Source organism: Micromonospora sp. NPDC005087 (genome assembly GCF_042872965.1).
Lineage (GTDB): Bacteria > Actinomycetota > Actinomycetes > Mycobacteriales > Micromonosporaceae > Micromonospora.
In genome coordinates this window covers 115,343-169,221 of the sequence record NZ_JBIALB010000015.1, presented here as the reverse complement: position 1 = coordinate 169,221, position 53,879 = coordinate 115,343, and the positions used below count along the sequence as shown (strand labels likewise).

General features: G+C 66.2%; 30 protein-coding genes and 1 pseudogene (1 of these 31 cut by a window edge). 16 read left to right on the top strand and 15 right to left on the bottom strand.

Annotated features, from left to right (window positions below; translation table 11 throughout):
* From ACFYPS_RS28510 to ACFYPS_RS28490, 5 genes are all read left to right on the top strand, one after another.
* The coding region (locus ACFYPS_RS28510) for an NACHT domain-containing protein (protein ID WP_387328392.1) at window positions 1-2,086 on the top strand (2,086 nt) is incomplete at its 5' end.
* On the top strand, window positions 2,016-2,996 hold the full coding sequence (locus tag ACFYPS_RS28505; RefSeq protein WP_387328389.1) for a hypothetical protein: 981 nt from the start codon (window positions 2,016-2,018) through the stop codon (window positions 2,994-2,996). The genes ACFYPS_RS28510 and ACFYPS_RS28505, both read left to right, overlap by 71 nt.
* A gap of 275 nt (window positions 2,997-3,271) precedes the next feature.
* Window positions 3,272-8,986 (top strand): hypothetical protein, encoded by a 5,715-nt coding sequence (locus ACFYPS_RS28500; RefSeq protein WP_387328386.1) that lies wholly within the window; start codon window positions 3,272-3,274, stop codon window positions 8,984-8,986.
* A gap of 29 nt (window positions 8,987-9,015) precedes the next feature.
* Window positions 9,016-9,618, top strand: a complete 603-nt coding sequence (locus ACFYPS_RS28495) for a hypothetical protein (RefSeq protein ID WP_387328383.1) — start codon at window positions 9,016-9,018, stop codon at window positions 9,616-9,618.
* On the top strand, window positions 9,587-10,387 hold the full coding sequence (locus ACFYPS_RS28490; RefSeq protein ID WP_387328380.1) for a hypothetical protein: 801 nt from the start codon (window positions 9,587-9,589) through the stop codon (window positions 10,385-10,387). Before ACFYPS_RS28495 ends, ACFYPS_RS28490 begins: the two co-directional genes overlap by 32 nt.
* Window positions 10,388-10,774: 387 nt before the next feature.
* Here the strand turns inward: ACFYPS_RS28490 and ACFYPS_RS28485 are convergent, their stop codons facing one another.
* Complete coding sequence (locus ACFYPS_RS28485) at window positions 10,775-10,921, bottom strand: hypothetical protein (RefSeq protein ID WP_387328377.1); 147 nt, start codon at window positions 10,919-10,921, stop codon at window positions 10,775-10,777.
* Window positions 10,922-11,058: 137 nt separating this feature from the next.
* Window positions 11,059-11,277 (bottom strand): hypothetical protein, encoded by a 219-nt coding sequence (locus ACFYPS_RS28480; RefSeq protein ID WP_371409370.1) that lies wholly within the window; start codon window positions 11,275-11,277, stop codon window positions 11,059-11,061.
* A gap of 120 nt (window positions 11,278-11,397) precedes the next feature.
* Between ACFYPS_RS28480 and ACFYPS_RS28475 the strand changes: the two genes are divergently transcribed.
* Window positions 11,398-12,753 carry a tyrosine-type recombinase/integrase gene (locus ACFYPS_RS28475; RefSeq protein WP_387328374.1) on the top strand — a complete coding sequence of 452 codons (1,356 nt, stop codon included), beginning with the start codon at window positions 11,398-11,400 and terminating at the stop codon, window positions 12,751-12,753.
* A gap of 626 nt (window positions 12,754-13,379) precedes the next feature.
* On the opposite strand, the gene ACFYPS_RS28470 is transcribed toward ACFYPS_RS28475, so the two are convergent.
* The 5 genes from ACFYPS_RS28470 to ACFYPS_RS28450 form a co-directional block, all read right to left on the bottom strand.
* The gene (locus ACFYPS_RS28470) at window positions 13,380-13,751 is read right to left on the bottom strand and encodes a hypothetical protein (RefSeq protein WP_387328371.1); all 372 of its coding nucleotides are present in this window, start codon (window positions 13,749-13,751) and stop codon (window positions 13,380-13,382) included.
* 165 nt (window positions 13,752-13,916) lie between these two features.
* Window positions 13,917-15,659, bottom strand: a complete 1,743-nt coding sequence (locus ACFYPS_RS28465; protein ID WP_387328368.1) for an ABC-three component system protein — start codon at window positions 15,657-15,659, stop codon at window positions 13,917-13,919.
* A complete protein-coding gene (locus ACFYPS_RS28460; protein WP_112583820.1) occupies window positions 15,634-15,903 on the bottom strand; it encodes an ABC-three component system middle component 6 in 270 nt (89 codons plus the stop codon). The genes ACFYPS_RS28465 and ACFYPS_RS28460 overlap by 26 nt, the downstream gene beginning before the upstream one ends.
* Window positions 15,900-16,862: an ABC-three component system protein gene (locus ACFYPS_RS28455; protein WP_387328365.1), complete on the bottom strand. Its 963-nt coding sequence runs from the start codon at window positions 16,860-16,862 to the stop codon at window positions 15,900-15,902. The genes ACFYPS_RS28460 and ACFYPS_RS28455 overlap by 4 nt, the downstream gene beginning before the upstream one ends.
* 607 nt (window positions 16,863-17,469) lie before the next feature.
* On the bottom strand, window positions 17,470-20,970 hold the full coding sequence (locus tag ACFYPS_RS28450) for an SIR2 family protein (RefSeq protein ID WP_387328415.1): 3,501 nt from the start codon (window positions 20,968-20,970) through the stop codon (window positions 17,470-17,472).
* Window positions 20,971-21,125: 155 nt separating this feature from the next.
* On the opposite strand from ACFYPS_RS28450, the gene ACFYPS_RS28445 reads away from it, so the two are divergent.
* A complete protein-coding gene (locus tag ACFYPS_RS28445) occupies window positions 21,126-22,898 on the top strand; it encodes a hypothetical protein (RefSeq protein ID WP_387328362.1) in 1,773 nt (590 codons plus the stop codon).
* A 1,003-nt stretch (window positions 22,899-23,901) separates the two neighbouring features.
* Here the strand turns inward: ACFYPS_RS28445 and ACFYPS_RS28440 are convergent.
* Together ACFYPS_RS28440 and ACFYPS_RS28435 are read right to left on the bottom strand one after the other, a co-directional pair.
* Entirely contained in the window at window positions 23,902-24,462 is a 561-nt protein-coding gene (locus ACFYPS_RS28440; RefSeq protein ID WP_387328360.1) for an S-4TM family putative pore-forming effector, read from the bottom strand.
* Window positions 24,392-24,706: pseudogene (locus ACFYPS_RS28435) on the bottom strand (IS1380 family transposase); the annotation flags it as partial. The gene ACFYPS_RS28440 and the pseudogene ACFYPS_RS28435, both read right to left, overlap by 71 nt.
* A gap of 61 nt (window positions 24,707-24,767) precedes the next feature.
* Between ACFYPS_RS28435 and ACFYPS_RS28430 the strand changes: the two are divergent.
* Entirely contained in the window at window positions 24,768-25,547 is a 780-nt protein-coding gene (locus ACFYPS_RS28430) for a transposase family protein (protein ID WP_387328413.1), read from the top strand.
* A 170-nt stretch (window positions 25,548-25,717) separates the two neighbouring features.
* On the opposite strand, the gene ACFYPS_RS28425 is transcribed toward ACFYPS_RS28430, so the two are convergent.
* From ACFYPS_RS28425 to ACFYPS_RS28415, 3 genes are read right to left on the bottom strand one after another with little or no spacing between them, the layout of a single operon-like run.
* Window positions 25,718-26,788 carry a hypothetical protein gene (locus ACFYPS_RS28425; RefSeq protein ID WP_387328357.1) on the bottom strand — a complete coding sequence of 357 codons (1,071 nt, stop codon included), beginning with the start codon at window positions 26,786-26,788 and terminating at the stop codon, window positions 25,718-25,720.
* The gene (locus ACFYPS_RS28420; protein WP_387328354.1) at window positions 26,785-28,536 is read right to left on the bottom strand and encodes a hypothetical protein; all 1,752 of its coding nucleotides are present in this window, start codon (window positions 28,534-28,536) and stop codon (window positions 26,785-26,787) included. Before ACFYPS_RS28420 ends, ACFYPS_RS28425 begins: the two co-directional genes overlap by 4 nt.
* Window positions 28,537-28,570: 34 nt before the next feature.
* Complete coding sequence (locus tag ACFYPS_RS28415; protein WP_387328352.1) at window positions 28,571-29,491, bottom strand: hypothetical protein; 921 nt, start codon at window positions 29,489-29,491, stop codon at window positions 28,571-28,573.
* A 484-nt stretch (window positions 29,492-29,975) separates the two neighbouring features.
* Between ACFYPS_RS28415 and ACFYPS_RS28410 the strand changes: the two genes are divergently transcribed.
* A complete protein-coding gene (locus ACFYPS_RS28410; protein ID WP_387328349.1) occupies window positions 29,976-30,599 on the top strand; it encodes a hypothetical protein in 624 nt (207 codons plus the stop codon).
* A 496-nt stretch (window positions 30,600-31,095) separates the two neighbouring features.
* On the opposite strand, the gene ACFYPS_RS28405 is transcribed toward ACFYPS_RS28410, so the two are convergent.
* The 3 genes from ACFYPS_RS28405 to pglX (ACFYPS_RS28395) all read right to left on the bottom strand — a co-directional run bounded on the left by ACFYPS_RS28405 (window position 31,096) and on the right by pglX (ACFYPS_RS28395) (window position 36,700).
* Complete coding sequence (locus tag ACFYPS_RS28405) at window positions 31,096-31,830, bottom strand: hypothetical protein (protein ID WP_387328346.1); 735 nt, start codon at window positions 31,828-31,830, stop codon at window positions 31,096-31,098.
* A gap of 310 nt (window positions 31,831-32,140) precedes the next feature.
* Window positions 32,141-32,935: a hypothetical protein gene (locus tag ACFYPS_RS28400; RefSeq protein WP_387328343.1), complete on the bottom strand. Its 795-nt coding sequence runs from the start codon at window positions 32,933-32,935 to the stop codon at window positions 32,141-32,143.
* Window positions 32,936-33,535: 600 nt separating this feature from the next.
* Window positions 33,536-36,700 carry a BREX-2 system adenine-specific DNA-methyltransferase PglX gene (pglX, locus tag ACFYPS_RS28395; RefSeq protein ID WP_387328340.1) on the bottom strand — a complete coding sequence of 1,055 codons (3,165 nt, stop codon included), beginning with the start codon at window positions 36,698-36,700 and terminating at the stop codon, window positions 33,536-33,538.
* 244 nt (window positions 36,701-36,944) lie between these two features.
* On the opposite strand from pglX (ACFYPS_RS28395), the gene ACFYPS_RS28390 reads away from it, so the two are divergent.
* From ACFYPS_RS28390 to ACFYPS_RS28360, 7 genes are all read left to right on the top strand, one after another.
* Window positions 36,945-37,436, top strand: a complete 492-nt coding sequence (locus ACFYPS_RS28390; protein WP_387328337.1) for a hypothetical protein — start codon at window positions 36,945-36,947, stop codon at window positions 37,434-37,436.
* A gap of 469 nt (window positions 37,437-37,905) precedes the next feature.
* Complete coding sequence (gene pglW, locus ACFYPS_RS28385) at window positions 37,906-42,123, top strand: BREX system serine/threonine kinase PglW (RefSeq protein ID WP_387328335.1); 4,218 nt, start codon at window positions 37,906-37,908, stop codon at window positions 42,121-42,123.
* A 2-nt stretch (window positions 42,124-42,125) separates the two neighbouring features.
* Entirely contained in the window at window positions 42,126-45,689 is a 3,564-nt protein-coding gene (pglX, locus tag ACFYPS_RS28380) for a BREX-2 system adenine-specific DNA-methyltransferase PglX (protein ID WP_387328332.1), read from the top strand.
* A 31-nt stretch (window positions 45,690-45,720) separates the two neighbouring features.
* Window positions 45,721-49,467 carry a hypothetical protein gene (locus tag ACFYPS_RS28375; RefSeq protein ID WP_387328329.1) on the top strand — a complete coding sequence of 1,249 codons (3,747 nt, stop codon included), beginning with the start codon at window positions 45,721-45,723 and terminating at the stop codon, window positions 49,465-49,467.
* Window positions 49,464-52,229 (top strand): BREX-2 system phosphatase PglZ, encoded by a 2,766-nt coding sequence (gene pglZ, locus ACFYPS_RS28370; RefSeq protein WP_387328327.1) that lies wholly within the window; start codon window positions 49,464-49,466, stop codon window positions 52,227-52,229. The genes ACFYPS_RS28375 and pglZ overlap by 4 nt, the downstream gene beginning before the upstream one ends.
* Window positions 52,226-53,533, top strand: coding sequence for a BREX system ATP-binding protein BrxD (brxD, locus tag ACFYPS_RS28365; RefSeq protein ID WP_387328324.1), 1,308 nt, complete (start codon window positions 52,226-52,228; stop codon window positions 53,531-53,533). The genes pglZ and brxD overlap by 4 nt, the downstream gene beginning before the upstream one ends.
* Window positions 53,530-53,879, top strand: the 5' end (the start) of a protein-coding gene (locus ACFYPS_RS28360; RefSeq protein ID WP_387328321.1) for a DEAD/DEAH box helicase. Its footprint extends 1,771 nt past the window's final position; 350 of the gene's 2,121 nt are visible here — the first part of the coding sequence; its start codon is at window positions 53,530-53,532; the stop codon falls past the right edge of the window. The genes brxD and ACFYPS_RS28360 overlap by 4 nt, the downstream gene beginning before the upstream one ends.

The following is a 53,879-nucleotide window of genomic DNA, read 5'->3' as shown; positions in this document are numbered from 1 at the left end:
CCACTCCGGGCTAACTGCCGTGATCACCTGCACCCCCGGCATCCTGCCCGATCGTCCTCAACAGACAGACGCCAGGGTTACGAGACATCCCTTAGACCGGCACCTGCGCCGCTGCGATGAAGAACGAGTCGTGCGCTCGGGTCTATCCGCGGCCGGTACGGCGCTGTACGACTTGCTGCTGCGGGAGTGCAGCGCCTACATCATCGAGATGATTCACGCGCTGCCCATGGGGGCGGGCTCCGTGGCGTTCGCGGAGCTGCTTCGCCGTGAACGGCAGGTCCTCGAGGACGTCCGCGCGGTACTGGAGCGGCTGCCGGCTCGTCGCGGTGTCTCCGACTTCGAACGGGACTACCGGCAACTAGTGGCTAACCGCATGGACACCATCGAGTTCTATGGTGCCACCGTCAGCGAATCCAGCCGTCACTATCCCCTCTCTGTTGCCTACCTCAATCTGAGCGTGAGCGGCGAGTTGCGGCTACAGAGGACCACTGCGCAACGGGTCGTCACGCACGACGGGCAGCCGTCGGCCGGTCCGGCCACGGCTCGCGTCGACGACGTGCTAGCGGCCAGCCGACGTCTGTTCGTCCGCGGACAAGCAGGACTTGGCAAGACGACGTTGCTGCAATGGATTGCCGTAAACAGTGCCCGGAGGACCTTCGGAGAGCAGCTACGCGACTGGAACGAGTGCGTTCCATTCTTCGTGCCGCTGCGCCGGCATGCCAGCGTCGATCTGCCCGCGCCCGAGGACTTCCTCTCCGAGGTGGGCCGGCATATCTCCGCAGAGAAACCGCCCGGCTGGGTACATGAACAGCTGCGGTCCGGGCGTGCCGTCGTGCTCATCGATGGCGTTGACGAGTTGGCCGAGAGCCGCCGCCTGGAGGCCCGTCGCTGGCTACGAGACCTCGTCGCGGCATTCCCGCTTGCCCAGTTCGTCGTCACTTCACGACCGGCCGCCGCCCCAGCCGAATGGCTCGGACGGGAGGCCTTCGACGTCGCCGAGCTTGAGCCGATGAGCCGTACCGACATAGCGGTCTTCATCGCACGCTGGCATGAAGCAATGCGGCACCAGACCACCCGTCGAGATGACCACGCCGAGCTGACCTACTACGAGGGGCGTCTTGCCGGTTCCCTGACCGAGCAACGTCACCTTCGGCAGATGGCGTCTTACCCGCTGCTCTGCGCCCTACTGTGCGCCCTACATCGAGATCGCCGCGGGGACCTGCCCCGCAGCCGCATGGAGATCTACGAAGTAGCCCTGCACATGCTGCTCGAGCGGCGCGACAGCGAACGTCGCGTTGGCACGCCGGGCCTCAGCCGGACAGACAAGACACTTCTGTTGCGCGACATCGCGTACTGGCTGATCCGCAACGAACGCTCCTCGGCACCGGCCGAGCGGATCCGTTCGCGCATCGCTACGAAGCTCAAATCGATGACGCAAATAGGCTCATCAGCGGACGAGGTATATAGGCTCCTGCTCGAGCGCAGCGGACTGCTACGTGAAGCCGTCGAAGGCGAGATGGACTTCGTGCACCGCTCGTTCCAGGAGTACCTCGCCGCTGCCGAAGCCGTCGCCACCGACGACATCGGGGCCCTCGTTTCCCACGCCTACACCGACTTCTGGAGCGAGGTCGTTGTCATGGCGGCAGGTCACGCGTCCGTCACCCAACGCAGCGAACTGCTCCAAGGGCTCCTGGATCCGCAGCGACAACGAACAGTCCTCCGTGACCAGCCATGCGCTGCGGCTCGTCGCCGTGGCTTGTCTGGAAACCTCGCCCGAGCTTCCACCGCATCTTCGGCAGAGCCTGAAGAAGGTCACTGCCGACCTACTACCGCCCAAGACTATGGCCGCAGCCCGACTCCTGTCCCGTACCGGTACGTTCACCCTCGACCTACTGGCACGGTCCCAACCCAAGAGCGCAGACGAGGCTGCCGCCACCATTCGCGCCGCCGCCGAGATCGCCGACCCCGCAGGACTTGCTCTGCTGGCCCGTTTCGGCCACGACACCCGCAAGGTGGTGCGTCGCGAACTCTTGCGTGCGTGGCACCGCTTCGATGCCGACGAATACGCACAGAAGGTCTTGGCTGACCTACCGTTGAAGGACGGCTACCTGGAGATTGACGACCCCAATCAAGCTCCAACACTGCGCCGCTTGTCTAACCTGACGTCACTCTACTGCTCGTATCGTCAGAGTCCCTCAGGCCTTAGCTTCATGTCAGGGCTCCCCCGACTGACCACCCTGAGCACCCAAGACGGCTCCATCGCCGATCTCAGTCCGCTCGCCGGTACAGGCCTCGTCGAACTCGATATCTTCGGGTGGCGTAGCCCCGAGGAGTCACCGCGGGACCTGTCCCCGCTGCCGGCGGCAACGTCGCTCGAAGTACTGCGCCTGTGGAGTGGCCGGGTCAGTAACACAGCGGCGCTCGCTCGGTGCCAACGACTCCGCAAGCTCCGACTCGACTACCTCGACACAGTCGACGCCTTGTCAGATCTCTCTCCGCTTACCGACCTGGACCTATTGGGCATCGGGCACATCGAAGACCTCTCAAATCTCAGCCCGCTCTACTTCCTTAGCTCACCGAAACATATCGGCATCACTGGGTGCCGCGTCGCCGATCATCTCCATCACCTCACGCGCTGGGCAGACCATCTAAGTGAGCTGAGTCTGCGCGAGTTCGAGAGCATTGATCTTGCCCAGCTTGCGGGCCTGGAGCGACTGAAGTTCCTCGACCTGCAGACCTCGCGTGCCGATAACCTCGGGGCTCTCGCCCACCTGCCACACCTGGAATCCATCTGGTGCACCGCCGAGATGACCACCTTTGCGGAGCTGCGCAAGCTCCTGTCGCTGCGCTACGTCGTCGTGTCCGGTAAGTTCGCCGAGGGCGTCGACCTGTCGGCGTTGGCCGACAGAACGGACCTGACGATCCGCGTTCCGCGCACAGCCGTTATCCACGCCCCGAAATCCGGCGGGCCTCGGATACTCAAGACCGGCTTCTGACTGCGTCCTTCGCCCCAAGCCGATGGAGGTCGAGAATCTCTAGCCGAGCCTCCACGCGACGAGCTCACCTGATCTTCGAGAGGTCGACTATCCGGTGAGGGTCTGTCCCAAAAGCGCGCCGCATCCCAGCGGCGGGCCTCCCCTCGAGCTTGAGTCCATAAGGGTCACTATGGTGTCCACGCCTGTAGGCGCCGTAAATCCGGCCGAGTGCCGCGACGGTCCTGCCAGCGACGACCGAGGTGAGGGGCTGGTCGTCAGTACCATCTCGCCAGCAGGTGAACTACCGTGGGCGTGCGGCGCCATCCGGGGCGCCGCGGGCCTCGGGAGGTAGACGAAGGGTGGGCGCGCCGGAGTCCAACGCCGGGGACGACTTCCACTTCTGGTGGGCCGCGAGCCGAGCGCTCGCGCTCATCGAGCCCGGGACGGAGAGCCGGCTCCTCGTGGTCGAGGGACTCGCTCAGATCGACGACCCTGACGACGAGTACGAGATCGTCGACGTCGCCGAGTACATCGGAGGTGCGGACTTCAGCAGCGCCACGACGCTCCTGATCTCGCAGCTGAAGTACAGCACTCGACACCCCAACCGGGCCTGGACCGCAGCGCAGATCTGCCGGAAGCGGAGCCGTCGCCGCAAGGATGAGTCCGCAGAGAAGACGAGGTCGGTGATCGCGGACCTGGCGGACACGTACAAGCAGCTGGTGGCCGACGGCGGCCGAGACTTGGTGCTCCAAAAGGTGCAGATCCGTCTCGTCAGCAACCAGCCGGCGGACCCCTTGCTGGAGGGCAGCATCGCCGCCGCTGCCGCGTGGGCCCGCGGGAAGGGAGCGGCTGCGCGGCGCGCCGCCATGCTCAGCGCGCTCCCTGGCCACGAGTCGAAGGTTATTCAAGACCTCGCCGACGCCGTCGGCCAGCGGCTGACCAGCGCCGCCTTCTGCGACTTCCTCACAGTGCTCGATCTCTCGCAGGCCGGCGCCCTCGATCGGGCAGCCCTGGCCCGCAGCGTCCGAGCCGGTGCCGCCGAACTCTCCCCGGGGCGCGGCCCAGACTCCGCTCGGCGCCTGTTCGAACTCGTACGGCAGCAGGCACTCCCTGAGTCGCGCCGAAAAGGGATCACCGCAGCCGACGTACTTGCCGTGCTGGACGTAGCTGACCGACTCGACCTCTACCCCGCGCCAGCTCGGTTTGCGGACCTGCCAGACCCGCTGCCCGCGCCCGGCGCCCCCGCGATTGCGGAAGCCGCTTTTGCGCACCTCGGGGGGATCGTCGTCGCGCACGGCCCCGCCGGCGCCGGGAAGACGACGGCGCTGCGGCAGGTGGCCGATCACCTGCCCGCCGGGTCGACGGTGCTGCTGTACGACTGCTACGGCGGCGGCGAGTACCTCGGTTCCGGGGAGGAAAGACACACCCCGCAACGCTTCGTGATGCAGGTGGTTAACGAGCTGGCGCAGCGGTGCGGGACGCCGCTGCTCTTGCACCCGCCTGTGCTGGACGCCGACCTGTGGCGGCATGCGTCCCGGACGCTGACCCGGGCGGTCGACACGCTCGACCCTGGCGCGATCCTCGTCCTGGCAGTGGACGCGGCGGACAACGCGGCCGTGGCCGCGACCGAGCGGGGCGACGCGAGCTTCCTGCCGGGCCTCGTCGGGCTGCCGCTGCCCCCACGGGTCGCCGTCATACTCACGGTCCGTAGCCACCGCGTCGACATCACCGGGGCGGCGGGTGCCCCCAGGGTGCAGGTGGTCCCGTTCGACGTCGCGACCTCGGTCGCACACCTGCGCCGGCATCGGCCTCAGGCGTCGGAGACGGACGCCGCCGCGTTCCATGAACGCACCGGGGGGAACCCCCGGGTGCAGTTCTACGTGCTGGAGCAGGCGGCCTCGAACGACTGGGACATACCGGCGTTGCTCGGGGCGTGTCGTCGGACACCGGAGCCGCTGTTCGGTGACCTCGTGGGTTCGGCGCTGAAGGGCAGCGGCACCGACGCCGACGGGCAGCGGTGGCTGGCGCTGATGCTGGCCCTGGCCCGCCCGGTGAGCACGGGAACCCTCGCCGAGGCCCTCGGTGTCGACGCGACGGCCGTGTCCGCTTTCGCCGATGGCTTGACCCCTGGTGTGGAGGTGGTCGAGGGCGCGATCCAGTTCCGCGACGAGGACTTCGAGACGTACGTGCGCGACCAGGTCGATCCGGGCAGCATCGTCGCGGCGCACGGTCGGCTCGCCGACCTGTTCCTCGCCACGCGCACGGCGGACGCGGACGCGGCCGCACACGTGGCCGACCATCTGTTCGCCGCAGGCCGCCACGACGAGCTGCTGCGGCTGGTCCTTGATGAGGACTCCCCCCGAGGGATCGCGGACGGATTTCGGCGAGAGCAGGTGCAGGGCCGCCGACTGGACCTCGGCGTGCGGGCGGCCGCGGCAACAGATGACGCTGCGGCCGCGGTCAGGATCGCGGTCAGGGCCTGCGCCACCGCTTCCCGGCTGGACACCCTCTCCCGGCTGGTCGACTCCCGGCTCGACCTGGTGGCGCGGTACGCGGACGTCGACCTGCTGCGGGCTTACGCACTTAAGCAGAGCCGCGACGCGTGGCTCGGGCCCATCCACATGCGGCTCGCAGCGGCGCTGGCGAGGGACCCCGAGCGGCGCGCCGCCGCTCGCGAGGCGCTGGAGAGCGCCGACGCGTGGCTGCGCCGGTGGATGGCCGGCCGCGAGGATGAGACCCGCCACTGGGATGTCGAGGCGGACGACGTGGCCTGCGCGGCCGAGGCTTACTACCGACTCGATGGGGTCGACGCGGCGATTGCGTGGTTGCGCCGGTGGCGGCCGGCGAAGCTCGCGCTGAATGCTGCGGCCGCGCTCGCCGCCCGCATCGCCGGCGAGGTCAGCCCCGAAGCGGTGCGGGAGGCGCTTCGCGCACCCGGTATTCCCGCAGTCGCGCAGGCGCCGTTCCTGGCCTACGCGGCGTCCCCGACCGTCCGCCCGGCCCCGGACTGGATCGAGACCGTCGTCGCGGCGCTGCTGACCTCGGATCCTGGGGAGGCTCAGCCATGGCAGGTCTGCCTGCTCGAGGTGGTCGTCCGCCACGGCCGCCGAGAGTCAGCGGCGGCCCTCGCGCGGCACTGGGCCCGTGACCTGCCCTCCCACTCCTGGGCGTTCGGCAACCGGAACTCGGATGGGGCCGCGGCCCTGCGCTGCCACGCTGTTGCGGCGGCCCTCACTGGAGTCGACCTCGACGTCGATGCGCTGGTCCCGGCCTCACTGCAGCCCCGCGAGGCGAGGGACGGACACTCCGACGATCCGCAGGGGCGCGAGCGGGGCGAATGGATCCGGACGGTCCGCTCCCTGAGTGCAGTCGCCGTCCTAGCGGCGCAGGCCGCCGCGGGCGACGATGTCCGCGACTCCGTGGTCGCTGAGATCGACGGCGTACTCGCCGTGCGGCTCGACGCGGCCGGACACCGGTGGTTCAAGTACGACCTGTCGTTCCGCGCCTGGGCGCCGCTCGCCGCGGAAGCCGCCGCGGACGCCGGTGCGCCGGCCGACGTACTGGACCGGCTCGCGGACGCCCCCCCGAAGCTGCTCCGCGACGGCGCGCCGGAGCTGTGGCTGGACCTCGCCGAGGTGCTCGCCGCACGGGCTACCCATATGGATCGAGCCGCCGAGCTGTGCATGCGGGCGGCCACGGCGGCCCGAACCGGCGCTTATCCGGCACCCGACCGGCTGGACCTACTGGCCCGCGCTGCCGACATCGCCGGAAGGATCGCGCCGGCGCTCGGCCGGCAGCTCTTCGTCCACGCCGTCGACGCCGCTACGGGCATCAATGACGACGCCGCGCGGCTGCTCTCCGTATACGCGGACCTCGCGCACCGGGCCACGCTCGCGCCGGACGACCGGGCGCAGATCGCCGCACGGCTCGTGCGCGCGGCCGAGGACCTGGCCCCGCACGTCACCGATCCCGAGGTCGTGCCATACAGGGAGGTCGCCGGCGCCGCCGCTCGCCTCGACGCGGCGGTCGGGCTCGCCGCGGTGAGCCGCTGGGACGACGAAGCCCGAGTGCGCGTGGCGTCGACGCTGCCCACGGCACTGTTCGGAGCGGTCGACGGCGGCGGCGTCACGGCCGATGAGGCCCTCGCGCTCGACCACCTCGTCGACGAAGATGGGGCACGGCTGAACTTGCAGCTGGCCCTCATCGAGCGGATACAGCCTGGCGCCGCCAGCACGGCTGCGGCGCGGCTCGCGCTGGTACGAGCTGCGCGGTGGATACGCCACCACGTCCCGGCACGCTTCCAGCCTCCGCTCGCCCGCCGGCTGCTCGACGCGGCGACGGACCGTGGCCTCGACGCCACGGTGCGGGCCGAGCTGAACTCGGTCCACGCGCTCGCGCTCCCGAACGACCAGATGCCCCAACATGCCGGGAGCCGTCAGTGGTTCGGCGGTGACCCCTCGCCTGCGGCGCAGGCGCTACTGGATGCCCCGGAGACGCGGAGCTGGACGACACTCCTCGAGGACGTGACAGTCCTCGAGGACGCCCACGTCTACGGCGAGCTGCTGCGGTCCTTCGTGTCCGCGGTTCTGCAGTCCACTCCAACCGCGCAGCGGCCGGACGCGCTCGCCGCCCTCGCCGCCCTTTCGGGCCGCCAGGCGGCCGACACGGTGCTGCCATTGCTCGCCGACTTCGTCGGACGTTGGCGCGAGTGGCCCGGCGTCAGCGAGTGGGCGAGGGCGGAGCTGCCCGGCCTGCTCGCCCGACACCTCACCGACCTGGCGTGGCGGGACGACCCAGCGACACTGGTCGAGCAGCTTCGGGCGCTCGCCAACGACGATGCGATCCGCCGCGCTGTCCTCGGGGCGCTGCCGGAGTCACGGCCGCGGCTGACCGCCCACGGCTGGCAGAACATCGCCGCGCTCCTCGGCCGGTTGTGCCGTCCGGACGACGCCGCGGAGGCCCTCGTCGGGCTACTCGCCGATCGCACCTCGGGGGCTGCGGCGAAACCCGCCAGCGCCGTCGTGGGTGGCCCGGAGCCGGGACTGCTTCCCATGCTGCTGTGGAGCGCCTTCGGGCATCCCCGCCGCGAGATCCGCTGGCGTGCAGCACACTCCGTCCGCGACCTGCTGACACGTGCCGACCCGGTTCGGGCTGCCAGCCTCGCCGCCGGGTTGGTCCGCTGCCTGGATCTCGCCGATGCCGGCCCCTATCGGGACCGGGGATTGCACTTCTACCGGCTGTCCGCCGTCGCCGCGCTGCTCGCTGCGCTGGCGCGCGTCGCCTCCGACAGGCCGGACCTCCTCGCGCCTCATGCCGAGACGATGATCCGGCTCGCGACTAGCCGCGAGCTGCCGCATGCCCAGATCCGTGAGCTCGCCCGCGCGGCCGCCCTAGCCGTCACCACCCGTCTCGCTGCGGTGCCGGAGGAACTCCTCGGCGCGAACCAGCCGGTGGTACGCGCGTCGGACCAGCAGCACTCCTACCGAGGAGACGACGGCCGCGTCTCCGACGACCGGCGCTACCGCTTTGACCAGATGGACACGATCCCGTACTGGTATGCACCGCTCGCCAGGTTGTTCGGCGTACCGGTCGACGCGGTTGCCGAGCGCGCCGAGCGGTGGATCCTCGACAGGTGGGGACTCGGCGAGGACGACTGGATTACCGACGCCCGCGAACTGCGAGACGAGCGGTCCTGGCGACGGGTGCACAACGACCACGGGTCCATCCCCCGGAGGAGAACCTCCGCCTGTATCTCGAGTACCACGCGATGCTGGCCGCGGCGGGCGAACTCGTCGATGCAGGGCAGGCCATCCTGGTCAGCTCGGAGTGGGAGGACCGGCCGGATCCGTGGCGGGACTGGCTGCAGGAGGCCCTTCCTGCTTCCACCTCCACGTGGCTCGCCGACCTCCGCAGCGCCGTCCCGGTCGAAGCGGAGTTGTTCGGTCACCTCCCTCCCCTCGACGAGTGGGACGATCCAGACCCCGACGACTACGACCGTGCCCTCGGGCTAGTCGACGGCCGCCTTGCCGAGTCGGTGATCGTGGCCGCGAGCACCAACATCTCTCGGTCCGGCGCGTATGGGGACACCTACATCTCGTCTGCCCTGGTCGCCACGGACCACGCCGCCGATCTACAGCGGGCGCTGGCCGCTGCTTCGCACCCAAGAGACTTCAAACTGCCGGACGAGGGCGAGGATGAGTTCGAGGTCAACCACGGCCAGTTCGTCCTGCGCGGGTGGCTCAGCCGCTCCAATCACACGCCCGATTCCCTTGACGAGCACGACCCCTATGCACACGGACTGCGCGCGATCCGTCCGCTGCCCGGGCGCCGGTTCCGCGAGGCCGCCGGGGTCACTCCCGACCCGACCGGCCTCGTCCTGCTAGCCCCAGACGGAACCGTCGTCGCTGGCGCCGAGCAGTGGGCCGATCCCCGGACGGACGACCAGGAAGTCGTCACCTCGTCTGGATACCGCGTCCGGGTCGATCGCGCCGCGCTCCTGCGCTACCTGACGGACACCGACACCAACCTGATCGCGGAGGTCCAGATTGGACGACACCGGCGCAAAGTCGACACCGACGAGTACCGGCCAGCCCGAAGCCGCATCTACCTCGTTGACGCCGCCGGAGGGGTCACCGTCCGCTGACCCGGTCACCGCACTCGGCGAGCGCATCCTCGCCGAACTCGGCGACGCCCGAACCAACGACACCCTCACCCGCTGGCTGGCCCACCACACTGCCGGGCTCCTCGACGCAGCCGACCGTGCCCGCGCCGCCGGCGATCCCGACGCCAACGTCCGCGCCGCCGAGGCCCGCGCCGCGATCCTCGACCTGTGGGAGCACCGGTCGGCGTGGCCGGGCGGATGGCCGCCGTCTCGCGCCGCCGCGATTGTCCACCTCCTCGAGGACCTACCCGATCTCGAGGACCCCGGCTGGTTCCGCGCTAGTGCCCTGAGCCGGTTGCAGGACCTCCATCACCACGTTCTCGCCGTACTCGCCGACCTCGTCGCCGGCGACGGCGACGGTGTCGAGGAGGGCTGGCTTCTAACCTATGGCGATCGCCTGACGCCCGACGAGGCGACACTGCTGACCCGCGCCGCCAGCGCGCCACGACGCCTCGACCGCCTTCTCCATCGAAGGGAGCCGGAAATTTCGCGGCTGAGGCGTCGCCTTACGCAAGGCGAGCCCGGCCCGGCCGCCGGGAAGGATGACAGCGCACAGCCTGACGACAGTGGGAGCACTATCCCAGTTGAGGAGGACGCCTCCCCGACGCCTCACCCCCTCGTCCAGCTCGCGGATGCCTACCGCGACAGCATCCTCGACCTGGTGCGCCACGCGGCCACGGGAACTGGGGGCGTCGAGGGTGTTAGCCAGCACAGCAGAGGGTCATGGCGTCGACGGGTTCCACGGAGATAGGACGGTCTGAGCAGACCGTCGCGAACCCTCCTCCACAGCCATACATCCTGACGTCATAGCGGAAACCGCACCTGCGGGCCTGTCGAATGAACGTGTTACAGACCGCCGAAGATCTTGGCCAGACCTACGCTGTCATGCCGAAGCGTTCCCGCCGGAATTCTGCCGTGACGTGGTCCCGGTCGCCCGTTCGTCGAAGTGATCGGCGGATAGCAGGTCGTCGGCGGACATCGCCTGCACGTCCATCTATGGTGGCCCCGGTGTGTCTTCGGCACCGGACAGGGGCAGGGCATCCACCCCGCCATCACCTTTCCCGGGCCGAGGGAGTGCTGGTCAGGTTCGGAGCAGTGGGCGGGCGCTGGCGCAACGAACTGACGCGTGCCGGACCTGTCAACTCGCACCAGGTGGGCCGGCGCGTTGCAGCGTGGACAGGCGGGGAAAGACGCCGCCGGCGGCCGGACGGGTGCGCCCGTGCGTGAGGCAGGTCCACTCCCCTGCCCGCAGCGTCGGCGTCAGCCGCCCCCACTCCACGGTCACCTTCAGATGGTACGGCACCTCAGCGCATCACTCCCTCAGAGCAGGGGTGGAGGAAGACCGAAAGGGGGTTTGGCGCTAACGCCAGCGTCGTCCTCGGCACGAAACGACACCAGCGAACCCGGGTGAGCAGCAGCCCTCTACCCCCGGTCACTGGTGAGGAAGTGGGCGACGGCGAGTAGCAGAGCTACGGTGCCGCCGAAGGCACCGCCGCCGGCGATGATGGCCAGGGGAACGGGGACGCCGCCGGCGACCGACAGCAGTCCGGCCGCCGTGGCGACGAGCGCGGCGGTCAGCACGATCAGGGCGGTCCACAGCGGGCGCGTGTTGCCCGTGGGGGTGGTGGCGGGCGAGGTCATCGGCGGCTCCTTCTCATCTCGTTGCACGCCCGAACGGACGTCGCGGTTGAGAGTCGCCGCGCCCTACGACAGCACGTGATAATCACCCTTATCACGTGCTGTCGGCCTACTATGCTCAACGTGAGCAGGCCCACCGCCAACTCCTCTCGCGTCCGCCCGCGCTCGGCAGGGCTCGGCCCCGGCGCCGGTGCCCTGATCCCGGCCGCGTCGCCACCGTCCGACCCGCCCTTCCGGGTGCCCCCGGCGGATGCGTGGACCGAACCCGAGATCATCGACCTCTGCGTTGAGGACCTGCCGCTCCCTCCCGCCCGGACCAGCGAGCGGCGGAACTTCGTCACGGTGACGGTGGCGTGGCTGCGCTCGCGCCGCTCGCCGCACACCCGCCGCGCGTACTACGCCGACCTAGCGCACTTCCTGTTCTGGCTCGACGACCTCGCCCGGGACCCTCTGCGGGCGAGCCGGCCGGACCTGGACGGCTACCTCACCGCGCTGCGCGCCGGCAGCCCGCCGCCCAGCCCGGCCACCATCAACCGGCGCCTGGCCACCCTGTCCTCCTGGTACGGCTACCTCGTTGACGCCGAAATGGTCACCCGTAACCCGGTCACCGCGATCGACCGGGAGCCGCTCGATCGGGACTTCTCCCCCACTGTCGGTCTCACCGTGGTCGAGGTGCGGGCCCTGCTGCGCGCCGCCGACGACGTGGTGGACATTCGGACCCGCCGCAAGACGGCTGTAACCGCCTGGCTGGTCGACGTCGCCGAACGGGACCGGCTGCTGCTCGGGCTGCTCGTCCACCTCGGCCTGCGTGTCGGAGAAGCGCTCGCGCTGCGGTGCGAGGACCTGCGCCACGACGCTGGGCACCGCAGCGTCGTCATCCATGGCAAGGGCGGCCGGCGCCGCCAGCTGCCGCTGCCACCCGCTCTGCTGCGCCTGCTCGACCCGATGCTTACCGAGCGCCGACGCGCCGCTGACCGAGCCGCCGCCGAGCAGGGCTACATCGACATGCAGCCCGAGATCGTCGCAAAGCTCCAACGGCACGGTCACACCGCGGCGGAAGCTCGATATCGGGCCGAGCGGATGATCGCAGCCGCCCGGGGCAAGGAGTTCGACAAGATCGCCGGCAAGACGGCGGCCGACCTCGCCAGAGTCCCGGTATCCGGGCTGCTGTTGCGCACCATCCGGACTACCGGCCCGGTCACCGATCACGACCGTGAGAAGCCACTGACGCAGGCGGCGGTGTTCGCCACCGTCCGCCGCCTCGCCCGCGCCGCCGACCTGCCCGCCGCCGAGCAAATCAGTCCACACAGCCTGCGGCACTCCGCCGCCACCGCCGCGCTCGATGACGGGGCGCCGCTGCGCGAAGTGCAGGACTTTCTCGGCCACGCCGACCCGCGCACCACCCGCCGCTACGACCGCAACCGTGGCTCGCTGGACCGCTCCCCCGTCCACCGCCTGGGCGTCCTGTACTGCGAGTGACCAGCGCTAGCGTTATTTCCGGGCCGGAAACTACGGACGGCCCCAGAGGGCTGCGATGACCCGCACCGGCGCAGCTGCGGGTCACGCTCCTGGATGCCGTGATTAGCGCCCGCGTCCAGTCAGCGTGACGTCCCGGCGTGCGCCTGGTGCGGTCAGCGGTAGAGACGAACGGGTGCACAGATTCTTCATGATCATCCGCTGACGCCCGCCGGATAGGTCGCACCACCAGCGGGGGGTGACGGGCATCGGCGGCACGCCCATCTGTGATGACCGCGGTGCGTAGCCGGCGGCGGGCAGGGACAGGGTGTCCATCCCACCATCACCGCACCCGGGCCCGCCGTTTGACGTCCTGGCCGATCAGCCGCCGGCGATGACGTGCTCACACACACCCGGCGGGGCCGGTAGCCGCCCGGGACGTCGGCGCCGATGGTGTCCCAGAACGCCGGCGAGCCGTCCATGTGCCCGCCAAGCGTGTGCCACAGGTAGCCGGGGTTTTCCCTGCGCAGGGCCGCGAGGCCGGCGGCGGCTAGGCCGCGGCGGCGGTAGGCCGACAGGGTGTGCGGCTGCTCGACCCAGCCGATCCGGCACCGGTGACACAGCTGGTAGTCGACTCCCCTACCCCTGCGTCAGGGTGAGGTTACCCAGACCTGGCTGGCACCGATCGGGTCGATTGCGCGCAGGTTCACCGGCACGTCGAGCACGACCAGGTGCGCCCGCTCGTTCTCGCCTCCGCAGGGCGAGATCAGGCCGCGCACCGCGTGCTCAACCTGGTCGTCGCCGACGCCGGGCTCCGGCGCCCCCAGCAACCGCGCGGCGACCTCGGCCGGGGAGGGGCCGCCCTGCCACTCGATCTCCCAGGTTCGGCCGCCGTTGCCGGGCCACCAGTCGAGATGGGTGGCGCCGTTGAGCGCGCTGGTTTCGCGCAGGGCCGACATGACCCGTCCCAGCACCCCGTGGTACTGCTCTGGGTTGTCCGGCAGGTGGTGCACATCCGTCATGGCCTGCTCAACGAAGCGGGCCGGGGTCAGGCCCGCCCTGCCCCTGGTTGATTCTGCCGATAACCGTCGGGGGCACGGCGAGGTGCCGTCGCCTCAGTGGTGGAGGGTGGGTCAGTCGACGCCCGAAGAGACTCGAACCCCTAACCTTCATCCTTAGATTTTGTTTCAGAATCGGAAGCCGAAAAGTCCACCTTCATCAAAGCTGTCGGTGAGCCTTTGTTCGAGGACATGGCCGGCCGGGTCGAAGCCGCGGCGAACGGCTTTGTCAAGTTCGTCGGAGTTCAGCGTGACGATGTACTGGAGCCCCTCCTGACGACTCACCTCGGCTGCGAGGGTGAGGGCGCGGGCGAGCTGGCGTTCGTCGACGCCGTCATAGAGGTGGCTGTCGTGGACGAAGAAGTCCGGTGCTCGCCCGTTTCTGTGCGCTAGGACGGCGACGGTCAGGTCGAAGCAGAAGATGACCATGTTGCCGATGCCGCCGCTGTTGTCGCTCGCGATATGCGTCTCGATCTTCAGGCTGGTTTCGCCTGGACCGATACGGAGGTACGCCTCGCGGTTGGCGCCATAGAGGGCTTGGGCGTACTGGGCGAACAGGACGACCGCATCGTTGACGATGGGCCGCCGCTCTTCGATGTCGGTCTCCATCTCCTGTTGGAGACCGACGCGCTGTTGCTTGATCTCACGACGGTTTGATTCGAGCGCCTGTGCGGCGTCGAAGCGGTGCCGGAGAGCTCCGAGATGTGCCTGCTCCTGGGCCAGGATCTGTTGAAGGGTGGTCAGCGCGTCGAGTGCGCCACCTTCGTTGAGAGTGCGCAAGGTTGCAGCGAGTCGGTGACCGAGTTGTTCTCGCTCGGCCTCGCGTTGCTGGAGACGTGATCTGATCGCCAAGGCCTCTTCGTCCAGGTACTGGCGCCGGTTGCGGACAACGGATCCGTGGAACGCCCGTACGTCGTCGAAACTTCGACGGACCTGGTCGCCGAGCACCACGCCGAGTTCTGCGTAGGCCGTTTCGAGGTAGGCGAGGTCGGGATCTACGGTTTCGTCGACGGCCCGTTCGAGGTCGGCGAGGTTGCGCCGGTCGATGACGTCGTCGTTGCGGAGCTGGCGGATTCGCTGGTCGGTCTGGTCGGCTTGGGCGCGGAGGTTGTCGTACTCCGGGACCACCCGGAAGTTCTCAATCCGTCGTTGGATCTCCACGACACGGTGTTCCGCAATGGCGATCTGGCCTCGGAGCTCCGCGGTCTGACCGATGATTCGTCCAAGAACCGGATCGGAGGCGGCTTTACGGAGCTGCTTGCTGACGGCTTCGCGGGCTTGTAGCTCGCGGTAGCGATCGGCAAGCCGCCAGTCCAGTCCGAGTAGGTATGCCAGCGACGTGGCCGCTTCAGCGTTCGCCTGGCGGGCGAAGCTGCGGGTGGCCTCGTTGAAGGCGTGCGATCCGACTCTTCGCATGAGGAAGCTAAAGAGGCTACGGCCGGTGATGCCCGGGTGTTCGACCGGAAGGTTGAAAAGATCCCGTTCGATCAGTGTCTGCCACTCGGGCAGCGTGACCTGGCCGTCGCCGAGGTCAAGTTGGTCTGAGCCAACTCCTGCAGGCAGAGGCCGTAGGCGGATGGTGCCAGCGCTTGCTCCCGTGCGCTCGACGGTGAGCCCTTCGGGCAGGCCGGGCCAGTCCAGGTTCAAGGCGAACGTTGTCTGCCGAAGCTTCGGGTGAGCCGGCAATGAGTTCTTGTCCGCGCTGCCGCCCAGCAGGAAGTGCAGAAGTTCGATCATGCTGGACTTGCCGGCGCTGTTCCGGCTGTCGGTCTCGGCCGAAGCGCCGGTGGTATCCGCGACCAGGATGTTGAGGCCAGGATGGAATGTCAGGGCCTTGAAGCGTGGATCATCGGCGCTCAAGTGCCGCAGCATCTGCCCTCCTCCTGACCAGGAGTTCGTTGTCCAGCTCGACAACTCCGAGGGCATACAATAGGTCAAGAGCTAGCACAAACCACCAGAAAGGTACCGGGGCGTGGTGATCATGGTTGCGACGCCATTGCCGCAGTCTCGCCCATGCCTGGCTCACCGTGAGCGGCCCGTCCATGATCTCTAGGATCTGGGCACCCACGGCGATGAGCGAACGCTGTGGCGTGATGCCCTTGGTCGGGATGATCATGTTAGCGCAGGTTCCCGGGCTGGCGGAGTCCAACCGGTTGGCGGCTCCGCGAGGATGTCGCAGGTCTCGAAGAAGTAGGCCAAGATAACGGAGAGGGCTCTCGCACTCGCGCGGTCGAGGTGGCGGTTGCCCGCTACGTACTTTTCGAGCTCGTAGATGACGTCGGCGGCTGTCGAGTAGACCGTCGCGATTTCACGGTAGTAGGCGTTGAAGTCGGCTGCCACCTCGTCTCGCTCGGTGACGTCCGTGAGCCCCTGGTAATACTCCTCGACGAGGTGGGTGTGGAGCATCCCGCGACGGAGCATCTCTCGATCATCCTCGTCGAGCTGGTTGTAGTCCATCTTCAGCGCAGATACTTCCCGCGGCGACTGCTGTCCGTTGGCTTGTCGCCGGCGTTCGACGAGATGGTCCAGGAGGGGCTTGAGGTCCTCTAAGCCCACGCCGTAGACGACGTCCTCCACCGGGATGGGGGCGCCGAAGACCTCTTCGATCTGATACTTCACCAGCCGAAATAGCTCGCCAAGCAGCTGACGTGGCCCTAGGGTTTCGAACGCCAACGGGGCGTGACCGCGCCGCGCTTGCGCCAGCAGTTGGGTGATCTCGGGGTGCAGTCCGCGCCGCGGGTCGTTGTAGACAAAAACGAACGTCTGGAACTCGCCCGCTCGTTTGGCCAGCGCGCCGGTCAGGTCACCGGTGAACTTCTTCTTCACGTCGCGGGCGCTGTCCGCGTCGAAGGTCTCTGGCGCGTAGCAGGCGTACAACTTACCGTCGTGAAGGCGCAGGCCGTCCGACGAGAGATCGCCGATGTTCCCGTGGGTCCGAACCTCGACGAAGTCGGCGTAGCGGGCGGTCATGATGCGGATGAAGAAGTCCTCGAACGCTGATCCGTTCAGGTCCGCCATCCGATCGCGGAACATGGTCTTTACGAACATGCGTTCCGTGAAGCTGAGGACCTCCACGAACACCTCCAAACAGACTGCGAGCACCGAACGTATCCGGTCAGTGCGGATGGGTAAATGACCAGAACGACCGATGGCTTCGAAGCGGTCTGTTGCGTTGGGCGAAAGCATGATCGGCTTCAGCGGGCACGATGTGGTCTGCTTGGCCGGTGACGTCGTCGTCTCGTGTCCGGATCCCCGCCGGCCGCCGCGCCATCGCACTCGACAAGCGCAGCATGGAGGTGCTGCTGTTCGGCCTGGTGCCCATCTGAGTCAGCGTTCCGCACGCACCCGGGCATCGGACGGCAGACAGCAACGCTTCGACCCGTTTTGGTTGGGGCCGGGCCGACGCCGCGAGCGGCGTACATGCTGGCGAGGAGCTGGGAGGGCGCCGTTGGGGCCTATTGCGCTTTGACCCTGTCTCACATTCGACGCGACGCCACTCTCACCGGAGTCGAGCTAGTTGTTCTCGCCGGGCCACGTCCATCGATCCGGCCTTCGATGTCGGTCGCCGGCGTCGCCACCGCCGCCGCGTCAACCACTCAGCGGTTGCGGCTGCTGGTTAACCGGGCAGGGCTCACGCCGATCCGGTCGCACGACTTGCAGCACGCTCCGTGACCCCTGCCGTTCACCAGTCGGCGGCGCTGGAGAAGCCGAGGCGTAATGCCTGGTCGCGGATGACGCCGAAGGTTGCTGGTTCCGCCTCGTCCTTGACCGCCAGCGCCACTCGGGGGACATCGTCCCAGATCGGCGGCGTCGTGCCGGTCAGCAGGTGGGCGAGGAGCCGGGCGAACAGGGCCGGCGCCTGCGTGAGGCGTTCGTCGGTCCAATCGTCGAGGGTGTGGTGTTCGGTGAGGCCGGCCCGGTGTCTCGTTGCCAGATCGACGCCGACCGCCAGTGAGTCCGTCAGCCACGGGATCCAGGTCGCGAGCGCCGAGGCCTCCCCGAACGTCAGCGCCGTGGGCACGCTGTTGAGGCGACGCTGCCAGTAGCGCTGCATCCACCGCTGCCACTGCTGCTCGACGACGTCCGGCGCTAGGTTGCCGAGCGTGTCCGCCACCTCGCTCATCCATAGGATCCGCTGTCCTTCTTCGGCCCGGGCGGTGAACTCCTCCACCCACGTGAGCGGATCGGTCGAGCCGTATACGGCGATCGCGGCGAGGTGTGCCGGCAGGGCGCGGCGTAGGTCGTCCGGCAGCCGAGCGGCCTGGTTGACAGCGTCGAGGTAGGCGTTGCGAAGTCCTGCCTCGAACAGGTCGTCGGTGATGCGACCGGTTGCGAGGTAACCGGTCCAGGTGCGCACCGGACGGTCCTTATCCCCGTCTGCGGCCCAGGCCATCAGCGGAAGCAGGAACTGCGTGCACCAGGGGCGGTCGGCACCAAAGAGGAACGCCAGTTGGCCGGTCAGAACGGGCTGAGCCAGCCAGGTGGGCCCTTCCGGTCCGCTCAGCATGGCTTCGAGCGGGCGCCGGAGTTCTGGCGGCAGACCGTCCCAGGCGTCACCGGCGGCGGCCCAGTCGGCCGAGACCGCCCGGCCCCAGAACTGCGCGAGCTGCCCGGCTGGCCGGTTGATCGCCAGCGTGAACCAGTCGCGTCCGCCGTCGGGCGGATCAACCGGCCCGAGCGCGTCCCACAGGAGCTCGGCTAGTTTTCGCGCCTCCGGAAGCAGATGCCACTTGGTTGCGTTAGCGGCGTCGACAATGCTGCCGACCAGTAGCCGGGCGACGCTGTCGGCCACCGCTTCGAGTTCCAGGTCAAGAATGCGCTGCACCACGGCGACGGCGGTCGCCCGGTTCAGCGGTGCCGCCGACCAGCCGTCAATCACTGCGGAGATGATGTCGATGGGTGGCTCGGCGACCGCCAAAACGGCGAATCCGTCGCTGGGGTGGTCGTGAATAGTGGCCGTGAGCACGCGCAGCGCATCGTTCCAGTCAGGGCCGTCAAACGGAAGCTGCACGTGCTCGTATCGCCGCAGTTCCGCGACTGCGGCTGCCGGGTTCGCCGTGATCCGCTCGTGCAGTTCATCGACGGTCATCGGCGGCTGCTCCGGAAGGGTCCTGACCTCGATCCGCGAGCGTAGGAGTTCGGGATCTTCGCGCGCCTGGAATCGTGGATAGGCGGCCTGGAGTTCCTCGAGCGCGGCCCGCGCCGACGTCAGGGCGGGTGCCGATCGCACCAGCCAGGTCAGGGCGTTGAAGCGCAGGTAGGCGACGTGCTCGTCGTCGCGGCCGGTGACCGGCAGGGTCCGGATGTCGGCCACCAGCGCATCCGCCTCGGCGGCCAGAGCGTCGGGCAGCGCGTGTGCGATCAGGTGGTACACCTCGGGCCGCAGTTGGTGTTCGAAGAGCCAGCCCGTCGTGCGCAGCCAGGCGAGCTTGGCCGTCGCGTCGATGTCGGTGCGATGGGTCCAGCCGTGCAGGGCGAGCCGGTGCAGGATCGGCACGCCGGAGGCGGTCCAGGTGTCGAGGTAGCCCGGACCGGAGGGCCCACCGGCCGCCAGCAGAGCCTCAACGCAGTCTCGGGCGGCGTCGATGAGCGCGTCCACGGACTGGCGGATCTCGTCGCCAGCATCACGCTCGATCTTGTATCGGCTGAACGACACGGAATCCCAGCCGGGTCGTGCCGCCCCGGAGACGGTTAGTAGCTCCGAGATTCGTCGTAGCTGGCGGTCCGCGATCGCCAGGATTGCGGCGGCCGCCTCGGCGAGGATCGGCCGGAAGACCTCTGTCCAAGCCTCGTCCAGGTGGTCCACGGAGCCACGCAGGGTGATCTCGAACGATGGTTTCCCGCCGGAGGCCCAGGCACGTTGCCGGAGACGGGGTTGCGTCAGGCTGTCGAACAGCAGCAGGGCCACCGCCCGATCCGCAGGTGAGCCGCACTTCAGCAGCGCGTACTCGAGCCAGTGCGTGTCCTCGTCGCCGGCGTGCTGGATCAGCACCACGAGCCACGGACCAAGCCAGGAGGGCCGCGGTCCGGATCGGCGGTGCAGGTGCCGTCCCAGGGCCTCGCATAGCACCGGCGCAGGCAGGCCGCCGCCGTCGTGCAGGACCGCCAGGGCCTCCTCCGTTCGCGTCTCCTCCATGACGAATCGCTCGACGAACCAATCGGCGAGCACGACGGTGCAAGGATCGTGCGGGGCGTCCGCACGGAACATTGCCTGAAACTGCGAGCGCCGGGCGGCCCACGACAACCACCCCGGAGGATCGGCGAGCTCGGCGAAGAACCTCACACGGTCCACGTCACTGAGAACGTCTTCGAGGTACGAGTCCTCCTCGGGCACTAACGACGGCGGTGCCCCCACCAGCTGGGCGATCCGCTGCCGATGGTCATTCAGGCCCATGGACGTCAGTTCCGCCCAGCCGTTCAGCGAGTCGGCCAGCGCCGCGTGCGAGTCTCCGACGACTTCGTACCTGATCGGAACAACGCGGTACGTCTTCCAGACGTCGCGGTCCGCGTCATGTGTGAGCGCGTAACGCCGCCGTCTCGCGCCGCCGATGCCTCGGGCGATCAGCCGCATGACCGTGTCGTTGTGGCTGTAGCCGATGAAGAGCACCGTGTACCTGGCGAACATACGCTCGACGAACCGTGCCGCCCAGGCGTCGGTCAGGTAGGCGCGCCCGAGGTCCCCCTCGGTTGCGATGAGATGCCTGGACTCCTGGGTCAGGTCGCCGTGCAGGTACACGATGCCGTCGAAGTCGTCGCCCATCGGCACGGCCGGGCCACGGTACTCGGTGAAAGCTGCGCCCAGGTTTCGCAGCGCTGCGGACAGGTGCAGGTCATAGTTCGTGGTCACGATCCGCACCGGCGAGCCCGACGCGGCAAGCCGGGCGATCGCCCGGTGCAGGTCGTTCGGCTCCGACGCGGCATCGCCGATGATCGTCTTGATGATGTGGTGGACGTCAACGGCCCGGTCCTCGATCCGGCCCAGCAGTACGTCAGGATGACCCTGCAACTCCGCCTCGTCGAAGTCCTGGCGGGCATCGACGGCAATCTGCCTGGCAAGGCCCACGAACGACGGCAGTCTCGCCGGTGGGTCGACCGAGGCGCCGGCGCCAACGAACAGCACCAGGTTGCCAGCCCTGAACTCGTTGACCAGAACAGCCGGAATATCAACCTCACGAATCCACATCGCTGCCAACGATACGGTGCGAGGCGATCGCGGCGCCGCCCCAGCCACCACCGGGGTGTGGGACTGAGATCATCTACATCACCCTGCGACTGTCGGGGCAACCTGCTCGGCAGGGTGCTGTGGCTCGCTGATCGCTTGAGGCCCATCATGGTCGAGTGATGCACGATTTGAGCCGGCTCGGCGAGCGTCCCTTTGAGGACCTGTGCCGGGCGTTGGCCGTCCATGTTCTTGGAGCCGGTATTCAGGCGTTCGGCGACGGTCCCGATGGAGGGCGCGAGGCGACCTTCGAGGGACCATTGGCCTACGCCCGGGTGGACGGTCCGTGGAACGGCTACGGGGTGTTGCAGGCGAAGTATCGCCGTGTTGGGCCCGGCAGTAAGGACGCCGAATGGCTCTGTCAGCAAATCACCCGTGAGCTCAATGCATGGCTTGACCCGAGCCGTCGACGGGTGAGTGTAGGTCGACGGCCGGAGTATTTGATCATCGCCACTAACGTGCGGCTGTCCAGTGCGCCTTCCACTGGTGGCATCGACCGGGTGAGTGCTCTGCTGCTTGGCTTCGCCGATCGGCTCGGCCTCAAGGACTTCGCCCTGTGGGAGGCCAACACGCTGTCGATGTACCTCGACGCCCACCCCGAGGTACGGCAGAGCTTCTCCCACCTCATCTCACCAGCGGACGTGCTTGCGAAGACCTTCACCACGCTGGGCCGTATCGACGATGCCCTCCGCCCGCTCGCTATTGAGGTCGGTCAGGGGACGCCGGGCAACCAACGGGCGTTCCGAGCGGCCTACCGGGCCGCTGGCGGCCCGAAAATTCTCGGAGAGCCGACCAGTGAGGTATACGACGACGGTCCCGGCTGGGTGCAGCATTTCTGCGGCGGCCCCACCAAGCCCGAGGCGGTGATCTGCGCTCGGGCCGGGCGTGACCCGGTTGCCGTAGATGCCGCGATCTGGGACGCGTTACGGACGACCAGCCCGGGGCAGTTCGCTGATGTCGGTTACCCGGTTCGGTCAGCGTCGTCCGCGTTCATCGATGGCACTTCTCGCACGGTCACCTTGGACGGCGGCCAGTGGGGGCCGGGCGAACTCGTTCGCCGCGACGACGGACCATGGCGCTGGCAACCACAGCTGCGCTTCAGCTTTGAGACGCGCGAGCGGGACCGGTGGACCTCCGCCGGCGACCGCATGGACCTGCGTTTGCGGTGCGCGGCACGGCTGCTCTGGCAGCACACCGAACGGGCCATCGATACGGCGGGACGTAAACGTCTGCGTGCCGCCTTGACCGCCGGCCCGCTGCCCGCGCTCGCGACGGCATTGGCCGGGCGGTTAGGCCTGTCCGCTGACATTGGAACCTGGGAACGCACCCCGGAGGACGAGGGGTACAACGACCAACGCTTCGCTAGCTACCGTCTTCGTCTCATGGGCCAGTCCGGCCGCACAGCCCTGGGACTATGGGCATGGTTCCAGCTACCCGACGGCTTGCAGCCCACCATTTTGGCCCTCATTGACCTCCGCATCGACGTCACCGCCTTGTCGGCGCCAGGCGGGACACCGAGCGAAGCGCTCACCCGCTTTGAGCTCGCCGATCTACACCGCTTCTACGCAGCAGCATGGACCACAGCACATCACCACCTTCCGCTCGCTGTGACCGCGAACCCGCAGGACCAGGCCCCCGCAGGACCGACCGTGACGGAACTGCACTTACAAGCCGAACATGCGAACACACCGGCCGACGGTCACGCCCGTGACCTGCAGGAATTGCTCGACCTGAGGGTGCTCGGCGAGCCCACCCGAAACTCGCTCCCCTGCATGTCGATCGCCGTCACCTCCGCTCCGGTGCTGCCGACACAGGTCGACACGCTCGTCAGCGACGCGCTGCAGCACATGGCCGCGGGATTCGGCTTTCTGGAACCCGAAAATGACGTTTGAACTGTTGAACGGCCGCCAGAGGCTGTCTCGTGCGGGGATAGCTGGCAGGCTATGGGGATGCCGGCACGTGATCGGCGCCACGATGCCGAGTCGGCAAGAGTGACATCCAGTCGGGCCGCCCGGCGCTCCTCTTGCTGCATCGATAATGCCAGGGCGCGCCGCGAGGTGTTGCGGTTGGACAGTGCGACCAGCAAAGCGAGCAGCGCCATGGCCGCCGATGCCACGGGTATCCCCTGTGTCCAGCCAGGATTCGACGACATGGGCGGCTGGGCGAGAACCAGGAGCATGTGGCACAGAATGCCCGACGGAACACCCCCGTGACACCGGATGAACGGCCCAGGCCGCGACAGTGATGGCGTGATCGGCGCCAGGATCTGGCGGAATCACCGGAGCTCTTTGGACTGTCAGCAGCGTAGTGCCGGGAGCTGGGTATCCGCGGGGTCGACATCGTTCATCGAGCCATCAGCGCTCTGAGCAGGCTAGACGCCGCACCCGCAAATCTTCAGCAAGCGATCACAGCAGTACCGCTCTGTGACCAATTATTGATCTTCAGAACCAGGAAACAGCAGTTCAGCAGCGTGCCGTTGAAAGATACACGGTTTAGGAAACCGATGCTCTATCCCCTGAGCTACGAGGGCGCGAGGGCCCAGCGTACCTGCCAGCGCATACCGACGATTGCCCAGGAGTGCCCACCCGTGCCAACCGGTGTTCGCCGCCGGTGTTCCGACCGGCGGAGCAGACACCGAGCATGCGATCATCGTCCGCGGACATTGCTGCCCACCGCCTTCCGGCACGGACCACGGGTGCCCAGCCGTGCCCATGACTCACCGAGCGATTTCCGAGCATCCGCCCCACTCGCTAGCGAGGCCCCCGTGGAGCAGCTCGATCGCGGCGTCTCGGTCGTGCTGACACAGATCGTTGTCGCGTCCGGTCAGCACCGGCGGGATCTCGTCAGCCTGCCAGTCGTCGACGGTGACCTTCGGCGGTGCTGGCGAAGTCGCGTTCATCGGTGTTGCGGTGGTGCCGGTAGAACCATTCGGGCACCCCGGGCTGCATCGAGGCGGGTGCGGAAGATGCCGTCCTGGATGTCCCGGGCGGTCTCACGTAGTCGTCGCCGGTGGTCGTCTTGGATCGGACCGGGTTGTGCGTCGTGTAGTTCGGACTGGACCAGCCTGGATAGTCGCTCGCGTTCGACGGCTACCCGGCGCTGGCCTGCGCAGATCTCGTGGGCGAGCTGGAAGGCTGCCAAGGACGGGATGACGAAGCTGAGCAGGGTTTGGACGATGGTCGCGCCGGTGAGAAGTCCGGCGAGAAAGCCGATGGCTGCCCAGAGGATCGCCGCGGTCACCACCCAGTTGCTGTAGCTGCGGCGCAGCCGGGCGTCCCACGCAAGATTCTGCTCTTCGGCGATGAGGACGTCGTACGGGTGGTGCACCCCGTTGGTGGGGTCGTACCAGCCGCTGGTGATCCGCTGGTCGCGTGCCCCGCCCTGCTTCAAGCACGGACAACACCCGCCACGCGGTCGGATCAGAGGCCACCGGGCCGAACAGGCCGGCCTGGTCACGCAGCACCGCCAGATCCGCGATCGCCTCACCGCCGTCGGCGAGCATCACCGCCACATCGACCGCGACCCGGCCCGGGTCAGGACCCGCCCGCCGGACCCGCAGCGGCGCCAGAGCATCACCGAACGCGCTGGTCAACCCCGTGACATCAGCCAGGTCACCCAGCAGCCGAGCGCCGGCATGCGCGACGACACCCCGCCCGTCAGCAGTGGCAACGATCTTCGGACGCGACCCGGTAGCCTGCATCTAAGGGATGTCTCGTAACCCTGGTGTCTGTCTGGTAAGGATGATCAGGCAGGATGCCGGGGTGCAGGTGATCACCGCGAGGCAGCCGGAGTGGATCTTCCCGTTCACCGGGCTGCAGCCCGCCCAGTTCCGCACACTGGTCCGGCTGGTCGCCGAGCGTGGCGGTGACGGCATCGCCGATGGCCGGCCGGGACGGCAGTGGGCCCTCAACCTCGCCGACCGGGTGCTGCTGGTGGCCGCGTACTGGCGGACGAACCTGACCATGCGGCAGATCGGCCCACTGTTCGGGGTGTCGCACTCCGCGGCACACCGGGTCATCGACACCCTCGCGCCGCTGCTGGCCCTGGCGCCGGTGCGCAAACGGCCGGTCGTGCAGATCGCGATCGTCGACGGCACCCTGGTCCCGACCCGCGATCATCGGCTGGCGGCCCGGAGCAAGAACTACCGGTACTCGACGAACCTGCAGGTCGCCATCGACGCCTCCACCCGCCTGGTCATCGCCGTCGGTGACCCACAGCCCGGCAATCGCAACGACACCATCGTCTACCGCACCTCCGGCATCCAGGAGAAGCTGGACGGGCGGCCGGTGATGGCCGACGGCGGCTACCGCGGCAACCCAGAGGTGATCATGCCGTACCGCAAGCCCGCCGACGGCACCTCGCTGCCGGACTGGAAGGAAGCCCTCAACGTTGAGCACCGCACCGTCCGCGCAGGGGTCGAACACGCCCTGGCCAGGATGAAGTGCTTCAAGATCCTGCGCGACTACCGCCGCGCCGCCCACACATTGGCCGACGCCGCTTCCGGCATCGCCAACCTCCACAACATCATCCTCGCCAGCTGACCACCGGCCTGGTGCCGGGCAACGCTTTCACCCAGTTACGAGACGTCCCTTAGAAAGTGCCCTCCGTGGCGAATTGGTTGAGACCCTCAGCAAGTCCCATCCTTCCAGCCCAGAGGGCACTTTCACGTTCTCGACCCGCCACCACAACGAGCCTTCATGAAGGCGCGAGGCTAACGCTTGTCGTCGAGAAACTTGCAGGATTCAAGCCATAGCCGTACTGCGGAAGCAGCAGCAACGGTAGCGACGAACTGCCAATCCTTCACGCGATCCGGCTCCCCGAAGTCAGCAATCCCGCGCATAACCAGCCACGGGATCTCAACGTCCCGACACGCTACGGCGAACCCAGCTCCTTCCATCTCCGCCGCCCCGGCCCGCCTCGATGGACCGACCCGCCCCACCCGCTCCGCGATGCTTCCATCTTCAATGAGCTCGTCTGCCGCCAAAATATTCTTTAGCTTGAAGTCGGGTCGATATGTCGATAGATCAAGCGAGTCGGGAACCGACAAATCATCGAGGTCTGAGGTCGCCGCACCAATGCGCTTCGCAATGATTTCATGCCAGCCTCGTCGGCTAGGGCGGAAGGAGGTAATTTCGCGGGCAATCCTGATGTCGGACGTAAAGGTATCACCGTCCTGCTGCTCCCCCGACTCGGTCACGATGCGGCGACCGTAGTCGACCACCTTCTCGGCAAATACAACATCCCCCAGGGTCACCTGTTTACTATGGCCAGCGGCCATACCCACCAGGCAACATAGACGAGCGGTGTAGGTAGAAAGCACCGTGTGGAGGAACGAAGACATGCTGCTGTTGCCGTCGGTCCCGGATTTTGTGATAACACCTTTTAGTGCACGCTGTCCTGGCGGCCGAGCCAACTCGACGTCGTAGAAGTATGCCCCTCGCCATGAATAGTCCGGGTCGCGCCTTGGGTCAACGTCGAAGGCGACTTTCGCCCCGTCGAACTCTGGCTCCTTGACCGTTACTACGATGAAGTCCACACTCCCGCGAAGCACAGGCCAATCTTCGAGCTGCTTCAATATTTCGCCGGCAACCTCGTCACGCAATCCTCGTGAACCAAAGATAGCTGCAGCGTGTACAAGAACCTTTGAGCGAAACCCCGGATCGAGCTGCCGTGCGGACCACACCAGATCATCAAACATGATTGAGGCAACATCATCAACTTGCTCCTCGCGTAGGAGAGCAAGCAGAGCGAGGACATCCCCCTCTGTTGGCTTTCGACTCATGCCAAACCTGCCGATGCGAAATCTTCTTCTTCAATCCTTTGCATGGGCACCCGTGCCGTAATTTGCGGCTGCCAGGCGTACAGGGAATGTCGGTCTCCCGAAGTGCTGGGAGAGAGATCTAGCAGGGCGCATACAGCCAGTACAGAGAGGTTCTTCGCCCTAGCGATTCGTTCTAGCGCCCACATTGTCTTACCATCGCCGATGAACTCGTCAATCAGTACGACCTCTTTAAGGGCAACCGAATCCAGCTCTTGGGACCAGGGCGCGCTTTCGTCGAACAACTCGTCAGGCCGAGTCCCGTTGATCACCTTTTTTATCGCCGGCCGAGGAATTCGCACGACCCTGGCACCTGAGAGCAATGAAACGTAATGCGACAGCTTGCTCGAGCCGACCTCACCGTCTGGAGAAACCAAGAGAATGTCTTGGCCGACTGTCTTTGTCCGTGCTCGCACCGACATCCAGAGCTTGTCTGCGAGCCAGCTCCCGTACTGCTCTAGCATCTGCGGGATGTCAGGCACAGCGCGATAGCCAGCTCGGTGTGCGGGGACAGCCTCCTCCTCCTTCGTCCCGCAGAGTCGGACCAGCTCCCAGAACTCCCCGGTGGTGAGAAAGCTACTTAGCTCCTCATGCCGCTTCGTCTCTCCGAAGATTGCTAGGCGGCAGTCCTTCGCAGGTTCCGTAAGCTGGCTCACCGATAGGAAGTAATCGATGTCACGTTCCTGCCCGTAACCATCCTCGATCCTGCGACGGCCGAACCGCTCCTGTTCGCCGTCGGCGCAGAGGACGGACAAGATACGGAGCGGCCGAGGGTTCAGCCTCGCTTCTAGCGCTGAGACCTTTTCGAGTAGCGACGTTCCGGTGTGGACTACGGGAACCACCAAGAGGACGGACTGGCCTTGATAGTGATCTACCGTGGCGAGGGGATCCGTGACCTCCGCATAAGAATGCACCGGCAGAGAGTCTGCCCTGATACAAGAACCCCTAAGAGGGTTGGCTAGCCAGTTCGCCACCGATTCGTGGTAGACGACGAGATCCGGTCGCCGTGCCCGATCATCGACGCCGATGGCCTCATCCAGCAGTTGTCCAAGCTCATTTTGTGCACGCTGGGCATCGAAGTAGTGGCGGAGAACCTGTCTACCGCTGTGCGAGCCATGCGGATGGAACCAGCCGAGCCGGATAATCAGCTTACGACGTAGTAAGTCGATAGGTGCATTACGAACCCGTGCCAAGGCAGCACCGTAGTCGTCTTTGTTGACCTGCGGCGCGGATGAGCTGCCGTCGTCGCCTAAGATGATTATTTGCTCGGACGCCAGATGTGCGGACAGCGGGTGCCGGAGTCCATCGGTTCCTGCCTGCGTGCCCGGCAGTAGGACGACAAGCACCCGGTTGTTCCATTTGCCGCTAGCGAAGCTGGCCGTGATTGCCGATGCGATGTGAGTTATGGCCTTTGGTCGGAGGAATAGCTCCGTGTTGACCATACGGGTACTGACCGAGAGGTCCAGTATGCCGAGGCCAACCCGTTCCGGGATAGCCTCCAATGCCTCATACAGCGGCTGGTATATGGACCATTCCTCGCCCAAGACCCGCGCTGTTTCCACCGTGTGGAAAGGCAGGGCGGATGCCTCGTAGGACAACGTCCTACCACTAACGAGTCTGGCAACTTCCTTATAGAAGGCGAACTGCTTCTCGTCCGGCTCCTCACCGGATCCTAGTCCGAAGCGGACGAGATCAAAGGAATTGTGGGGCATCTCGGGTGTCCTCCAGTCCGGGGAGGGCGGGAACTCAGCCCGCGAATGGAAGAGTCACCACGATAAGATTCCCGAAGAATTCCGCTCCCTCTGACTGATTGAAAGTGACCTCGGGAACGGGATTGGCTGGACCTCCGTCAATTTGTCGCCTGGCGTCCAATACGAAATGAATCGATTTTTTATAGACGTCTAAGCGTCCGTGAAAAATATCGGTCACAGCGCTACCGAGAACCGTCAGTCCGCCATCTAGGGGTAGATGGGACGCCCTCTTTACGTCGGTCGCCTGCAGAGTCGCCAGCGCAGCGTTCGGCGATTCCGCGGCAAGGTTTAGGACCTCTGCGGCGTCGGATTCCATGGCCTTGCGTCCACTCGTGTTGGCGGCGTTTATTGCCCTTTTCGCCTCGTCCGACTGTGGATCGTGCGGCATGGCTGCCCCGTCATCCCACCAAAAGGCAATTTCCAGGCAGGGTCCGGTCTTTCCTTGAAGCCCGTAGTGCGCGGCGACGATGCCCACCCGCTCTTCGCGGCCAACTGACGCAGCCATCAGAGTCTCTAGGACGACACGCTGTGCAACGTCGCTGCCTTGGCCGCCTAAGTCGCGATCTAAGGCAGACAGGACGTGCCTCGACAGCCAGGTGGCTGCGTATTGGACAGCTGGTCCATGCCTCGTACTCCTGCCAAGAGGCACAACCTCAAGTGGAAAATAATTGAAGGGGAGGGTCGGCCGGCTGTTCAGCACGACTTTGGCGGTCGGCCGGGCGTCGGGTAGGGCTAGGCGCAGCAGGCTGTCTGTCGTAACGAGCTCCGACAGCGGAGTGTCAAGGGCTGTGGCCAAAGCCTCAGGAAACGCGAACTCACGGAGGAAATTGATCATCTCGGGGTGCTCGGGCAGGCGAATAGTGGTGTGGAGGCCGTACCGCCGGCGTTCTACCATCCTTGAGACGATGTAAGTCATTCCGGCTACATCATAAAAAGAGCAATCGGACAGGTCCAAGATGCAATTCTGCTCACGCGTCCACTCTTTGCTAATCGCCCTCCAGACTCCCTGTAGGTGGGCTGTTCTGGCGTCGCCGGAGATTGGAATGACCAAGCCGTTGTCGTATGCGCTTGCATGAGCTTTCATCTCGCGATCTAGTAAACGCGACAGCAGGCGGCTCAGACGACTTTCCACCATCTCCGCTCTAATCTTTGCGAGCTGTAGCGCTATGGACTCGGACCAGGACGCATCGTAGTGTGCCGTCGCTCGATTGGGTCGCGTCATGGCTGGGCCACCGCCATGGTCCAAGTCGAGAGCTGGACCAGCCCTGCTGCTCTGAGATCTTGCTGCATGCAGTCCTCCGGCGCGACCAAGGGTCCGTTCGGAGCTAACCTAACAGTGGACTCTTGGGTTAGACAGAGACGATCGGCCATGTCTGTGGTCGTCGATCCGGCAACGGCGAGTGGAGGATCCGGACACTTTGGACGCCGAGGTTACGACCGGGAAGCTGCTTCTTGTCGAGTACGAGCGCCTGAAGGACGAGCAGAAGGGCCGCATCGGGTTCCGGGACAACCTCCTCTATGCGACCCTCGGCGCCATGACGGCCGTCGTCGCTGCCACTTTGCAGGCTCCTAAGAACCACGGGCTCCTGCTGCTGTTGCCTCCGGTGTCCGTCCTGTTGGGCTGGACGTACTTGGTGAACGACGAGAAGGTATCGGCCATCGGGCGTTACATACGTGAAGAGATCACACCGCGGCTCGCGGCGCTAACTGCAGGTGAAGGGGTCGTCTTCGGGTGGGAGGTAGCTCATCGGACCGACCCGCGTCGAAGGATCCGCAAAGCCTTGCAGCTTGCGATCGACCTCGCGACCTTCTGTCTCGCGCCACTGGTCGCGGTCGTGGTGTTCTTGATCGACGGCCAACACGAGACGATCTTGGTGGTGGTCTCGAGCGCGGAGGCCTTGGCGGTAGCCCTGCTTGCGATGCAGATCATCGCCTACGCCGAGATTCGTCGCGACGGGCAGGGGCGTACCCCGATAGAAGAGGGCAAGCAGGAGAGCTTTGACCCCGTCGTACCCACGTCCTGAATCTGATCGGATCCGACTGCAGGCCGGCGACCTTCCCGTTGAGACCGACCATCTGCAACCAATCTGTCTCGCCAAATGGCCTGGGGTGGACGGCAGGGGTGACAGCCTCGGCCGTGCTCTGCACCGACCTGGTCCGCACGGCTGCGGCAGAGCGGACGTTAACAGCGGTGGTGGCCGGACGGATGACATCGGCAGGCCCTCCGGCAGAGTGAACGCCGACGTCATCGATCGATAGGCAGTTTGAAGGTCAACGGGCGCCAGCTTCGGCGCAAGAGATGCCGGGTCGAACGTGAGGTGTGCTGGACGGTCTCGTTTGTGGTCTCGTTCAGCTGGGCGCAAGACCGTCCGTCCGGGGGCCAGAGCAGGTGTGCGGCGGTGCTCCTCTATCTAGCCGGTTGTAGCTGGATACTGGATCGCAGACCTCGAGAGCATGTAATTGCTGCAGGCACCCTCGTCCTCGAAGGAGCGGCCGTTCGTTGCTGCTGAGGACGGACCGTTACAGCGGTCCGCCCCCGTGGCGAAACATGATCCACTCTAGCCGCTCAGCGGTGCAGCTAACACCCCTGACCTGCAGCTCTGCGCTCCAATTGTGCATGCAGTGGACATAGGCGGCGTATCGGTGGGACCACCTACGCTCTCCAGCGACGTCCTTCAGGGTTACTCCGAAAGTGTGGTTGAGCGTTGCGAGAACTCGATCATCAAGGATCAGGGGTTGCCAGCTTCTTCCTGGTTCAACGCCAGCGAAGGCAAACCACTTGGTAAAGAACGAGCGGCGGACTCCAGGCAGCGCGAACCGGGTGTATGCACGAACAAGATCGCTACTGCGGCAGAGCTCGGCTGCTTGTCGCAGTTGATCGGCGCAGCGGACGGCTGCGAGCGCCGCCGGCGTATTGCGTAAGCTCCGCGTGTTAGAGGTTCCGGAACCCCACACCATTACCATTACGAACGCTTGCCGGAGCTGAAGCGGCTCGTCTGGGTTTGTGCTGGTCAGCAGGCTTGCCAAGTGGTCCCGCGTTACGCGGCGCCGGCCAAGGCGCTCGCTCGGCTCGCTCCATCGGTCATCGACCAATACTGAACGTTCCTCAGGCCAGTCGGCTAACGCGTCTTCCCAAGATGACGTGATGTACCCGACGGGCCCTTGGCGTCGTCCCTCGAAGCGGGCGACGAGGTCGGGAAGAGCGGAGGGGAAGATGCAGTCAAAGGCCACGGTGTTGATTGTGCATGTCTCCATCCACGAGGCCTAGGGTGTGGCCAGCAGCGCAAGCAGCCATCTGAGCAGGCAAGCCGGCAAGCAAGGGCGAACGATCGCTGGCTGGGACGGGGCTTTCACCTAGCGGTCGAGGACTCGGCGACAGACTCGTAATGAGCAGGCCATCGGCCGATATGGACCGGGCCGGTGGCGTGCAGCTCTTGTGAGCCGGGGCGCCTGCCGTGGACCAAGTCGACGCACACAGGCTGCGGTGTTCCGATCCGCATCGCCGGTGATTTTGGGGGTCGCATGACACGGGCGGCGGTGAGCGGAACGACGGCGGGCGCTCTGATCAAGGGTTGTGGTATCGGGCCGCGCATTCGCTGCCGTAGGCGTCCATGGGAATGCCTTGTTGGGGGTACGAGGCTGCCCAGCCCGCGATGACTTCTTGACCGCCATGAGTGATGACGAGATTCGCGAACCGATACATCGTTGCCGTTGGCCTGCCATCGTTCTTGACTAGGTGGAAGCGATGCTCACGCCGGACCCAGTCGGGCTGCAGCACGCCGTTGAACACGCTTCCGCAGAAGATGACGTAGTCGCGCGGAACAGCGGTGATGGTGTCCAGCAGTCGATCGAAATGCTCGCTGAGGACGGCCGGCGTCATGCCGCGGGTACTGAAATGGACGGATTGGTACGGGATCAGCTCAAGCTGCAACTTCTGGTCGACCGCCCGTTCCAGGTTGACCCATCTCGCATCGGAGACGTCGTCGCCGACGAAGTCGATCACATTGAATGGACGCAGGAACCGGATTTGCCGATGGTCGAAGGGCGACCTGTGGGTGCGACCCGAGTCGGGTCCGTACTTGTCGCGGCCAAAGTGAATGCACTGGTCCAGGTAGTCCTCGGTGCAGGGTACTGGCCCGACGTAGGCGGCGGGCACAACGTGTGCGGGATCCTGTTTCGGGTTGAGGTGGACCAGCAGCAGGCGGGCGCCTAGGTCGCCGGTGAAGTAGTGCGGTACAGCGGTAGCGTGAAACGGCTGCCCGGTGGCGGCGGAGAGTTGGTCCGCTCGACGGACTCGGCCGCGCTCGGCCAGGTCGGCCAGGTCGGTCTTGATGTCTCCGCGCAACGCCTCAAACCCCATCGGACCAGGATAGATCGAGGATCTCGGATGGCCTACCGGTTAACGTGTGAGCATCCGAGGAATAATTACGTTGCGTAATCGTGGCTCTTGGAGCGTGAAGACCAGTTCGGAGGACTGTTGTGGTCAGAGCCGGCGGGTCCAAGAATCATGTATGTGAGGAAGTTGTACTCCCGTCCGAACAAGGCCATACAGCTAGCCTAGGTCCGGTGCGTCGCTGACCGCCTCGCCAGGTTCGGCCTCGACGGCCGCGCTGCGACCGCGCCCGCAGCGGTTGGTCGAAGGGGTAGTCACTCTCGCAGCAAGCCGCCTTCTGCCATCGGGTCGGCAACGCGTCCGCCAGCAACACCTCATCGCGGTCCCGCCGTCGGGTTCCAGACCCGCTCGTGGCGGAGCACCTGATTCCTTCGGCTCCCCGACCTTGCACTCCGGCTTAACGATTTTAATCCACAGCAACGTCTGCCAGCACTGAGACAATCATGTAGTGACCTGCGGGAATACCGCACCCTCAATCCACTATCAATCGGGGATGCTCGTGGGCTGCTCGCTTGTCATACGGGAACTTGTTTGCCACCTGTGACAGACGGGCGGTGCGACCCGACCTCAGCTGTGCTTGCGGGGACGCCCGCGCTTCGATTTCAGGGGACGCCAACCGCGTAGATCCTCCTCGGTGACAACCCACCGGACCATCAAGTCGTCCAGCAGCGTGCGGTGGCTCTCGTACTGCTGGTTGCTACACCATTGCTTCACCCACGGCAGCAACTCGAGCATTCCGGCGAGCAGCGGAACGGCGTCATCGCGAGTCGGCGCGGCTGACGCGAGGTCGGACAACACCATTGCCCGGTCCTCGACGGGCCAGCCGGCCCACCCCACCATGGCGTCCCTGATGGCGCCTCCCGAGCGCGCATAGGACACGAACCTTTCGCCAGGCACGTCGTACTTGCCACGGTGTCGCCAGTAGCTCACCTTTAGGAAGTCGGCGCTGCTGTATTTCGGTGGTAGCGGGACCGGCACGGTAAGACCCAGGTCCTGTTCCCGTTGCAGCCGCCACGTCTCCTCCCACTCAGCGCGCTTCGCGATGCCCGAATCTCGATAACGTAGGGCGGCGAGGTAGGGGACGACCTCGTCTGCGAACAGGCCCCTCACGACGTCGACCAGCGGTTGGCCTGGTGCGTACAGCTCAGCGGCCTGGATGATCGCCAGGTCCTCGCCCAGCAGCTCGGCGAGCTTCATGATCGTTTGCGGTCGTGCACGCCTTGCGCCGTCTGCGTCGTCGTACCAGAGCTCGGCCGTCTCGCACCTGTCGAGCAACCAGGTCCGCAGCGCACCGGCCGCCATGACGTCCCAGCCCGGGGAGGCCCATCGTCGTTTGAACTCCGGCCGTTCCAGAGTCTGCAACCGACTGTCCCGCTGTATCGCGTCGATGCGCCGCTTGACCACCTCACGGTAGGACGCCAGCCAGTGCGCGGGCAGATCGGTGGTCGGAAGGCCGCCGTGCCGCACAAACCAAGCAGTGTCCAGCTCGCCGACGACCAACTGTCGGGCCATGGCGATCTCGAAGGCTCGCTCGCCGAAGCTCAGTGGCGGAACGGCGGAGGCAGCGGCCAGCAGGCCCTCGTCCTCGGTTACGCCATACCGGAGATAGACCTCCCAGTCCAGCTCCTCCTGCAGTGCCACCATGCGGACGCGGATAGCTTCCCAACGGGAGCGAGCCGTGGAGAAGCCTTCGCGGCTCGGGGACTGGCGGCTGAGGACCGCCGCGGGAGCGGCCTCAGACAGCTCCCGGGCGAGCCGGTCCAACTCATCGGCGTACGTGGTGTGCAGCTTCTCGGGCAATGGGAGCTCACGCAGCCGGGTGGCGGCGATCTCGTAGAAGGCGTCCCAGTGTTCGCCGGTGCCGGTCTGGTCGAGGCCCGGCTTGCCCTTGCTATTGCTGCCCTGCTTTAGCCAAAAGCAGACCGAAGAACTGTTGAGCCATGCGGTCAGGTCGGTGCGGCGCTGTTCCGGCGCGTCGGGGGGTAGCTCGATGATCGGCGCGGATTGCAGTGGCACCTCATCCCTGTGCAGGGCGGCAAAGTGATTGTGGGTGGCAATCCAGGAGTACGTGATCAGCCGGTCGTGGGTGCTCCTCCGACCGACGAACTGATGCCAGTCGTACCAAGGTCTTCCGCTCTTGTCGGGAGATCCCTCGAAACCGGATGGGCGGTTCTGCAGCACCAGACTGTACGGCCACAGCCGTCGTAGATGCGCGGGATGCTGCTCGATCGAGACGATGTCGCCCGATGAATCGTACGGGCAGAAAGCGTAGCGCTCGGCCCGGGCGTTCCAGTCCCGGACCTCGGAGCCGGAGATCACGCCCACGAGGGCGTCGTCAGCAGGAACGCCCAGCGTCGCGAAGGTGTGACGTGGCGCGGTGAAAATGTCATCCGATCCCGTGTTGGCGAAGTATCCAATTCGCACCACATAGTCGTTCAGCCGACGTGGCGCACCGGCGATCTCCGCAAGGACCTCGTCCGCCTCGCTTGTCGCAATCCTCAGCGGAAACGAGCGGAGTTGTTCTCGGCTGACGTAGCGAGACGCCGACCACGTGTCGGAGCGACCAGGATGCGCCGTCTGTCGCAGCAACGATCGCCAGACCGGCGCCCGAGCGGGATCGGACGGGACGGCCGGTTCGCCACGCAGACCGGCCACGGTGAGCACCGGCGCCGCGTCACGAGGCGGCTCATTGCGGCCGATCAATATCACGGTGGGCGTGCCGTGGCCTGGAATGAACGCGCCCGAAGTGTCGATGATGTGCGTGAGCGCGACCCGGTGCCCGAAGAACTCCTCGATGAGCCTTCGACCGAACTCGCGCTTCATGAACGAGTTGGACGTCAGCTGACCGACATGGCCACCGGGCCGCGCCAACTGGAAAAGCCTCTGCGAGAAGGGGATCGTGAGGGCGTACCTGCCGACGCAGGCGTCGTACCGGGCGCGGTAGACCTCGTCGAGGATCTTGTCCCGCACGGTGGTGTAGGGCGGATTGCCCACCACCACGTCGTAGTCGCCGCCGAAGGCGTCCTCGACCAGCGAATCGGCGACGGCTACCGAGAACCGCCAGTCGAACCCGGCAACCTCGCTGAGACTCGTGGCGCCACACGCGCGCACCGCAGCCATGAGTAGGCGGAACCGGGTGATAGCCACGGCGAAAGGGTTGAGATCCACCCCGTGCACGGAGCGGAGCGCACGACCGACCAGATCCTCGACAGCAACCGTGGGAGCGGCCCGCTGCCAGACGGAAAACAGCCGCGTGAATGCCTCCAGGACAAAATGCCCCGACCCGCAGACCGGGTCCATCAGGCGGAGGGCCTCATGCCCACGCTCCTGGATGGCAGGTTCAAGCGTGAGATCCAAGATGAACTCGGTGATGAAGGCAGGTGTCTGCAGTAGGGCGTACTGCTTGCTGGCGCTCTCATCGATGACCTGGTAGAGGTCGCCTAGGAAGCCGGTGTTCAGGTCCGCGGCGGCGAGGTCGTGCGCCTTTCTTCCGTCCGCGTCGGGGCGGTTCCAGAAGGCGACCAGGTGGCCGGCCATCTGTTCCGAGACCGGCAGGTCGAAGAGCGCGTTCGACTGCTGACAGGGATGAGCTCGCGAGATCCGGTCGCCGGGATCTTCACCGGGGCCGCCGGCTTCACCGGCACCGTGCTCCTCCTGCTGGCGATAGCAGCGTTCCTCACCCCTTCGCCCGGCCGGCCCTGAGACTTCGGATGCGCAGCCGATGAGCCGCACGCGAGCGCCGCTGGACCGGGCCGGCCCAGCGGCGCTCGCGCGGTGGGCCCCATGCGGGTGCCGAAATCCTCGTCCGTCCTGCTCATCCCCTTCTTGATCACCGTGATGAGTACGACGGTGCCTCGGACCCACTCGGCCGGCCGCGATGGCGATCTTCATCGAGCGCTGGGCGAGGATGACCAGTTGTGCCGTTCCGCCTGGCCTACCTCGGCGTGACCAACACCCTCGCGCTACTAACGGGAACATGCTGTGCACCGCCGCCTACACCAGCGCTCAGGCCGAAGACCCGGGAGCGCAGAAACGTGCGGTCCGCGAAGCCGCTGCGGCTGCGGCCCGGCTCGCTGGCGACCAGACTCCGACGGGCGTCGTCCCGTTCAACCCCACCACCGTCGGGATCTACCGCATCGGTATCCACACTTTCCTCGGCGACACCGGCACCGCCTTACAGCACGCCGTGAGCGTGAACACGGCCCTGCCGCCCACCCCGAGACGCCCCGGCCGGCGCCTCATTGACACGGCCCGAGCCCAGGCCCGCCACGGCCGCGTGGACGAAGCGGCCCACGCCGTCCTCGCCGCCCGCAAACACGCGCCCGAAGAAGTCGACCGGGCCGGCGTCGGTGACCTGGTCACCCTGCTGTACTCGCCGACACCAACCCCAACAGCGCTATGCCGTCTCGCCGGCCGTGTCGGCGTGCGCCGACCGGAGCATTTAACCGCGCTCTTACGCCTCCTGTGACGCAGGGGAGGGCGACGCCGGTGACTAGCAGTCGCCAGCACCGCACACATAGCCCGACGCAGCCCGACTTCACACGCTTTGTAATCGAATGTCTTACCTCGCCAGGGCTGCCGGTGAGACGCCCGGCACTGGAATCAGACTCGCCCGCTCTGCAACCGATGGCCTCAAATCGCCCATACGCACAAACACCACTCGAATTCGAGCACCCAGCTCCGCTGCCGGAACAGGCTCTTACCTTTTCGAGAGAGCGGCTTGAGCCGGCCAGCACGGGCGTCAACACCGTTGCTCAGCCATCCGTTTGAACCCCTCTGACCAATCAGCTAACACGATTCGCGCGGATGTACATCTCCCTCGTAGCGCGGCAACTTGTTGAGCGGAGACGATGGTCATCCGCTACTGACCCGATATGCTCCTGCGGCCCGGGGCGGTAGGTTCAGGGACCAACCAGGCGCGGTGCGGAGGGTGAACGGTGGCAGAGGCTGGGCAGGACCGGTGGATCGAGGTCTCGCCCTCGCAGTTTCCGCATGAAGCCGAGGGGCTGGCCCTGGTCCGCGCGATGATGCCCAGCGAGACGCCGTTCCGCGCTTGGTCGAACTTCGAGTTCCGCGATTCGCGGGGGCGATGGCACGAGGTAGACCTACTTTTGCTCGGTCGCAAACAGCTCCACCTCATCGAGCTCAAGTACTACTCCGGCACCCTCCGCGGCGATGATCAGCGTTGGGCCCGCGACGGTCGGCGCCCCGAAGACTCTCCGCTCAAGCTGGCCCGGCGCAAAGCGCAGTTTTTCGCGAGCAAGCTGAAGGACGAGCTGCGTCTGTGGGCGCAGGAGCAGAACGTTCAGATTTCCGACGAGCGAGACGTCATCCCGTTCGTGCAGGAGGCGGTGTTCCTGCACCATCCCGGCTTGCGCTGCGTCCTCAGCGAGTCCAGCGCGATCAACCTCTACGGCCTGGATGACCAAAGCTCCCAAAGCAACCTGACCGGCATCTCTGAACTGGTGCTCGAACCCGCGGGGCGGCGGGCGATCGGCCCGAACCAGGAACACATCCTGGTTAAGCTGCTCGAACGCATCGGGCTCGTACAACGCAGGGAGCGTGAGGCAGGGTCCTGGGTCATTGAGGACCAGGCCATCGACTCTGACGAGGGCTGGCAGGACTGGCTCGCCTACCACCGGGTGGTCCAGCAGGACCGTGCCCGGATCCGGTTCCGAGTCTTACCACCAGCCGCCGGCCAGCAGGAGCGGGCGTCGGCCCGGCAGATCGCGGAGCATGAATTCCGCATCATGTCGAGGTTGCAGCACGACGGGCTGCTGCGCCCGCGTGACTTGGTCGAATCCGAACTCGGCATCGGGCTTGTATACCCCTATGACCAGCAGTGGCAGCGCCTCGACCTATGGCTGGCCGGCCAGGATCAGGGTGTGCCGCTGGCAACGCAGCTGTCGATGATTCGCCAGATCGGCGAGGCGCTGCAGTACGCCCACAACAACCGGGTCGTACACCGCGGGCTGATTCCGCCCGCGGTCTGGGTGCGTCCGGTTCCCGGCACCCAGAGCGACGTCAAGGTGCGGGTCGGTGACTGGCAGGGCGCCGGCAGCGTCCAGAGCGCCTCGGCCGGCAATTCTTCGCTCCACGGGGTGACCTCGCTGGTCGATGCCGCCCTCGCGAATCACGGACCGGGAGCGGCCGAGGTGTTCAGCGCCCCTGAAGGGGCGTGGAGCGCGGACGCCGACCGTATCCGGCTCGATGTTTTCGGCCTGGGCACACTCGCCTTCTACCTGATCACCGGGAGAGCACCGGCACCCAGCCGGAGCGCTCTCAAGCAACGACTGCGTGACCAGCACGGTCTGGACCTGGCGATCGAGCTGCCTCAGGTCCCGTCGACGTTGCGATCGCTCGTCCTCAAAGCAACTGATCCGGCGCCCAGCCGGCGGACGGCCGACGTCGCGACTTTCCTGTCGCAGCTCGCTGCGGCCGAGCGCGACTCCGCGACCTCAAGTGAGGAGACCGATCCGCTCGAGGCGACGCCCGGTACGGTCCTCGATGGACGGTTCCGGCTGATCCGGCGCCTCGGGCAGGGCTCGACTGCTGTGGGTCTGCTCGTGCAGGATCTGCACTTCGACGGAAACGGCGAGTGTGTCCTGAAAGTGGCACTCGACGACACCGCCGCGACCCGGCTCGACGATGAGGCGGAGGTGCTGCGTCGCCTCGACGCCCCCCGCATTGTGAAAGTCCTCGAAGGACCGATCGTCGTCGGCGGCCGGCGTGCCCTTCTACTCGAAAGTGCCGGTCCGGAGACTCTCACGACCGCTCTGCGGGCGCGTACCCGCCTGTCAATCGACCTGCTTGAACGGTACGGAACGGACCTGCTCGACAGCCTCGTCACGCTGGACAAGGCCGGGATCGACCACCGAGATATCAAACCTTCCAACCTGGGTGTACGGGAAAGCCGCAGCGACCGCACCAAGCACCTGATCCTCTTCGACTTCTCGCTGACCCGGGCCGCGGCCTCCGCTCTCCAGGCCGGCACCCCGCCGTACCTCGACCCGTTCCTCACCGGCACACGGGACCGGTACGACTCGGCCGCGGAACGATATGCCGCGGCCGTGGTTCTCTTCGAGATGGCGACCGGCAGCACGCCCGTGTACGGGGACGGTGAGGGCGACCCGGGGAGCATCCAGGACGAGGCGACCATCCGGCCGGAGATGTTCGACACCACGCTGGCTGGCGACCTGGTCGACTTCTTCCGCAAGGCGCTGGCCAGCGATGCCAGCGCCCGGCACCACACCGCGGAAGGAATGCGGGCCGCATGGCTGACGATCTTTGCGCAGGACGCCACGACCGAGCCGGACGAGTCCTACGACGAGCTGGCAGCTCAAGCGACACTGACCACGCCGCTGCGTGATTCCGGGCTGACTGCTCGCGCCTTGTCGGCGCTGGAACCCTATGCCGTTCAGACGGTCGGCGAGTTGCTGACCGTCGACCCGGTGCAGCTGTCTCGCCTACAGGGCGTCGCGAACGCAACTCGTTTGCAGATCACCTCGCGTATCAAGGAGTGGCGCGCCCGGCTCGGGGCTGAGATCCGCACGACCGAACGTAGCGGTCCGGAGCTGACGCCCACCGACGCCGCAGATCTCTTGCTCGGCGTTGTCGCCACACCTCGCTCACCGTCACGCGGCGGAGTCGTCCGCCTGATTTTGGGATTCGACACGGCACTCGATGCCTTTGCGACGCATGCTCAGCTCGGAGCGAACCTCGACGAGCCGGTGCAACAGTCGCGCATCACGACGCTGCTCGGAACCCTGCAAGAGCGGTGGGCCGGGGACCGTGATGCGCGGGCGCTCCTCGACCGCTTGGCTGAGGCCGTCTCGGTCCGCCTCACCGAACTCGGCTCGGTCGCAACGGTCGCCGAGCTGACTCGTACGGTGGTCGAAAAGCTCAGGCCCGGAGCGCATCCGGACGAGCGGCTGGCTCGTGGCCTGCTCCGCTTCGCGTTGGAACGTCGTAAGGCGATGAACAAGGCCGACGGCTCGCAGCCGCCCATCTGGGTACGTCGGCGCGGGGGAGTGGTCACGCTGCTGGCCGAGGATCAGGCGCTGTGCGATGTCGCCGAGTCACTCGCGACGGAAGCGGATCGCCTGGTCAACGGAACCGGCGATGCCGCTAACGCGGTCATTCCGGCCCAGCGCGCTCAAGCCCGCCTTGAAGCGGCTGTCCCGACCGAAAGTGGATGGCCGACGGCCCTCGCCGACCCGTTACGTCGAGTGACTCTGGCCGCGGCCGCATCGACCCACGCGGCTGCCTCAGGCGCTGGGGACCTGCACCACCGCGACTTTACCGCCGTCGCGGCCCTGGCCCAGACATTTGCGGACTTCGGCGGACAGCAGCTCTCCCCGGACGAGATCCGCGAACGAGTACGGGTCCGGTTCCCCGCAGCGCCGGAACTGCCGCGAAGGCCAGCGCTCGACGGCCTGATCGCAGACGCCGGGCTCGGCTTGACGTTCGACGATCGGCTCCGGGTCTACCGGGCCCTTCACACCGGCGCCGCGACAACCGGGCTGGATTCTCGGTCGGCGACCAGTCTCGCGACGACCACATCCCCGGTAGGCACCACGGGCGCGCTGGGTGTCAGGCTGGAAACCTCGATCGGCAGCCGATCGTTCCTCACGCTCGGCGCCCGCGCCGATCGTCTTGGTCGACTGATCGATGCTGCCCAGACCCGGTACGGGGCGACGACGGTCGACCTGACCGGCGTATTGCTGGACGCGCTGCGCTCGGTGTCCGCGGCCGCCAACATGCCTTGGGATCTGGTGCGTGCCGCCGACGCCGAACGGGAGTCGAGTCGTCCCCGCCGCGGTTTGGAAGAGCTGGTTCGCAGATCCTGGCCCGACGTCGAGGCCGCCGTCGAGCGGGCGCTCACCGCGGGACGTGAGGACTCGCCCGTGCTGCTCACGGATGCCTCGCCGCTCGCCCGCTACGACAACATGGCGCTGCTCACCCGCTGGACCGACCTGGCCGCCCCGCGCCGCCGTGCAGTCTGGCTGCTCGTGCCGCAACTGAACGGCAACCACGGCCCTGTGATTGACGGCCGGCCGGTCCCGCTCGCCGCACCCAACCAGTTCGTCAACCTCGACAACGAGTGGATCGACAGCACGGCTGCCCTGAGCGCAGCCACCCAGAAGGAGCAGTAGCAATGGCGGTCTCAACGGGGTTGACGGCAGCGCTCAAGAAGGTAGTCCTCGATCTGGAGGACGACCTCCGCGACCGCGTCGCCTCGCAGCCGGAAGTATTGGCGAGGTGGAAGCAGGAACATCAGGGTGCGGAAGATCGCGAGCGAACCGCCATGTCGTGGCCGGAGTGGCGCGATGACCGAGTGACACAGGCAGCGGTCGCCTGGGTGCTGACCACGGTCTTTGTGCGGTTCTGCGAAGACAACCGTCTGCTCAAGCCGGTCTGGATCGCCGGTCCCGCCGACCGCAGGCAGGAGGCGCTGGACGCGGAACTCGCCTACTTCCGCGCCCACCCTGAAGACACCGACCGGGAGTGGGTACTCCAGGCGGTCGAATACCTGCGTAGTACGAAGGCGACCCAGGATCTAGTTGAGTCACATTCACCGCTGTGGACAGTCCTTCCATCGGGTCAGGCAGCTAAGCGCCTTCTCGCTTTCTGGCGCGAACGCACGGCTGATGGAGACCTCATCTGGGACCTGACTGATGGCGAGTTGTCGACACGATTCCTCGGCGACCTTTACCAAGATCTCTCTGACTACGCAAAGAGCGCCTACGCCCTGCTTCAGACACCCGACTTCGTCGAGGAGTTTCTTCTCGATCAGACGATGGAGCCTTCGCTTGCCGAACGGCCACTCGAAGGGTTTAAATTTCTCGATCCAACTTGCGGATCGGGGCACTTCCTTCTCGGCGCCTTTGCGCGGCTCAACGATCGCTGGGCGGCGCACGCACCAGGCTTGGAGGCTCAGGCGCGCGTGCAAAAGGCGCTCGACGCCATTCATGGCGTGGACCTCAACCCCTTCGCCGTCGCCATCGCGCGGTTTCGGCTTATGGTCGCAGCACTCCAAGCGGCCAATCTTTCATCCTTGGAAAACGCTCCGGCGTTCAAATTCCAGGTAGCGTCCGGCGACTCTCTGCTGCATGGGCGGTCAGAACTCACGCTGGACTTGCCCGGCATGGGTGACTACGACTCCGGGCTCAGCGGGTTTGCCTATGCCACGGAAGACCTTACGATCCTGCGCTCGATTCTCGAACCGGGCACATACGACGTCGTAGTCGGGAATCCACCGTACATTACCGTCAAGGACAAAAGGCTAAGCGCGGCGTATCGCGACCGGTACCCGACATGCAAGGGAACGTACGCGCTCACAGTCCCGTTCATGGAGCGCTTCTTCCAGCTGGCAAAGACTTCCGTAGGCGATCGCCCTGCGGGCTGGGTCGGTCAGATAACATCGAACTCCTTCATGAAACGCGAATTCGGATCCCGACTTATTGAGCAATTTTTGACCAAACAAGATTTGCGCCTCGTTGTCGACTTATCCGGCGCCTACATTCCAGGACATGGCACCCCTACGGTCGTTCTAGTCGGGCGACACCAGTCGGCCGTCGGTGACTCGGTGAAAGCGGTTCTAGGAATTCGTGGAGAGCCCGGCCAGCCGGCTAATCCCTCCAAAGGGATGGTCTGGACTGCGATCCTAAATAACATACATAAGTCAGAATTCCATGACAGTCTCTATGTCACCGTCACTAGACTTCCACGGAAGACCCTTTCCACTCACCCATGGAGCCTCGGCGGCGGCGGCGCCACGGCAATCTTGACTGCGGTTAACAAGCCCCCAGTAAAGGTCGGGGATAGGGTGCGGCTCATCGGCCGAACGTGCCATACAGGATCGGATGATGCATACTTCGCTCCCGTTGGCACCTGGTCCAGGCATTCCGTTTCCAAAAGCCATATAAAGCCTCTGGAGACAGGTGACGTAGTAAGAGATTGGTCACTACTTCAGCAGACCGAGACATTATTTCCCTACGACGAAGACCTTAAGGCTAATCTCTCGGACAGGGCCCTTCTCAAGCTTCTCTGGAATCACCGTAGTAGACTCTCGGAACGTCGCGAGCCAGGCGGGACGCATGCGGAAATTGGCTTAACATGGTATGAATTCAGCCGCTGGCATCCGGAACGCTTCGAGATTCCGCTCGGAATTGCTATGGCTTCGGTCGCGACGCACACTCACTTCGTGCTAGACCGTGGCGGAAAAATCTTCAAGCAGTCGGCGCCGGTAATCAAGTTGCCGGATGGAGCGACGTTAGACGATCATCTCGCATTGGTCGGCGTGTTGAATTCCTCTACTGCCTGCTTCTGGATGAAGCAGATCAGTCAAGGCAAGGGAGGCGCGGACAACAACAGTGGAGGTGGCAATCGATGGTTCGCCGAGACTTGGGAACGGTTCTACGATTTCACCCCGACTGGAATACAGAACTTCCCCCTGCCTTCGGTTTTGCCCACGCAACTAGCGAGTTCTCTCGACAAGGCCGCCCACGATGCTGCGAACTTATTCGCGTCATTGACGAATTCCAGCCACTCTGTTCCCTCGGCCGAAGTCGTGAACTCGGTTCACGAGAATCTAGACAAGATCCGCGCCCGAATGATCGCAGAGCAGGAGGAGCTCGACTGGTTTGTGTATAGGTCATTCGGGCTGATCGATGAGGATCTCACGTACGAGGTCGATGAGTTGCCGGCCCTGCAACTAGGGGAACGTGCTTTTGAAATTGCACTCGCTCGCAAGGTTCTGGCGGGCGAAGATTCGACGGCTTGGTTTACTCGACACGGTTCGATGGCGATCACTGAAATGCCTGCGGAATGGCCGCAAGCGTACCGCGACCTCGTGCAGCGTCGACTCGACTTAATCGAATCGCATAAGTCAATTAATTTTCTCGAGCGTCCGGAATTCAAGCGGCGTTGGTCCATCGAGCCATGGAAGAAGCGGCTTGATAGGGCACTGCGGGCGTGGCTACTCCACCGTCTGGAGGCGAGGTCGTACTGGTTCGATGCGCAGGGTAGGCCCGTTGCGCGGTCGGTCGCTCAGCTCGCCGACGTTGTCAGTCGAGACTTCGACCTCGTCTCAGTCCTGCAGTTGTGGGATGGTCGCAAGGACCGGTCGGTCACGCAGCAGCTCGCCACATTGCTGGAGAGCGAGAGCGTGCCGTTCCTGGCCGCGTACCGACTTAAAGACTCTGGGTTACGCAAGCGTGAAGCATGGGAGCACACCTGGCAACTGCAGCGCCGCGAGGACGGAGGTGAGAAATTTGAGACTATTCCGGTGCCGCCGAAGTATTCGACCACAGACTTCCGGAAGCAGTCGTGGTGGCAGCATCGGGGCAAGCTCGATGTACCCAAGGAGCGGTTCGTTCTCTACCCGGACGCTGGCCGCGAGACTGACCCGACTCAGTTGCTCGGATGGGCCGGTTGGGATCACGCTCAGCAGGCCTTGGCGCTGAACACAGTCATCGCCGAGCGTGAGGCCGAAGGTTGGGCCGACTATCGTCTTGTTCCCCTAGTCGCCGGGCTCGCGGAACTCCAGCCCTGGGTGCGGCAGTGGCACGACGAGACCGACCCCACCTACCAGCTCAATCTGGCGGACTACCTGGAAGAGCAGCTGCGCGGTCGCGCTCACCAGGTGGGCATGACGGTCGCGCAGCTTGGTGCTTGGAAGCCGCCGGCCGCTGGTCGCGGACGTCGACCGAAATCATGACAGCCATGACGATGCAGATTGAGGAGAAGGCGTGAACACCCCGCTCCGGGACGTCATCACCATTCCTGAGCGCGCCGGCGCGGAGGACTACGTCCTGCGCCTGACCGACTCGGTGGGGCACAGCGCGGTCCAGCGCACGCTCGACGAATACGTCGTAACCGACGCGCTGGTCGAGGCCTTCGACGCGGCGATGGGTCTGGTGGCCGAGGGCATCACCTCCGGTACGAGCCGTGGTTCGTTTCTTACCGGCTCGTTCGGTTCGGGTAAGTCGCACTTCATGGCCGTGCTGCATGCCCTGCTACAGCATGAGCCTGCCGCTCGCTCCAAGCCTGAGCTTCAGCCCGTGGTGGCGCGCCACGATCCTGTCCTGGCCGACCGGAAGGTCCTGCCGCTCGCCTTCCACCTGCTCGGCGCGCGGACGATGGAGGAAGCCCTCTTCCAGGGGTACATCCGCCAGATCGCCGAGCGGCATCCGGGTGCGCCGCTGCCCGCCGTACACAAGTCTGATGCTCTTCTCGAAGACGCCGAGCGTTACCGAGCCCAGCTCGGTGACCAGCAGTTCTTCGCCGGTCTCAACGGCGAGGCAAATGGCGAGGGCGGCGGCGCTGCCGACCCCTGGGCCGCCGTGCTGGGTAAGGGGCAGTGGGATGCGGTTCGTTACGCCGAGGCGCGCGCCGCTTCGGCGGCGAGTCCCAGCCGACAGAAGCTGGTGTCGGCCCTGGTCGATACGTACTTCCGCTCGTATACCCAGCAAGCGGAATACGTCGACCTGGACACCGGGTTGGCGGCAATCTCGGTGCACGCCAAGAGCCTCAACTACGACGCTGTGGTCCTGTTCCTCGACGAACTGGTCCTGTGGTTGGCGTTCTCGGTGCAGGACCGCGAGTTCTTCCGCCGGGAGTCACAGAAGCTGACCAAGCTGGTCGAGTCGTCTATCGGCGGGCGGCCTATCCCGCTCATCTCGTTCGTTGCCCGGCAGATGGACCTGCGGCGCTGGTTCGCCGACTCCGGCGCCAGCGGTGCGGAGCAGGACGCGTTGGATCGCGCCTTCCGCCACCAGGAGGGCCGGTTCGGCGTCATCCCGCTGGGCGACGACAACCTCCCGTACGTCGCGAATCGGCGCCTCCTGCAGCCCAGGAACGCTGAGGCTGCCGCGGTCCTCGAGGGCGCTTTCGGGACAATCGACCGCCGCCCTGCCGTCTGGGATGTGCTTCTCGATGGTGTGAACACCGACGAGCGGCATCGTGGCTCCGACGAGAAGGCGTTTCGCCTCACCTATCCGTTCTCGCCGGCCCTGGTGTCGACACTGCGTAGCTTGGCCAGCGTCATGCAGCGCGAGCGGACCGCGCTCAAGGTGATGCAGCAGATGCTCGTCGACCGGCGCGAGACCCTGACCATCGACCAGATCATTCCGGTCGGAGACTCCTTCGACCTCGTCGTTCAGGGGCAGACCGGGCAGGCGTTGGACGCTGAGGCGGCCGCGCTGTTCCGGTCAGCCAACAAGCTGTACACGGACAAGCTGCGACCGCTGCTGCTCGGTATCCACGGCATCGACGAGCGGACGCTGCGGGAGGAGCCGGAGAAGGTTCCGCCCGGCTTCCGTACCGATGACCGCCTGGCCAAGACTCTCCTGCTGTCGGCTGTCGCCCCGAGGGTGCCGGCCCTGATGGCGCTGACCGCGGCCCGCCTCGCGTCGCTCAACCATGGGTCGATCGTGTCGCCGCTGCCGGGCGGTGAGGCGGCCGTGGTGCTGTCTAAGGTGCGCACCTGGGCCCGGGACGTCCCGGAGATTCACCTCGACGGCGACGACCGCAACCCGACGATTCGGGTGCAGTTGTCCGACGTCGACTACGAGTCGATTGTGGAGCGGGCCAAGGCTGAGGACAACGAGGGCCGACGCCGTGAGTTGTTGAAGGACCTTGTCAGCGACAGTCTCGGCGTCACTCTGGCGTCCCAGGACCTGCAGGGCGCATACCCGTACGACTTCGTCTGGCGTGGTTCGAAGCGCAAGGTGGATGTGCTCTTCGGTAACGTCCGCGACCGTAGCTGGCTGTCCGACGACCACTTCCGCGCTGCGCCGGACACCTGGCGGATCGTCATCGACCATCCGTTCGACGACCCGGGCCACTCCACGGTCGAGGATTTGCAGCGGCTGGACGAGATGGTGGCGCGGGGCGTGCAGGAGCGCACCGTTGTGTGGCTGCCACGGTTCCTGTCTGATGACAAAATTCGCGAGCTGCGGCGCCTGGTCATCCTCAACTGGCTGCTCGACGGCAGCACCGAACGCTGGCAAGGCCACGCCGACCACCTCAACGAAGCTGATCGTGCCTTGGCGCGGTCGATCCTGGAGTCACAGCGCAACACGCTGCGGCGCAGCCTTGAGGACGCGGTGCAGCAGGCATACGGCGCCGCGTCACCGCGCCCGGGCGTCCTTCTCGAGGACGCGTCGCACGAGCGGACGCTGTTCTCCTTCGAGCGGCGCTTCGCCCCGGCCAATCCGGTCGGCGCCACGCTCGGTCAGGCCTTCAACAACCTGCTCGACCAGGCGTTCAAGGCCCTCTACCCCGCGCATCCGCTGTTCGAGCCAGGTGATGTGGAGGTCAAAGTCCGCGACCTCAAAGCCGTTGCTCGGTACGTCGCACAGACCGCCGCGGACAGCGAGAAACGCGTCGAGCTTCAGGCCGACGCCGCCGTGGTACGACGGATCGCCGAACCGCTCGGCGTCGGCAAGGCCACTGAGATGCACTACCTCTTCGGCGACGATCGGTTCACCCCGTGGGGCCAGGAGATCGAGCGAGCACTCGGCCGACGAGCGCAGGAACAGGGCAAGCCCGCCGACGGTCCGGTGACCGTCGCGGAGCTGCGACGCTGGATCCGGGACGTCTCGCCCGCCCATGGCCTGCGGGACGAGGTCGCCGACCTGGTTGTCATCGCGTGGGCGGCGCTGCGGCAGCGGGCCTGGTTCCAACAGGAGAGGGCGCTACCGGTCGTCCCGGAGCCTGGCTCGCTCACCCCGGTGATGGAGTTGCGCACCCAGGAGCTGCCGTCCGCCGGTGATTGGGAGACGGCGCGAACCGTGGCCGGCGCGATGCTCGGCATCACGGCCGGGGCGTATCTCACCGCGCCTGCTGTGGCTGATTTCGTCGGGCAGGTCGCCACTAAGGCAGCGGAACTGTCGAAGATAGCGCCCGGGTTGGTGGGGGCGGTCGAGGCGGCGTACCGCCGTCTGGCGATTGCCGAAGGTAGCCGGCTGAGGACCGCCAAAGCTTGTTCCGCGCTGATGCAGCAACTGCGTCATCTGGACGGTGTCAAGCTCGTCCAGGTGTTGGCGAAGGCGGATCTCGGCGGTGCGACTCCCGTCGCCGCGGGTAAGTCGCTGGCTTCGGCGGATGCTGTTGACAAGGCACTCATTGCGTTTCCGTGGCACCGGCTCGACCCGCTTCGCGAAGCGATGGACGGCGAGGGAAGCCGCGCCGCGGATGCTGCTGCCGTCGTCAACGGCCTGCGTGCCGCGCTGGAGCAGGACGAGTTGCCGGTCCCGATCGTACGGGCGCTCGCCTCCTGCGAGGACGGGATCTTTAGGTGGTTGGCGGGAAGCACCGCGCCCCCGCCAGGTCCGGAGCCCAGGCCGAAGCCGCCGGTGGTGCCGGGCCTCAAGGCCGGGAGTTCCAGCCGGGCAGGCGGTGCGGGGAACACAGACATCATGGACCGGCTGCAAACCTTCTTGAACGACAACCCTGACGTCACCGTCGAGGTGACGTGGCGAGTGCTGCCGTGACCGTCGCCGTGGCGGCACCGCGGGTGAGCGCGTCGATGGTGCTTGCCATTGTTGACGAAGCCCGCGCCAAGAATTACGCCAGCGGCGTCATCGGCATCCGTGGCGTCCCCGACCGCGCCATCACCGCCGACCTCCAACACCAGGGCCAGACCGTACGGGTCCGAGCGGCCGAGTCGGCGCTGGCCGCCCGCGAGCTGCTCGGCGACCACCGCGACGGCGACTGGCTCGTCGTCGTCACCGACCGTGACGACGGCGACCTCGGCGCCGGTATTCTCGCCCACTTCATCTGGCAGCGGTTGCGCAGCCCTGACCCGTGGGAGGCAGTGCGGACTCGATTCGCTGCGACCGGGATCGACCCTGCCCTGACCAGCCGACCGGACAATCGGGAGCTGGCCACCGCGTTGGTCGCTGCAACTCCACAGGCGGGCTGGCCTGCAGCCCCGGCCGGCGTGCTCACCCGCACCCATGCGCTTGGTGCCGTCGCCGCAACGCACCTCGGCTTCGATACGGACACCGCCGACGTCCTTGGCGTCCTCCGCTGGTCGATCGCTGCGCAGAGCGTCGCCTCCCTGGGTGCTTTGCGACGAAGCGTCGGAGACCTGCTTGCCGACACCACGCTTGACTGGATCGCTCAGCGGGCGGGCTCGGCGGCAGGCCCGATCCGTGCGCTGCTGTCTCGTGGCGAACTCGCCGACGTCGTCCCGCTTGGTCTGGTTCTTCGGTTGCTGACCGCTGACCGATATGACCCGCCGACAGCGCATCAGGCCCAACTTGCTCTGGTCCGGCTCGAACCGCGGTGGGGCGATCCCAGCCCTTCACCGGTCGCGTTGGCGGCACTCGGACAGGCAGCGGACACACTGTTGTCCGACCTGATTCACGATCGGCGTGCCGACGACGATGTCGCGCGCTCCCTCGACCGGGCCGACGTGATTCTCACGCAGCTCCAAGCGGAGCCGCTGGCCCGCTACTCGGAACTTCTCGGCGGTGGATTACGAGCGCGATTTGTCGCGCTCGCCGACGCCCTGCGCCGGGCAATCGCTTCACCTGGCCATGTCGACAACACGAACACCGTCGAGATCGCCTGGGCAGCAGTTCAGACGCACCGGCTCGGAGCGACAACGCCGCTTCGCGTTCCCTTCGAGGCCGCGGTACGACTTGTCCGGTGGCTCGCGGAGGTTGATCCGCCGGCCAGCGCTGCCTCGGATGCCGCTGCGCTCGGCGCTCTCGTGCGCCAGTACCTCGACAGCGCGGCGTGGGCTGACGCGGCGATCAACGACGCGTTCGGCGGCGTTGACGATCCGAGCTTGTCAAGTGCACTCCACGCCGTCGTCACAGCCGCGCAGAAGCGACGTCGCGCACAGGAACGTCGCTTCGCACGGGCGCTCGCCGCAGCGCCAATTCCTACCGGCGGCGGCGTGCCCGCTGACTCGGGAACCATTTTGTACCTGGAGCAGTTGCTGCCAGGCTGCGTCATCCCGCTCGCCCGCAAGGCACCCACGCTGCTGCTCGTCCTCGACGGCATGAGCGCCGCCGTCGCGACGGAAGTCCTGTCCGACGCGACTACACGTCTCGGCTGGCTCGAGGCTGCCCTGCCAGGAGCCGGCAACCGCCGAAGGTCCGCAGCGCTCGCGGCGTTGCCGTCGATCACTGAGGTGAGTCGCGCCTCTTTGCTCACCGGCCGCCTAACCCGTGGGCAGCAGGCCGAAGAACAGCACGGGTACGCCGAAATCACCGCCAAAGCCGGAAAGATCACTGCACGGCTCTTCCACAAAAAGGCAGTGGATACGACGGCAGCGGGCTGGTCGGTCAGCCCGGACGTCGGCGGCGCCATCGATGACATCGAGCTGTCGCTGGTGACCGTTGTCTTGAACACGATCGACGACGCACTCGACCGCAGCGACCCTGCAGGAACGGTTTGGACCGCTGACGCTGTCAAACACCTTGAGCCGCTGCTAGCGCGGGCCGCCGCCGCAGGGCGGACGGTCGTCGTGACCTCCGACCACGGTCACATCGTCGAACGCCGCCAAGGCACCCAACGATCGCACCCGAATATGTCCAGTGCTCGTTCTCGCCCGGCCACCGCTCCCGTACAGGATGACGAAATTGAGGTCAGCGGCCCTCGCGTCCTCACCGACGGCCACCGAGCCGTCCTGGCCGTCGACGAGACTCTCAGGTACGGACCCCTGAAAGCCGGCTACCACGGGGGAGCGAGCGCAGCGGAGGTCGTCGTCCCGGTCGCCGTCCTCGTACCTGATGAGACCCGCAACCGGGCCGGCCTGGACTTGCTGCCGCCGCAGGAACCCACCTGGTGGCTTACCTCCGCAGCCGCTCCGCAGCTGCCTGCCGAGCCGCCAGCCCAGAAGGCCGCGACCACCAAGAGCCGCGGAGATCGACAGAACAGCCCGACCCTGTTCGATGTGGGCCCACAGGCCACCGAGCAACCGGCGGTGACACTCGGCCACGCCATCGTGACCAGCTCCGTCTATAAAGCGCAGCGGAGGATCACCGGCCGGCTCATCGTCACCGACGATCAGATCGCGAGCATCATCGACGCCCTGGTGGGGGCAGCTGCCAACCGGCTGGCACCCACCCTCGCCGCCCAAGCCCTAGGAGTGGCACAGACCCGGCTACGGGGTGCGCTGACGCAGGTTCAGCAACTGCTCAACATCGAGGGGTACGCCGTTCTGGCTGCCGAACCAGCGACCGGCACGGTCACGCTTGACGTCACACTCCTGACCGAGCAGTTCGAGGTGCCTTCGTGACGCCGGACGTGTCCCAGCGGCGCCGACGCGAGGTGATCGATGCGCTTCGCCGTGGGACCGTCCCGGAGAGCGGACTCGACCTGCTCGCGGTCGGCCTCGACCGATTTTCCGCCGCTCTCGACGGTGAATTGGATACGGTCAGTTCCGGTGGCGCCGTGTTCAAGGCGGTGCGGGGCGAATACGGCGCCGGCAAGACCTTCTTTACTCGACACTTGGCCGAGCGGGCTCTTCGCCGCGGTTTCGCCGCGGCCGAGGTGCAGATCTCTGAGACTCAGACGCCGTTGCACCGGTTGGAGACCGTGTACCGGCGCATCACCGAGTCCATGCGGACGGCGTCGATACCACCCAGCGCGTTCCGCGCTGTTCTTGACTCCTGGCTGTTCACACTGGAAGCCGATGCGCTCGAAGCTGATCCCGCCGCGGAGGCAGACGTGGGCGCGGCGGTGGATCGGCTCCTCGAACAGCGGCTCGCCCAGGTCAGCAAGCACTCCCCGCTCTTCGCGCTGGCGTTGCGCGGCTATCGGGCGGCGTTGAGCTTGGGCGACACCGTCGTCGCCGACGGCCTGGCCGCATGGATGGCCGGACAGCCACAGGTCTCGGCGTCGGCGAAACGAGCCGCCGGAATCCGCGGCGAGCTCGACCATTTCGGCGCCATGGCGTTCCTTCAGGGGCTACTCACCGTCCTGCGGGACGCCGGTCATCCGGGATTGGTCCTTGTTCTCGACGAGGTCGAGACGCTGCAACGTGTCCGTGGCGACGTCCGGGACAAGGCACTCAACGCACTGCGGCAGCTGATCGACGAGGTCCACTCCGGCCGCTTCCCCGGGCTGCATCTCGTCATCACCGGCACGCCTGCGTTCTACGACGGGCAGCAGGGTGTGCAGCGGCTCGCCCCGCTGGCGCAACGGCTTGCCGTCGACTTCGGCACGGATCCGAGATTCGACAACCCCAGGGCCGTGCAGATTCGCCTGCCGGGCTTCACAATCGGGTCGCTGGTCGAGCTGGGCGCCCGCGTTCGGGACCTCTACGCCGACGGATCAACTGCTCCCGACCGGATACGGACTCTGGTCGACGACGCCTATCTTGACCAGCTGGCTCGTGCCGTTGCCGGCGGCCTGGGTGGAAAGGTCGGCATCGTGCCGCGCCTTTATCTCAAGAAGCTGGTGGGCGATGTCCTCGACCGGGTCGACCAGTTCCCGGACTTCGACCCTAGGCAGCATTACGCGCCGACCATGTCGGCGGCGGAGATGACCGACGTGGAACGCAACGCCGCAAGCGCCGACGACATCACACTAGACGTGTGACTGCCGCCGACCTGCTAAATCCCGTGCTGCTGCACCACATCGTCAACTCTCTGCAATGGCCGGGTCTGCGACCCATGCAGGAAGCTGCTGTGGAGCCGCTTCTGGCTGGCGAGGACACGCTCCTCCTCGCCCCGACCGCTGGGGGCAAAACCGAAGCGGCGGCGTTTCCGCTGTTGTCCCGGATGGCGGCCGATGGCTGGTCCGGAACCTCAGTGCTTTACCTTTGCCCGCTCAAGGCGCTACTCAACAATCTGCTGCCGCGCTGGGAACGCTACGCCGATTGGCTGGGACGGCGAGCCGCGCTCTGGCATGGCGACGTCACCGCGTCGCGACGGCGGGCCATCCT

Coding starts and splice junctions, on each gene's coding strand:
- ACFYPS_RS28480 (WP_371409370.1), bottom strand. CDS start 11,277: ATGACCTCGCCCGCCACCACCCCCACGGGCAACACGCGCCCGCTGTGG.
- ACFYPS_RS28470 (WP_387328371.1), bottom strand. CDS start 13,751: ATGACGGATGTGCACCACCTGCCGGACAACCCAGAGCAGTACCACGGG.
- ACFYPS_RS28465 (WP_387328368.1), bottom strand. CDS start 15,659: ATGCTGCGGCACTTGAGCGCCGATGATCCACGCTTCAAGGCCCTGACA.
- ACFYPS_RS28460 (WP_112583820.1), bottom strand. CDS start 15,903: ATGATCATCCCGACCAAGGGCATCACGCCACAGCGTTCGCTCATCGCC.
- ACFYPS_RS28450 (WP_387328415.1), bottom strand. CDS start 20,970: ATGTGGATTCGTGAGGTTGATATTCCGGCTGTTCTGGTCAACGAGTTC.
- ACFYPS_RS28425 (WP_387328357.1), bottom strand. CDS start 26,788: ATGAGTCGAAAGCCAACAGAGGGGGATGTCCTCGCTCTGCTTGCTCTC.
- ACFYPS_RS28420 (WP_387328354.1), bottom strand. CDS start 28,536: ATGCCCCACAATTCCTTTGATCTCGTCCGCTTCGGACTAGGATCCGGT.
- ACFYPS_RS28415 (WP_387328352.1), bottom strand. CDS start 29,491: ATGACTTACATCGTCTCAAGGATGGTAGAACGCCGGCGGTACGGCCTC.
- ACFYPS_RS28405 (WP_387328346.1), bottom strand. CDS start 31,830: ATGGAGACATGCACAATCAACACCGTGGCCTTTGACTGCATCTTCCCC.
- ACFYPS_RS28400 (WP_387328343.1), bottom strand. CDS start 32,935: ATGGGGTTTGAGGCGTTGCGCGGAGACATCAAGACCGACCTGGCCGAC.
- ACFYPS_RS28390 (WP_387328337.1), top strand. CDS start 36,945: ATGCTGTGCACCGCCGCCTACACCAGCGCTCAGGCCGAAGACCCGGGA.
- pglX (WP_387328332.1), top strand. CDS start 42,126: ATGGCGGTCTCAACGGGGTTGACGGCAGCGCTCAAGAAGGTAGTCCTC.